This is a genomic window from Chromobacterium indicum (assembly GCF_039708975.1).
Taxonomy (GTDB): Bacteria; Pseudomonadota; Gammaproteobacteria; order Burkholderiales; family Chromobacteriaceae; genus Chromobacterium; species Chromobacterium piscinae.
In genome coordinates, this window is record NZ_JAYFSJ010000010.1 from 111,589 (window position 1) to 168,427 (window position 56,839).

The following is a 56,839-nucleotide window of genomic DNA, read 5'->3' on the forward strand; positions in this document are numbered from 1 at the left end:
ACGAGCTGGGCGCCAAGCGCGGCCAGTATTGGCAGCAATACCTGGACAAGCTCGCCGCCGCCGGCGCGAGCAGGGAGTGAACATGGATAAGACCACGCATTTCGGTTACAAGACCGTGGCGGAGAGCGACAAGGCCGGCAAGGTGGCTGAAGTCTTCCACTCGGTGGCCGGCAAATACGATGTGATGAACGACCTGATGTCCGGCGGCCTGCACCGGGTGTGGAAGCATTTCACGCTGACCACCTCTGGCGTGCGCGCCGGCGACAAGGTGCTGGACATCGCCGGCGGCACCGGCGACCTGTCGCGCGGCTGGGCCAAGCGCGTGGGCAAGACCGGCGAAGTGTGGCTGACCGACATCAACAGCTCGATGCTGACCGTGGGCCGCGACCGCCTGCTGGACGAGGGCGTGATCCTGCCGGTGTCGCTGGCCGACGCCGAGAAGCTGCCGTTCCCGGACAATTATTTCGACGCGGTGTCGGTGGCCTTCGGCCTGCGCAACATGACCCACAAGGACGGGGCGCTGAAGGAGATGTGCCGGGTGCTGAAGCCGGGTGGCAAGTTGTTCGTGCTGGAGTTCTCCAAGGTGTGGAAGCCGCTGTCGCCGTTCTACGATTTCTACTCGTTCAAGGCGCTGCCGGTGATGGGCAAGCTGGTGGCGGGCGATGCCGACAGCTACCAGTACCTGGCGGAGTCCATCCGCATGCACCCGGATCAGGAAACGCTGAAGCAGATGATGCTGGACGCGGGTTTTGGCAAGGTGGACTACCATAATTTGACCGGCGGCGTTGTTGCGCTGCACAAGGGCGTCAAGTTCTGATCTCGCGGGAGAGCGCTTCATGGCCATCCAGATCGCAGCCTTCAACCATCTGCTGAACCAGCACCCGGCTCGGCGCGCCGAGCTGGCGGCCCATGCCGGCCGCCGGGTGGCGATCGCGCTGCCGCCGCTGCACGTGGCCGGCGTGATCACCGAAGAAGGCTGGCTGGCTGCCTGCGACGGCGAGCCCGAGGCCAGGCTGAAGCTGCGCCACGGCGCGGTGCTGTCGCATCTGACCGGCCAGGCGCCGCAACTGGCGGATATCGCGCTGGAAGGCGATGCCGAGCTGGCGTCTGCGGTGGGGCGCATCGTCGGCCAGCTGCACTGGCACGCCAGCGAGGATTTGTCGCGGGTGTTCGGCGACGTGGCCGCACAGCGGATGGAAAACCTGGCGCGCGGCTTGTTCGGCTTCAAGGGCCAACTGGCCTTCCGCCTGGCCGATGGCTGGATCGAGCATCTGCGCGAAGAGGCGCCGCTGTTGGCCAGCCGCCATCTGGTGCAGCGCTTCGTCGCCGAAGTGGACCATCTGCGCGACGACGCCGGCCGCTTGGACAAGCGGCTGGAACGCCTGGAAACCGCGCTCAACAATAAACAGAATTCCCAGACCTGACGGATCTATGTCGATATCGCGTTCGCTGAAGATTGTTGCCACCCTGTACCGTTACGGCCTGGACGATTTCCTCGAGGGCCACTCCAGGCTCGCCTTCCTGCACAAGCTGTTCGGCCTGTGTCCTGTTCGCCGGGACACCTCGGCGCCGCTGCCGCAGCGGGTGAGGCTGGCGCTGGAGAGCCTGGGGCCGATCTTCGTCAAGTTCGGCCAGGTGCTGTCCACCCGCCGCGACCTGCTGCCGCCGGAATACGCCGACGAGCTGGCGCGGCTGCAGGACCGGGTGCCGCCGTTTGACGGCGAGATCGCCCGCCAAGTGGTGGAACGCAGCCTCGGGCGCAAGGTGGAGGAGCTGTTCGTCGATTTCGACCTGAAGCCGGTGGCCAGCGCCTCGGTCGCCCAGGTGCACAAGGCCTGGCTGCGCCAGCCTGACGGCGGCCGCGGCCGCGAGGTGGCGGTCAAGGTGCTGCGGCCGGGCATCCTGCCGGTGATCGAGCAGGACCTGTCGCTGATGCGGACGCTGGCGGGCTGGGTGGAGAAACTGTTCTCCGACGGCAAGCGGCTGAAGCCGCGCGAGGTGGTGGCCGAGTTCGACAAATACCTGCACGATGAGCTGGACATGATGCACGAGGCGGCCAACGCCTCGCAGCTGCGGCGCAATTTCAAGGGCTCGGACATGCTGATCGTGCCCGAGGTGTTTTACGACTACTCCAGCCGCGAGGTGCTGACGCTGGAGTGGATGCACGGCATCCCGGTGGGGCAGATCGACAGGCTGCGCGAGGCCGGCGTCGACCTGAAGAAGCTCAGCCGCTTCGGCGTGGAGATCTTCTTCACCCAGGTGTTCCGCCATGGCTTCTTCCATGCCGACATGCATCCGGGCAATATCTTCGTCGCGCCGGACGGCCGCTACATCGCGCTGGATTTCGGCATCGTCGGCAGCCTGACCGATTCCGACAAGCATTACCTGGCGGTCAACTTCCTGGCCTTCTTCAACCGCGACTACCACCGCGTGGCCACCGCCCACATCGAATCCGGCTGGGTGCCCAAGGATACCCGCGCCGAGGAGCTGGAAGCCGCGGTGCGCACCGTGTGCGAGCCGATCTTCGAGAAGCCGCTGAGCCAGATCTCGTTCGGCATGGTGCTGCTGCGCCTGTTCGAGACCAGCCGCCGCTTCAACGTCGAGATCCAGCCGCAGCTGGTGTTGCTGCAGAAGACCCTGCTCAATATCGAGGGCCTGGGCCGGCAACTGGATCCGGAGCTGGACCTGTGGGACACCGCCAAGCCGTTCCTGACCAAGTGGATGAACGAGCAGATCGGCTGGCGCGGCCTGCTGCGCACGCTGAAGCACGAGGCGCCGCAGTGGGCGACCACGCTGCCGACCCTGCCGCGCAAGCTGAACGAGGCGCTGGGCTCGGCCAGCAGCGATCTGTTGGTAGAGGGCTATATGCACCTGATGCGCGAGCAGAAGCGGCAGAATTTCCTGCTGATGCTGATCGCCATCCTGCTGGCAGGACTGCTGGCGAAGATGCTTTGGTAGGGAAGCGTCTTCAGATGGAAGCATGCCGCCTTGCGGGACGATGGCGGCGCAAACGGGCAACGGCCATCGGCCGCGGCCCGTTTTTCATGTCAGGCGCGTTTATGCTGTGGACAAGTGGCGGTTCGGAGATCGGCTGTGGATAAGAGGCGCGAGCCCAGGCCCTGATCTTGTGTTGCGCCTTCGCGCCGCGCTTGTTGTGTTGCGAGTGTCGTCGGATGCGAGCCAAAGACATATTTTCTGGCGGCGGCCTGGCGTCGGCCGCCGCCAAATGACCGCGGGGACAGGCTGTCGGCATGAAGTTTCCATGGCATGGTGCTAATTTTCTCCGGACGCCGCTGGCGGGACGAAAAATGCGGTAATCTTGGCAAAAAATACCACTCATCAGGAGCTGCTTATGTTAAGCCGCAACGCGGCCGTGCCGCGCATCGTCATCGTCGGGGGCGGAGCCGGAGGGCTGGAGCTGGCCACCAGGCTGGGACGCACGCTGGGCGCGCGGCACCGCGCGCAGGTCGTGCTGGTGGACGGCTCGCCCACCCATATCTGGAAACCGCTGCTGCATGAAGTGGCCACCGGCGCGCTGAACACCGGCGAGGACGAGGTCAACTACTTCGCCCATGGCTACCGCAACGGCTACGATTTCGAGTTCGGCTTCATGCAGGGCCTGGACCAGAAGCGCCGCACCATCCGCCTGTCGGCGATACCCGGCAGCGACGGCCAGTTGCTGAGCCCCGAGCGCGAGATCGGCTACGACTGGCTGGTGATCGCCGTCGGCGCCGAAGCCAACGATTTCGGCACGCCCGGCGTAGCCGAGCACGCGATGTTCCTGAACACCCCCAACGACGCCGAGAAGCTGCGCCACCGCGTGCTGGAGCAGGCCTTCCGCGCCAGCAGCGGCGAAGCGCCCGCGCGCGCGCTGTCCATCGCCATCGTCGGCGGCGGCGCCACCGGCGTGGAGCTGGCGGCCGAGCTGAACCACACCATGTGCGAGCTGCACCACTACGGCGCGCGTTTGCAGCCGGAGCGGGTGAAGATCAGCGTGATCGAAGGCGCGGACCGCATTCTTGCCGCCGCGCCGCCGTCCTTGTCCGCCTATGCCGAGGAGCAGCTGGCCGGCAAGCACATCCAGGTGCTGACCGGTAGCCGGGTGGCGGCGGTGGAGGCGGACGGCGTGGCCTTGTCCGATGGCCGCAAGGTGGAGGCCGACATCACGGTGTGGGCGGCCGGCGTCAAGGCGCCGGGCTGGCTGGCCGGCCTGGATGGGCTGGAAACCAACCGCATCAACCAGCTGGTGGTGGATACCCGGCTGCATTGCGCCGGCGGCGACTGCGTCTACGCAATGGGCGACTGCGCGGCCGCGCCGGACGGCGATAGCGGCCGCATGCTGGCCGCCACCGCCCAGGTGGCTCACCAGCAGGCGCGCTATCTGGCCGACGAATTGGCGCGGCGGCTGGACGACAAGCCGGCGCGGCCGTTCGCGTTCAAGCCGCAGGGCATGATGGTGTCGCTGGGCAAGCACACCGCGGTGGGCAGCCTGGCGGCGGTGGTGGGGCCGAAGCGCGACTACCATGTGGAAGGCCGCGGCGCGAAACTGATCTACGCCTCGCTGTACCGGATGCACCAGGCGGCCGTGCACGGCTGGGCGCTGGCGATTTTGCTGTTCATCGGCGACAAGCTGCGCCGGGCGGCGCGGCCGGCGTTGAAGCTGCACTGAGGCTGGTCCGGCGGGTCCGAGGCCCGTCTGCATCGATGCCGTTCGCCTGCTTGGCGAGCGGCATTTTTGTATCTTGAGATGGGATGGATTTTGGTGGAATCCGCATGCGCGGATGATGTTTGGGATGGCGGGGCTGCCCGCCGGGCAGGCCAGGGGGCTGCGCGGCCAGCCCCCCTGCACCCCCAGACCGACCCTCAGGCCGACCCTCAGGCCGACCCTCAGGCCGCGAGTTCCCGCCCTGAATTCCGAGGGCAAGGCGCTGGCGAACTCGGCGCGCGCTAACGTCGCGCGCCTCAAGCATGCGCCAGCTTAAGACCTTGCCCTCAGCTTTCAGGACGGCGCGTCCAGAAGGGGAAGTCGGGCGCTTCATGATTATCCAGGCTTCGAGTGCCCATCTAACCGCAATCGGCATCATCCTGGTCCGAGGCTGTTTTGCCAGTACCGGCCCAAAGAGGATTTAGATGGCTGCCGACAGCAGTGATTCATTGACACCGCTTGTATCTGGCTGGCCGGTATTTGGTGCTGCGCCGCAGCTTGACCCATTCCCGCCTTTCTTCGATTCTGTTTTGACATTCGCATATCGAAGGAGCGGGCATGGAGTTGGGCAAGTGGTTGGATGAGCGCCCGCTGGGCGGGTTTCAGTACCGGCTGTTGGCGTTGTGCGGGCTGTGCATGATTCTGGACGGCTTCGACGTGCAGGCGATGGGCTATGTCGCGCCGGCCTTGCTGGAGGATTGGGGCATCGCCAAATCGGCGCTGGGGCCGGTGTTCGCCGCCGGACTGTTCGGTCTGCTGCTGGGCGCTTTGTTGTTCGGCGTCTTGTCCGACCGCATTGGCCGTCGGCCGGTCTTGCTGACCTGCACCTTGATGTTCGCCTCGGGGATGTTGGCGACGGCGGCGGTTCAGACGCTGCCGCAGTTGATCGCGCTGCGCTTCCTCACCGGCCTGGGCCTGGGCGGCATCATGCCCAACGCGATGGCGCTGGCTGGCGAGTACAGCCCGGCGCGGCGGCGGGCCAGCCTGATGATGGTGATTTCCTGCGGTTTCACCGCCGGCGCGCTGCTGGGCGGCCTGCTGGCGGCGTGGTTGATTCCGGCGCACGGCTGGCGCTCGGTGTTCATCGTCGGCGGCGTCGCGCCCTTGCTGCTGTGGCTGCCGATGCTGCGCGGCTTGCCGGAGTCGGCGCGCTTTCTGCTGCTGCGCGGCCGCGCGGAGCAGGCGTCGTTCTGGCTGAGGCTGATGGAGCCGGGCTTGCCGGCCGATTGCCGGCCGTGGCTGGCGGAGACGCCGACGGCCGGAAACTCCGTGGCCGCGCTGTTCGGCGACGGGCTGGCTCGGCGCACGTCCTTGCTGTGGCTGCTGAGCTTCCTGAACCTGATCGTGCTGTATTTTCTGTCCAACTGGATGCCATCGCTGCTGCGCGCGCAGGGCCTGCAGATGCGCGACGCGCTGCTGGCGGGCAGCATGCTGCAGCTGGGCGGCGTGGTCGGCACCTTGCTGCTGGGATGGTGGATAGACCGCGGCGGGTTCCGCAGGATATTGCCGCTCTGTTTCCTGTTCGCCGCGCTTGGCTTGTGGCTGCTGGGGCAGGTGGAGGGACAAGCCTTGTGGCTGTACGCGTTGTTGTTCTGCGTCGGTTTCTTCATCATCGGCGGCCAGCCGGCGGTCAACGCGCTGGCGGCCAGCGCTTATCCCACCAGCCTCAGGGCCACCGGCGTCGGCTGGAGCCTGGGCGTCGGCCGCGTCGGCTCGGTGCTGGGGCCGTGGCTGGGCGGCGTGCTGATCGGCCTAGCCTGGAGCCAGGCGGCGCTGTTCGCGCTGCTGGCGCTGGTGTCGTTGGCTTCGGCCGCCGTGGTGTGGGTGTACCACCGCGACAGCGGCCGGCCGCGCAGGCGCGAGGCGCTTTAAATCGCCAGCAGCGCGGCGACCACGCGGCGGTCTTCGGCCAGCAGGATGTTGAAGGTGCGGCAGGCGGCCTGGGTGTCCATGCATTCGACGCCGATGCGGGCCTGGGTCAGCGCCGCGTACAGCCGGGGATGGACGAAGCGCTGGGCGGCACCGGAACCGAACAGCACCACTTCGGGCCGGTAGGCCAGCAGCGCCTCGAAGTGTTCGGCGGCGAGGCTGGAGAAGTCTGGCGCGGCCCAGGCGGTCACCGCGTCGGCGCTGACGATCAGGTTGCCGTCGTGGCGCTGGGCGTTAATCAGCACGTGGCCTTTGCCGTAGCCGGTGAACAGGTTCTGGCCGGGTCCCAGCGACTGATGCATTTTCATCGGATTGGCTCCATTGGCGTGTGTGTGGGGCGCGGCGGGCTGGCCGCGCGGCGGCGCTGTGCAGCGCACCAAAGATTGGGATAGGATTATACCCAGACCCGAGGCCGGCGCGACCACGCGCAAAGCGTGGTTTCCATCCGGCCGGACAATGACAAGAGATCCCATGAAACAACCACACCGCCAGCGCAAGACCGTTCCGTCCGGCGGGCGGCCTGAAACGGAAGTCGCCGCCGCCATGCAGCCAGTGCACAAATCGCAGAAACTCTCCAACGTCTGTTACGACATCCGCGGCCCGGTGCTCGAGCACGCGAAGAAGATGGAGGACGAGGGCCATCGCATCATCAAGCTGAACATCGGCAACCCGGCGCCGTTCGGCTTCTTCGCGCCGGACGAGTTGATCGAGGATGTGATCGCCAATCTGCCGGCGGCGTCCGGCTATTCCGACTCCAAGGGATTGTTCGCCGCGCGCAAGGCCATCATGCACTACGCGCAGCAGAAGCATCTGCCGAATGTGGCGATGGACGACATCATCGTCGGCAACGGCGTGTCCGAGCTGATCGTGATGGCGATGCAGGCGCTGCTGGACAACGGCGACGAAGTGCTGGTGCCGGCGCCGGACTATCCGCTGTGGACTGCCGCGGTGAGCCTGGCAGGCGGCCGCGCGGTGCACTATGTCTGCGACGAGGAGCAGGGCTGGTTCCCCAGCATTGACGACATCCGCGCCAAGATCACGCCGTCCACCCGCGCCATCGTCATCATCAACCCCAACAACCCGACCGGCGCGGTGTATCCGCCCGAGCTGCTGCAGCAGATCGTCGAAGTGGCGCGCCAGCATCAGCTGATCATCTACGCCGACGAGATCTACGACAAGGTGCTGTACGACGAGGTGAAGCACACTTCGATCGCGTCCCTGGCGCCGGATCTGTTCGTGGTGACCTTCAACGGCCTGTCGAAGAATTACCGCGCCTGCGGCTACCGCGCCGGCTGGATGATTCTGTCCGGCGAGAAGAAGCACGCCAAGGATTACATCGAGGGCCTGAACATGCTGGCCTCGATGCGCCTGTGCGCCAACGTGCCGTCGCAGCACGCGATCCAGACCGCGCTGGGCGGCTATCAGAGCATCGACGATCTGGTGGCGCCTGGCGGACGCCTGGCGCGCCAGCGCGATCTGGCGCACAAGCTGTTGACCGATATCCCGGGCGTGTCCTGCACCAAGCCGCAGGGCGCGCTGTATCTGTTCCCGAAGCTCGATCCCAAGGTGTACCCGATCGCCGACGACCAGCAGTTCATCCTGGAGCTGCTGCAGCAGGAGAAGGTATTGCTGGTGCAGGGCACCGGCTTCAACTGGATTGCGCCGGATCACTTCCGCGTGGTATTCCTTCCCAACTCGGACGATCTGATCGAAGCCATCGGCCGCATCGCGCGCTTCCTGGAAAGCTACCGCAAGCGTCACGGCGCCGCCGAGTAAGCGTTTGACCTGGGGCGGCGGACGGTCCTCCGCCGCCTGAGGACTGTCTGGACAGGCTCGGCCTGTCCAGACGGCCTTCGGCCGGAATAAAACCAGGGACTGAATGGAGATGTGCATGAAACCGATCAATATCGGCCTGCTGGGCGTGGGCACCGTAGGCGGCGGCACCGCCACCGTGCTGAAACGGAACGCCGGCGAGATCACCCGCCGCGCCGGCCGCGAGATCCGCCTGCTGGTGGCCGCCAGCCGCGACGCGGCCAAGGCGCGCGCCGCGCTGGGGCCGGAGGTGTCTGTGGTGGACGACGTGCACCAGGTCGTCGACAACCCCGAAGTCGACATCGTGGTCGAACTGATCGGCGGCGACGCCATCGCCAAGGAACTGGTGCTCAAGGCCATCGCAAACGGCAAGCACGTGGTCACCGCCAACAAGAAGCTGCTGGCGCTGCACGGCACTGAGATCTTCGCCCGCGCGCAGGAAAAAGGCGTGATGGTGGCGTTCGAAGCGGCGGTGGCCGGCGGCATCCCCATCATCAAGACCCTGCGCGAAGGCCTGGCGGCCAACCGCATCGAATGGATTGCCGGCATCATCAACGGCACCTCCAACTTCATCCTGACCGAGATGCGCGATAAGGGCGCGAGCTTCGCCGACGTGTTGGCCGAGGCGCAGAAGCTGGGCTACGCCGAGGCCGACCCGACCTTCGACATCGAAGGCCACGATGCCGGCCACAAACTGACCATCATGGCGGCGCTTGCCTTCGGCATCCCGATGCAGTTCGACCAGTGCTATCTGGAAGGCATCAGCAAGCTGGACGGCCGCGACATCCGCTACGCCGAGGAGCTGGGCTACCGCGTCAAGCTGCTGGGCCTGACCCGCCGCACCGACCAGGGCGTGGAGCTGCGCGTGCATCCGACGCTGATTCCGGAAGGCCGGCTGATCGCCAACGTCAACGGCGTGATGAACGCGGTGCTGGTCAAGGGCGACGCGCTGGGCCCGACGCTGTACTACGGCGCCGGCGCCGGCGCGCTGCCGACCGCGTCCGCGGTGGTGGCCGACATCGTCGACGTCACCCGCTTGCTGACCTCGGACCCGGAGCACCGCGTGCCGCATTTGGCCTTCCAACCGGACCAGCTGCAGGATCTGCCGATTCTGCCGATCGCCGAGGTGACCAGTTCCTATTATTTGCGGATAGGGGCGATAGACCGCGCCGGCGTGCTGGCCAACATCACCCGCCTGCTGGCCGAGAACGGCATTTCGATCGAGGCGCTGATCCAGAAGGGCTCGGTGTCCGACGGCACCGCCGAAGTGGTGATCCTGACCCATCGGGTGCAGGAGAAGGCGATCGACCGCGCCATCGCCGATATCGAGGCGCTGGACAGCGTCGCCGGCCAGGTGGTGCGTTTGCGAATGGAAGAGTTGAATGACTAAGTTCTTGCAAGCCGGCCTGTGCGCGGCGTTGTTTTCCGGCATCGCCGCGGCCACGCCGCTCAGCTCTGGCCAGCACCAGTTGCTGCAGGGTTTTTTGATGCGAAGCTGCGTCAAGCGCACGCCGGCGTCCGACGGCGTTGGCCAGCCCGGCAACGAGCAGGTGCAGCGCTACTGCCAGTGCGCGAGCGAGAAGCTGGCCGGCACCTTCTCCGAGGAAGAAGTGATGGGAGTGGTCACCGGCCAGATCAAGAAGGACGATCCGCGCGGCAAGCAGAGGCTGAAGGAAGCCTCCGCCGCCTGCGGCCAATACCTGGAACAACGTTGATGCGATATATCAGTACCCGCGGCGGCATGGCGCCGCTGCCGTTCTGCGAAACCGTGCTGATGGGCCTGGCGCCGGACGGCGGCCTGCTGCTGCCGGAGCGCTATCCGCAAATCGACCGCGCCACGCTGGATGCCTGGCGCGGCCTGGGCTACGCCGAACTGGCGTTCGAGATCATCCGCCTGTTCGCCGACGACATCCCGCCGGACGACCTGAAAGGCATCGTCTCGCGCGCCTATCGCGCGGAAACGTTCGGCAGCGAGGCCATCACGCCGATCAAGCGCCTGCATGACGGCCTGGCGATCCTGGAGCTGTCCAATGGCCCGACGCTGGCGTTCAAGGACATGGCGATGCAGTTCCTCGGCCAGCTGTTCGAGTATGTGCTGGACCAGCGCGGCGAGACGCTGAACATCCTGGGCGCCACCTCCGGCGACACGGGCTCCGCCGCCGAATACGCGATGCGCGGCAAGCGCGGCATCCAGGTGTTCATGCTGAGTCCGGACGGCAAGATGAGCGCCTTCCAGCGCGCGCAGATGTACAGCCTGCAGGACCAGAACATCCACAACATCGCCATCCAGGGCATGTTCGACGACTGCCAGGACATCGTGAAGGCGGTGCAGAACGACCACGCCTTCAAGGCGAAGCACAAGATCGGCACCGTCAACTCGATCAACTGGGCCCGGGTCGTCGCCCAGGTGGTGTATTACTTCAACGGCTATTTCCGCGCGACCGCCAGCAACGACGAGAAAGTCAGCTTCTGCGTGCCGTCCGGCAACTTCGGCAACGTTTGCGCCGGCCACGTGGCGCGCAGCATGGGCTTGCCGGTGGAGCGCCTGATCGTCGGCACCAACGAGAACGACGTGCTGGACGAGTTCTTCAAGAGCGGCCGCTACGCGCCGCGCGGCAGCGAGCGCACCTATGTCACCTCCAGCCCGTCGATGGATATTTCCAAGGCGTCCAACTTCGAGCGCTTCGTGTTCGACCTGGTCGGCCGCGACGGGGCGAAAGTGAAGCAATTGTGGGCCGAGGTGGACGCCGGCGGCGGCTTCCAGCTGGATGCGGAAACCATGGGGCGCGTGCGCGGCGCGTTCGGCTTCGTCTCCAGCAAGAGCGCGCACGCCGACCGCATCGCCACCATCCGCCAGGTGGACGCCGAGGACGGCGTGGTGGTGGACACCCACACCGCCGACGGCATCAAGGTGGCGCGCGAGCTGCGCCGCGGCGGCGAGAACGTGGTCTGCCTGGAAACCGCGTTGCCGGCCAAGTTCGCCGAGACCATACGCGAGGCGCTGGACCGTGATCCGCCGCGCCCTGCCGGTTTCGAGGCGCTGGAGTCGCTGCCGCAACGGGTGGTGACGCTGCCGGCGGACGCTAGCCAGGTGAAGGCACTGATCGAGAAGACGTTGGGCTGATCCAAGCCCGGCGCTCAGGCAAAAAAACAGGCTCCCTCGGGAGCCTGTTTCGTTTTGGAGGAAATGATCAGAACGACATGGCGACGCCGATGTTGCCGCCGGTTTGGTTGCTGCCATTCTTGCCGCTGGTGGCGGTCAGCTGGCCGAAGGCAGTGACGGTCTTGTTGAAGTTGGCGCTGACGCCGGCGGTCCATTCCACCCAGTTGGCGTCCGGCTTGCCCAGATTGGTGGTCCAGTCTCCGACGGTAGTGGCGAGGCCGGCGGTCACGTTGCGGTCGCCCTGCTTGAACTCGTGGGCGAGGCTGACCTTGGCGTAGGGGCTGAACCTGCCGATGTCTGCGTCCAGCTGCCAGCCGACGCGGCCCACCAGCGAGCTGACGTTCTGGCTGGAGAAGTTCATGCTGCTGCTGTTGCCGCCCTGCTCGGCGAAGCCGGCGATCTTGGCGTAGGCGTAATCCAGGCCGACCACCGGCCCGGTGGTGACGCCGCGGTACTGCATCCGGTAGCCGCCGGCGGCGCGCAGGCCGAACTGGGTGGCGCGGGTCTTGCCGTCGATGCCCACCGTTGTCGGCCCCAGAGTCACGTTGCGGTAGGTGTCGAGATCGCCGGAGCCGAGGTGCAGGTCGCCGTCCACCCAGAACTTGTTCTGGTTGTAGCTGGCGAAGCCGCTCATCAGCGTGGTGCGGTCGTTGATGCTGCCCGGCGTGCCGACGCTGTCGACATCGGTCTTGCCCTGCTGGCGGGACATCGCCAGGCCGACGCTCAGCGCCGGGGTGGCCTGGAAGTCCAGACCCACCGTGTAAAGCTGGCCCTTGGGCTTGGCCGACAGGCCGCCGTAGCTGGCCTTGTCGGCGCTGAAGGCGCCGTCCGCGAAGGCGCTGACCGTGCCGACCGCGCGCTTCTGCGATCGGATGGCCTGGTAGCGGGCATCCAGCGCGCCGCCCAGCTGGCGGGCGTTGTTCAGCGATGATTCCGGGATGGCGGCGGCGAAGTAGGGGGCCTGCAGCAGGCCGTAGACGTAGTCGCCGATGATCTTGTTGGCGGCAGGAGTCGGGTGCAGCTGGTCGCTGAATACATTGTTTTGGCTAGATAGTGAGCTAGTGCATTGGATGGCGCTAGTGTAGCAATCAGATCCAATGACGCTTGTGAAGCCGTATCGAGTCGGATTGGCAAGAATTTCTTGGAATAGAGTCGCGATGTTTGGACGAACAATATTGTGTTGCAGTCCAGAGCTTTGCAGGCTCATATCCAGCAGCTGATTGTAGCCAGCTGATAGTTGTTGCAGGCTAGGGGAAATTCCGGGGTTTGTTGCTGTTCCATCGCCATTGTATGCAGTGACGACGCTTCCAGAGGGGACCGCGGCGTTCTGCGCAGTCAGTGAGGTGTTTGCCGCAGTTAGCGCGGCTTGGACCAGCGCGGCAGACGTGGCCGAAGAGGAGCCTTGGCTGCCAAGAACGCTCCATGCTACTCCCCAAGCCGTATTAACTTGGGTGTCTGTGACGACTGTTACACCTGCCAGCTTGTTTATCTGTTGTTGCACTGCGACCAAAGACATATAAACGGCGAGTGGGGCCGCGGCCATATTGGGCAGATTCGGTACTATGATGGTCTTGGCACCCGCTTGCTGTAATGCTTGGACCTGTGCTGCCGCGTATTGCGCGGATGTCCCGATCAGCTGCGTGCCGGATGTGCCTGATGCGGTTCCGACTGCTGCGATGACATCGTTCCCTCCGATCCATACAGAGTAAACAGCATTCGGATCTGCTTTTCCTCCGGTTTGACTTAAATAGTATTGCACTTGTTGTGGCAGCTCTTGGATGGCCAGCGAGCCGCCTGGTCCATATTGTTCGACTGAGCCACTGCTACCGGAAGTGCCGGGAAATTGGGTGATCGATTGGTAGGTTTGTGCAACTGCGCCACCTTGGGCGTAGTTGTTGCCGCTGCGGCTGGTGCTGCTATTGAGAGGATTGTTGGCGACAGAGCTCAGGCCATAATGACCAGTCAATATATTGGTCCAATTCGGACCATAACCAGTAGTCCAGCGTGCGCCGGCCGGCAGACCGGATTGTCCGCCAAAAGCGCCGACGTCGGACAGGCTGTCGCCGAAGAAGTAAATATTGCTGTAAGCATGGGCGGCTGCGGGCAGAGCCATCGCGGTAGCTAGGGCGAGTGTGGTCAAGCGGTTGCGCATCATGTTCCTCTTTTCGTTCGGGGTGTTGTCTGCTGTTATTAGTGTCAAGAGTCTAAGCTCTAATCAAACGATTATTCGAATATGACGACCGTTTGTCAATCGCCGTCGCGCCAGGAGGGAGCATCGGTTAAAATGCAGGCATGCGAAGACTAATCATCGGCCTGTGCTGGCTGCTTGCCGCTGGCCTCGCCTGGGGTGGCGGAACGCAGGATTTGGCGCAGCTGGAGCGTCTGGCGAATCTGTTTCTGAAGCGCGAGCTGGAAATGCGGGCCGCCACATGGACGCTGGGGCAACTGGACCGACGGTTGGCGGTGCCGGCTTGCAAGGCGCCGAAAGCGGATTGGGCGACGCCGGGCGTGACCACCGGATCCACTTTCGTGGCGGTGTCCTGCCAGGAGCTGGGCTGGTCCTTCCGCATTCCGGTGAGGATCAATGAGAAGCGGCTGGGCGTGGTGCTGAACCGCGCGATGACGGCTGGCGAGACCATCAGCGGCGACGATGTGCGGGTGGTGGACATCAGCAATCCCGCCTTGGCCAGCAATGTGCTGACCGACGCCAGCCAGGCGGTGGGGCAGGTGCTGCGGACCGGCGCGCCAGCCGGCGTTTGGCTGCGCAACTTCATGGTGCGCGCGCCGTATCTGGTGCGCAGCAACCAAAGGGTGAAGGTCCTGGCGCAGGGCGATGGCTTCAGCGCCGAAGCCGAAGGCACGGCGCTGGCCAACGCGGCCCAGGGCGAGCAGATCAGCGTGCGGCTGAGCACCGGACGGGTGGTTCGGGGCGCGGTCCAGGCGGACGGCAGCGTGGCCGTGGTTTTCTAGACTGGGAAATCTCGCAGAAAATAGTTCAAGAGATTGTTTTTTCGGTCGATAATAGGATCAGTTGAGTTTAGCTACGGGAAGGTCAGGCCATGAAGATCGACAATTCGGGCAAGCTGTCGGGCACTTACAGCACCCAGAGCAAGCCGTCGCCCCGTGCTTCCTCCAGTTCCAGCAGCAGCGCGAGCGCTGGCGACGACAGCGTGAAGATCGATTCGCTGGCGAGCAAGCTGAGCGCCATCGGCAACGATCCCAGCACCCAGCAGCCGTCGTTTGACGCGGCCAAGGTGGATCAGATCAAGTCTGCGATCGCCAACGGCAGTTTCAACATCAATGCCGACAAGATCGCGGATGGCTTGATTTCCTCTGCCCGCGAGCTGTTGAATGGTTGAGGCCTAGGCCGGGACGGATAACGGAAGAAGCGATATGTCAGCCGTCGAGCAGTTCGTCAATTATTGCCGGGACGAGACCGAAATCGTCGACCGGCTGGTCGACTTGCTGGAGCAGGAGCAAGCGCTGCTGATCCAGGGCGAGAGCCTGCCGTTGGAAGGGTTGGCGGACCGCAAGAGCGAGGTGCTCGATCTGCTTGCCGTGCAGTCGTCGCAACGAGGGCGGCTGATGGAGTCGCTGGGCGTGCAGGACAAGGATACGCTGTACATCTGGCTGGCGGACAAGCCTGAGGCGTGCGTCGAGTGGACCCGGCTGGAGGATGCGGTGAACCGCGCGCAGAGCATCAACCAGCTGAATGCCGTTTTCGTCAGCGAGCGCCTGGCGCTGGTGGAGGGATCGCTGGATGTGCTGCGCAGCGCCGCCGCCGCGACGCTGGGCTATGGCCGAGACGGCCAGACGCCGGAACTGGTGACCGGACGCCGTTTGCTGGGGTCCGCCTGAGCCGTTTTTGCCGGAATGATTTGCACGGGGCGCGCGAAGCGCCCCTTGTTGTTTCTGGCGCGGCCGCGATATCTCGGGTGGGCGCGCCCCTGCCTTTATGGTATCTTCCCCAGCGGTCCCGTGAAAACCGCTAACCAGAATCCATGACCCTGATTTCACTGATTCTTGCCCTGGCTTTGGAGCAATTGCGTCCGCTAGGCAATCGCAACCGAGTGTGGCTGCTGTTCACCCGCTACGCCAACCATCTCGAGCGCAACCTGAATGCCGGCGCCGAGCGCCATGGCGTGCTGGCGTGGCTTGCCGCCATCGTGCCGGCGCTGCTGTTGAGCCTGTTGCTGTTCTATTCGCTGAAGGCGATGAGCCCCGTTCTGGCACTGGCCTTCAATGTGCTGGTGTTGTACCTGACTATGGGCTTTCGCCATTTCTCCAGCGCCTTTTCCGAGATTTCCCAAGCGTTGGCCGAAGGGCGCGAATACGACGCCCGGGTGGCGCTGGCCAATTGGACCGGACTGCCGACCGCTGAGTTGTCGGTGGAGGAGATTTCCCGTCTGGCGATAGAGCAGGGGGTAGTCGACAGCTATCGCCACGTGTTCGGCACGATGTTCTGGTTCGTGGTGCTGCCGGGACCGTCCGGCGCCTTGTTGTACCGCTTGTGTTCTATGCTGAATCAGAAGTGGGGCAGCCGGAATGCCGACGAAGATCCGTTCGGCCTGTTCGCCGCCCGCTTCGCGGCCTGGCTGGATTGGATTCCGGTGCGCCTGACCGCGGTTTCGTTCGCTATCATGGGCGATTTCGAGGATGCGATTTATTGCTGGCGTTCTCAGGCGCGGACGTGGGGCAACTACGCCAACGGCATTCTGCTGGCGTCCGCCGCCGGCGCGCTGGGCGTCAAGCTGGGGGACCCGCTGCGCCAGGATTATTCGGTGAAATACCGGCCGGAACTCGGTTTGGGCGATGAAGCCGATCCCAGCTTCTTGAAAAGCGCGGTTGGCTTGGTGTGGCGTTCCGCCTTGCTGTGGCTGGCCGTGACGCTACTGATCAGCGTGGTCAGCCATATGGGTTGATCTGGAGTCGCCGCCTGCGGGCGGCGTGTTTCTGTCTGCCGCCGGTTTAGAGCGGCCAGCATGGCAAGCGCCCGAAACCGAGCGATGTCTGATGAGTCTGGCAGCTGTTATTGATGAACATCGGGGCGCGTTGGCGCGAAAGGCGCAACGTGCCCTTACGTATTGCAGGAGTGTGTTGAATGTTGTTTTCCGAACTCGGCTTGTCGCCGGAAATCCTGCGTGCCATTGACGAGCAGGGCTATAGCCAGCCGACGCCGATCCAGGAGAAGGCGATTCCCCTGGTGCTGTCTGGCCGCGATCTGCTGGCCGCTGCCCAGACCGGCACCGGCAAGACCGCAGCCTTCATGTTGCCGATCCTGGAGAGGCTGAAGAAGTTCGCCAATACCAGCGTGTCGCCGGCGATGCATCCAATCCGCGCGCTGGTGCTGTCGCCGACCCGCGAGTTGGCCGATCAGATCGGCGTCAATGTGCAGAGCTACACCAAATATCTGCCGTTGCGCGCCACCACCGTTTACGGCGGCGTCAATATGGACCCGCAGACCCAGGAACTGCGCCGCGGCGTGGAAGTCCTGATCGCGACGCCGGGCCGCCTGCTGGACCACATCCAGCAGAAGACCGTGCAGCTGAACAAGGTGGAAGTGCTGGTGCTGGACGAAGCCGACCGCATGCTGGACATGGGCTTCATCCAGGATATCCGCAAGATCATGGGCATGTTGCCGAAGGAGCGCCAGACGCTGCTGTTCTCCGCGACCTTCGCGCCGGAAATCAAGCGCCTGGCCGCCGATTTCATGCATACGCCGCAGACTGTGGAAGTCGCGCGCCAGAACGCCACCAACGAGCAGGTCGAGCAATTGGTGTTCAAGGTGGACAACTTCAAGAAGCGCCAGGTGCTGGCCCACTTGATCCGCTCGCGCGAGATGAGCCAGGTGATCGTGTTCTGCAAGACCAAGATCAGCGCGGACCAGCTGGCGCGCGATCTGAAGCGCGATGGTCTGGATGCTGAAGCCATCCATGGCGACAAGACCCAAGGCACGCGCCTGGAGACGCTGGCCGCCTTCAAGGAAGGCAAGCTGCGCGTGCTGGTAGCCACCGACGTCGCCGCGCGCGGCCTGGACATTTCCGAGCTGCCTTATGTGGTTAACTTCGAGATGCCCAATTCGCCGGAGGACTACGTGCACCGTATCGGCCGCACCGGCCGCGCCGGCGCCAAGGGCGTGGCGATTTCGCTGATGGGGCCGGAGGAGACGCGCCAGCATGAGGCGATCGAGAAACTGACCAAGCAGACCTTGACGCCGCAGAGCGTGGATGGTCTCGGATTGTCCGGTCAGCAGCGGTCGAAGCCGATGCTGACGCCGATGCGCGAACCGATGCGTGAATCGTCGCGCGATCTGTCGCCGGCGCCGGTGTTGTCGGCAGGCAAGGGCGAAGGACTGAAGCAAGCCCGCCCGGGGCGCCGCAACCGCAAGGAAAAGCGCGAGGTGCCGGCCTTGCTGCTGCCGCCGCGCTACAAAGTCGAAATCATCCGTTAATGGCTGTTGATAAAACCCCGCTTCGGCGGGGTTTTGTTTTGACGGCGATTTCGCGGAAACGACGGCACGCTGGAGAACGGATGCTGAATCCGGCGGCAAGGGAGTCGATGACGATGAGCGGAGGGTGGGTTACGCCTGCCGCGCAGCCGGGATGCTGCTGGCCGCGGCTGTGCCGGCTGCGGGCGCTGGTGCATGAGGCCGCCATCCATTGCAACGATCCCAATTGCCCCATCTGCAATCCATGGCGCCGCCAATCGGCGCCGCTTTGACATGAGGCGCGAAAAACGCCGGCTGCGGAAGCGCTGCCGGCGTTTTGATTTTCAGGCTTGCGGCTCAGGCGTTGTCGCCGGGGCGCAAGGGCAGCGTGGCGATGTCGCGCACCGGCGTGCCGGCGTCGCGTTTGGCATCGGCGTGGCGGAATTGATCGCGCACTTCCTGCACCAGCAGGAAGGGCGTGTCAGCCGGCCAGGATTCGCTCCAGGTGGTGGCAATCATCGGCTCTGCCGACTGGGTTGGCGCGTGGTTGACGGCGTAGGTCTCGAATTGCCAGAGCAGGCTCAGCATCAGCAGCGTGGGCACGCCGCGGCGCCAGGCATGGAAAACAGGTGTGGTCATGGTGGGGATAGACCGTCCATCCAGGGTAAAGTTGCCTGACAGATTATATGGATGGAAATGAAAATGGAATAGTTTGCGGCCTGGGCGTCGCCTGAGGCCGTGGATCAGGCCATGCGGCCCAAGCCGCGAGGTTCTTCCAGCCCGGCCGGATCGATGTGGGTCATCACATCCAGAACCGGCAGCTCATTCAGCACACGGCCGCGGGCGCGCTCGGTGATTTCATGGGCCTGGTAGACATTGATGCGGCCATCCACCTCCAGGTGCACGTCCACCAGGATCAGGTCGCCCATCTTGCGGGTGCGCAGGTCGTGGATGCCGACAATGCCGGGCGTGTCCAGCAAGGTGTCGCGTATGGCTGCTATGTCTTCCTCGCTGGCGGCGCGGTCCATCAGATCGTGCAGCGCGTCCCAGGCGAAGTTCCAACCCATTTTGCCCACCAGCAGGCCGACCACCAGGGCCGCCACCGGGTCCAGTATCGGGTAGCCCATCAGATTGCCGGCCACGCCGGCGGCGACCACCAGCGAAGAGGCCGCGTCGGAGCGCGCGTGCCAGGCGTTGGCCACCAGCATGCTGGAGCGCACGCGCTGCGCCACCGCCAGCATGTAGCGGAACAGCGTCTCCTTGGCCAGCAGCGCCAGCGCGGCGATCCACAATGCCAGCGAGTGCACCGAAGGAATGTCTTCAGGATGCAGGAACTTGGCTGCCGCCGAGTACAGCATGCCGCCGCCGACCGCCAGCAGCAGCAGCCCGAGAACCAGCGATGCGGCGTTTTCGTAGCGCTGATGGCCGTAATGGTGATCGTCGTCCGGCTCCTTGCCGCTGTGCCGGCCGGCCAGCAGGACCACGAAGTCGGCGAACAGGTCGGACAAGGAGTGCACGCCGTCGGCGATCAGCGCCGAGGAATGCGACCACGCGCCGGCCACGATCTGCAGCGTGGACAGCACGATGTTGACGGCGACGCTGACCAGCGTGCTGCGGCGAGCGGCTTGTCGGCGTTCGGCGTTGTCGGCTTCGTCGCGGGCAAAAGTGTGGGTTTGGCTCATGGTGATTCGCATCGGCTGATCATCTTGGTATTTTATAATTATTTCCTCTATCGGTCATTAAATTTTGATTTATAAAGTAAATGATAATGAAAACGATAATGAGCCGCAGAGACCATTAAATAAATATGGTCAAACCTCATGAGGCCGGCTGATGAGCGGGGAATGGCCGGGGGCGGCGTTGATTACGTTTCTAAAAACGCCGCGAAGCCAGGTAGAGCAGATAGGCCAGCGACAGCAGCACCAGCGTGCCGCTGAGCCAGCAGGCCAGCCATTCGAGCAGCTGCCACGGGGCGTGGCGGCGGGCGAGCGGCCATGCCCGCCGCCTGGCGGCGCGGTCGAACAACAATAGCCAGCCCTGAAGGGTGATGTCGGCCCAGCGTTCGAGGCCATGCCGCAGCATGGCGCTGTCCGGATGGAAACCGCGGGAAGGAAAAAACAATTTCATGGCGTGGAACCGGGCCTGGAGCTCTCTCTTTGAAATTAGCAGATCCGGACCCGGCGCGCCGTTGAAACCCCGTGTCGCGGGGGCGACTGCCGCTATAATCCGCGGATGGACAACGCACACACTCCCCCATTCGCCGGCCTGGCGCCGGATGCCATTCTCGACGCCGTGGAAAGCTTGGGCCTGCGCGCCAGCGGCAGCCTGCTGGCGCTCAACAGCTATGAAAACCGCGTCTACCAAGTGGGCCTGGACGACGAAGCGCCGCTGGTGGCCAAGTTTTATCGTCCGGAGCGCTGGAGCGACGAGGCCATTCTGGAAGAGCATGCGTTTTCCCTGCAGTTGGCCGAACGCGAGATTCCGGCGGTGCCGCCGCTGGTGTTCGACGGCCGCACCTTGCATAGCCATGGCGGCTTCCGTTTCGCCCTGTTCGCCCGGCGCGGCGGCCGGGTGCCGGAGCTGGACCGGGACGAGACGCTGCAATGGGTCGGGCGTTTTCTGGGCCGCATCCACGCGGTGGGCCGGACCGAGGCCTATCGCCACCGTCCGACGCTGGATATCCAGAGCTTCGGCCGCGAGCCGGTGGATTTCCTGCTGAACGGCCGCTTGTTGCCGCCGGAGCTGGAGGAGGTTTACCGCGGCGTGGCGGAGCAGGCGCTGCAGGGCGTGGCGCGCTGCTTCGAGCGGGCCGGCGCGGTGGCGCAGCTCAGGCTGCATGGCGATTGCCATGTCGGCAATCTGCTGTGGACCGACGCGGGGCCGCATTTCGTCGACTTCGACGACAGCCGCACCGGCCCGGCGGTGCAGGACCTGTGGATGCTGCTGTCCGGAGACCGGGCCGAACAGTCGCGCCAGCTGGGCGAGGTGCTGGCCGGCTACGAGGACTTCTGCGAGTTCGACCTGCGCGAGCTCAATCTGCTGGAGGGGCTGCGCACCTTGCGGCTGATGCATTACAGCGCCTGGCTGGCGCGGCGCTGGCATGATCCGGCCTTTCCCGCGGCCTTCCCCTGGTTTGGCGCGCAGCGTTACTGGGAGGAGCAGATCTTGTCCTTGCGCGAGCAGATCGCGCTGATGGACGAGCCGCCGCTGTGGTCGTGCTGAGCGGCGCTCAGCTCGCGGCGCCGGCGGTGGGCAGCACCGGCGGCTGCCGGGTCCATTCCAGGAAGGCGGCGGCGGGCAGCGGCCGGGCGAAGTAATAACCCTGGCCCAGCTGGCAGCCGCGTTCCGACATCAGCCGGTAGTCTTCCGCGGTTTCTATGCCTTCGGCGACCGTGGACAGCTGCAGCCGGCGGGCCATTTCGATGATGCTGTTGAACACGGCTTGAAGATGAGGCTTGTCTGAGATGCCGGTGACCAGAGACTGGTCGATTTTCAGCTCGGTGAAGGGGAAGCGGGTCAGCTGCTGCAGGGTGGCGAAACCGGTGCCGAAATCGTCGATCGACAGGCCCAGTCCCGCCAGGCGCAATCGGACCGCGCAGCCTATCGCCTGTGCCAGATTGTCGACGATGGCGGTTTCCGTCACCTCGAATATGATGAAGCGCGGCGGCACGTGGCTTCCGCGCACGTAGCACTCGATCTCGTCCACCAGATCGTCGCCGCGCAGCGACAGCGCGGACAGGTTGACCGACAGCGGCAGGCGCAGGCCATGGCGCGCCCATTCCTGCCACTGCGTCAGGCCCTGGCGCAGCATCAGCATGGTCAGCTCGGTGGCCCAGCCGCTTTCCTCTATCACCGGGATGAAGCGGCTGGGCGGGATCAGGCCCAGGTCGGGATGCTGCCAGCGCGCCAGCATCTCGGCGCCCTTGACCCTGCCGTCGGCCAGATTCACCTTGGGTTGGTAGTAGGGAATGATCTGGCCTTGCTCCAGCGCGACGCGGACCTCGTCCGCGGCTAGCTGCGAATCGTCGGCCCGCTCTGCCTTGGGCGTCCAGACGCGGTGCATCAGGTCGAGCAGTGCGGGCAGCTGCAGCGGCTTTTGCAGGCAGCCCAGCACCGGCAGGCCCAGCTCGCGGCCCATCAGCTCCACGGTGGAGATCAGCAGGTAATCCTTGCCCGAGGTGATGATGACGGGCGCGCTCAAGCCGGAGCGCGCCATCTCCTGCATCACTTGCACGCCGTCCTGCTTGGGCATTTCCAGGTCCAGCAGCAGCAGGTCGGGCATCTGCACCCGCATCAGGGTCAAGCCGCGCTCGCCGTCCGGAGCCTCCCGCACGCTGGCGATGCCGAGTTGGCGGCAGAGGTCCGTCGCGTGCTGGCGTTGCACCCGGCTGTCGTCGATGATCAGGATGTCGTGGATGTCCATGCGTCGGGATTCGTCCTGTTCAGCGGCAGATGGCCTTGGCGATCAGTTCCAGCGACATCACCTCGTCGGCGGCCCCCAGCTTGATCGCTTCCTTGGGCATGCCGAACACCACGCAGCTTTCTTCGTCCTGGGCGATGGTCTTGGCGCCGCAATCGTGCATTTCCTTCAGCCCCTTGGCGCCGTCGTCCCCCATGCCGGTCATGATGATGCCCAGCGCGTTCTTGCCGGCGAACTTGGCGGCGGAGCGGAACAGCACGTCGACCGACGGCTTGTGGCGGCTCACCAGCGGGCCGTCCACCACTTCCACCTGGTAATAGGCACCGCTGCGCTTGACCATCATGTGCTTGCCGCCGGGGGCGATCAGCGCGCGGCCGGGCAGGATGCGGTCGCCGTTGTCGGCTTCCTTCACCTCGATCTGCGACAGGCTGTTCAGCCGGTCGGCGAAGGAGCGGGTGAATTTTTCCGGCATGTGCTGGACGATGGCCAGGCCGGGGCAGGTCCGCGGCAACTGGGTCAGCACCGCCTCCAGCGCCTGGGTGCCGCCGGTGGAGGTGCCGATGGCGATGATGCGCTCGGTGGTGGCGAACACATTGCTGCCGGTGGGGGCGGACAGGATGGCGTCGGCCGACAACTTGGGACGGGTTTCCAGCGGATTGCCGCTGCTGGCCGACGGCATCACCCGCACCCGGTTCATCCGCGCGGCGGCGGCGCAGCGCACCGCCATCACCAGCTCGTGCGAGCTCTCCTCGAGGAAGCCCTTGACGCCGGAGACCGGCTTGGCGATGACCTCCACCGCGCCGGCGGCCATCGCCTGCATGCTGATGTCTGTGCCTTTCTGCGTCAGCGACGAACAGATCACTACCGGCGTCGGCCGGCTGGCCATCAGCTGCTTCAAAAAGGTGATGCCGTCCATTCGCGGCATCTCCACGTCCAGCACGATCACGTCCGGCCAGTGCGCCTTCATCTTGTCCATCGCCATATAGGGGTCGTTGGCGACGTCCATCACCTCGATGCCGCTGGCCGCGGTGAATACCTGGCTCAACACCTGGCGGACCACGGCGGAGTCGTCGACGATCAAAACCTTGATGCTCATTTGCGCGTCCTCGTGTTGGGAGCCTGCTCCAGCTCGGCTTCTTGCGATTGCTTGATCCAGACGTTGCCGCTGGAGACGTCGAACAGCACCAGACGCGGACAGTTGCCCCCCAGGTCCTCGGCCAGCAGCTTCAGACCGAGCTGCTTCACCATCGAACGCGCCTGCTGAATATTGCGGGAGGGGACATCGTGGCTGAGCTTGCGTTCCCGGCTCAGCAGCATCGAAGCGCCGCCTATCAGCCTGGCCTGGAATTCCAGCAGCGGCAGGCCGGTGGCCAGGATCTCGCGCAGCAGCAGCAGCATCGCTTCGTCGCCGTAGCGGCCGGACAGCGATTCGCCGCGGTGGGGCGTGCGCTGGGCGAGCAGGTAATGGCACATGCCGCCGACCCTGGCTTGCGGGTGCCACAGCGTGATCGACACGCAGGAGCCCAGCAGGGTGCGGATGCGGGTCTGGCTGTCGCCGAAATGCCAGTCGCCCGGATGCAGGAATACCGCCTCGCCCGCCGGCTCTGCGGTAGGAGAGGGGGGCGAGCGAGGATCGGCGGGAGCCGCCGGACGCGCCGGCGGAGTGTGCGGCATGGTGCTGGCCTTCCAGGTGCGCGGCTTTGCAGCCGTTGGTGTCGTCATGGTTTCAATCTAGTACAGCGCGTTGTCAGAAGCGGAACATGTCTTCCAGTTCGTTGTCCTCTCCGGCGGGCGGCGGCGCCCCCGTCATCGGCGCCGCGGCCGGGAGCGCGCGGCGCGGCAGGTCTCGCGCCGCCGCGGGGCCCAGCTTGAAGAAGGCCATCGCCTGCTGCAGCCGCTCGGCCTGGTGGCTCATTTCCTCCGCGGTGGAGGCCAGTTGTTCGCTGGCGGCCGCGTTTTGTTGGGTCGCGTGGTTCAGATGCTGGACCGCGTGGCTGATCTGGCCGATGCCGCCGGCCTGTTCCCGGGTGGCGGCGGCGATCTCCTGCACCAAGTCCGCGGTGCGGCCGCTGGAGCGCACGATCTCCTTCAGCAGCTTGCCGGCTTGTTCGGAAACGGTGACGCTGCGCTCGGCCAGCTCGCCGATTTCCTGGGCCGCCACCTGGCTGCGCTCGGCCAGCTTGCGCACTTCGGCGGCCACCACGGCGAAGCCCGCGCCGTGCTTGCCGGCGCGCGCGGCTTCGATGGCGGCGTTCAGCGCCAAGAGATTGGTCTGGTAGGCGATGTCGTCGATGATGCCGATCTTTTCGGCGATCTGCCGCATCGCCGCCACAGTCTGCAGCACCGCCTCGCCGCCTTCGGTAGCCTCGGCGGAGGCTTTTTCCGCGATGGCTTCAGTGGTGCGGGAGTTGTCGCTGGTCTGGTTGATCGACGCCGACACCTGCTCGATCGAGGCCGAGCTCTGCTGCAGGCCGGCGGCCGAGGTGCTGGCGCCCTGGGACAGCGCCATCGCCGTCGAGCTGACTTGCTGCGCGGCGCAGGCGATGCCGTCCGAGCTGTTCTTGACTTCGGCGATGATGGCGAGCAGCTGCCGGCACATCTGCTGCACCGAGTCGGACAGGCTGCCCGCCGGCGCGGGCGGCATCTCGACGTCCAGCCTGCCGGTCGCCACTTCGCCGGCGATCCGCGCCACTTCGTGCGGTTCGCCGCCCAGGCCGCGGATCAGCTGTCGATAGATCATGACCAGCGATCCGACCAGCAGCACCAGCACCAGCACGCTGACCACGGCCACGGCGGAGAAGGTTTGCGCGGTGATGCGCTGCGCCTCGCCCTCCATCCGCGCCTGCCGGTCCATGGTCTTGGCGATCAGCGGCTGCATCGCCTGGTCGTTGCGGTCGTATTGCGCCGACAGGCGGTCGAACGATTGGTTGATCGCCAGCTGGTCATGGGATTCCAGCGCCGGCAGGTAGCGGCTGTCGACTTCCTGGAAGAAGGCGTCGGCCGATTGCCGCACCTGCTGCGTCAGCAGGTCGCGCAGTTCTGGCGGCAGTTCGCTGTTGCCCCATTTTTTCTGGCCATCGTAAAAGATGGCGCGCTGTTTCTGCAGCTGGTTGGTCAATTGCTGGCGTATCGAGGGATCGTTGGTGTTACGCAACTGGTTGGCCAGCAGAAAACTGGAGATCAGCTGCTGGGTGGGAGGATCCAGATCGTTGATGAAGTCCTTGCCTATCACCACCTGGTGGTACATGGCGCCGTTGATCATCACGGTGCGCAGGCCCTGCCAGGCGGTGAGGGTCAGCCCTCCCAGGCCCAGCAGCACGCAGGCGGCCAGCAGGATGAATTGCCGGCGGACGGTGAATGTTTTCATCTTGGTTCCAGGCAATCTGGTTTCGGGCTGAGGTGAGGGGTCATTCTTCCTGCGCCTCTTCCTGCCGGCTCAGTTCGGACAGCAGCGACATCTCGCCCACCGACAGCACCTTGTCCACGTCCAGCATCACCACGAAGCGGTTGTCTATCCTGGCCATGCCGGAGATGAAGTCGACGCGTATCTTGCTGCCGAACTGCGGCGGCGGCTCGATCTCGCTGTCGGGAATGGCCAGCACTTCGTGCACGGTGTCCACCAGCACGCCGATCAGCTGCCACTGTTCGTCGTATTCCATTTCGATGATGACGATGCAGGTGCGGCGGTTGATCGCGGTTTCGTCGCGGCCGAAGCGCAGCGACAGGTCGATCACCGGCACCACGGCGCCGCGCAGGTTCATCACGCCGCGGATGAAGGGCGGCATCAACGGCACCGAAGTGGGTTTGATGTATTCCAGAATTTCCCGTATCCGCAGAATGCCGATGGCGAAGGTTTCGCCGGCGAGCTGGAAGGTCAGGAATTGCCGCACCTCGGCCTGGGCGCCAGGCTCCGGGGCGGTTTCGCTGCGGCGGAGAATATTGAGTGCGGCCATGTCTGTGTCTCTCCTGCCGGTTCAGAACTGGATGAAGCCGTGAAGGTCCGGCGCCGGCGGCTGCGGCCTGCGGGCGGCGTCGGACGGGGGGGCGGCATGCAGCGATCCCAGGTGGAAAAAGCCTATCAGGTCGTGCAGGTTTTCCGCCTGGCGGTTCATTTCCTCCGCCGTGGCGGCCAGCTCTTCGCTGGCGCTGGCGTTCTGCTGGGTGGTCTGGTTCAGCTGCTGCACCGCCAGGCTAATCTGGCCGACGCCGCCGGACTGTTCCTTGGAGGCGGCGGCGATCTCCTGCACCAGGTCCGAGGTGCGGCGGCTGGAGCGGACGATTTCCTCCAGCAGGCTGCCGGCGCCGTCCACCAGGTCGACGCTGCTGCGGGCGAGGCCGCTGATTTCCTGAGCGGCCACCTGGCTGCGCTCGGCCAGCTTGCGCACTTCGGCGGCCACCACGGCGAAGCCCTTGCCGTGCTCGCCGGCGCGCGCGGCTTCGATGGCGGCGTTCAGCGCCAGCAGGTTGGTTTGGTAGGCGATGTCGTCGATGATGCCGATCTTGTCGGCGATCTCGCGCATCGCCCGTATCGTCTGCTGCACCGCCTGGCCACCCTCGGCGGCTTCGCCGGACGCCTTTTCGGCCATGCTCTCGGTCAGACGCGCGTTGTCGTTGGTCTGGTTGATCGAATTGGACATCTGCTGCACCGAGGCCGACGTCTCTTCCAGTCCGGATGCCTGCTGGCTGGCCGACTGCGCGATCATCTGCGAGGTGGAGTGGATGTGCTGCGCGGCGACGGAAAGGCTTTCCGAGCCGTTTCTCACCTCGCCCAGAATGGCGCCCAGCGTTTGTATCGTTTGCATGATGGAGGCGGCCAGGCTGCTCTGGTCGCCGGCGCGCAGCGGAATCTGGCCGTTGAGATCGCCGCCGGCGACCTGGCGCATCAGCTCCGCCACCTGCCGCGGCTCGCCTCCCAGCGTGCGCAGCAGGTCGCGGCGGATCAGCAGGCTGATCGCCAGGCTGGCGAGCAGTGCGATTCCCGCCAGCAGCAGCAGGCGGTTGCGGCTGTCGGCGTAGGTTTCCTCCCCTTGGCGGGTCAGGTCGTCGTTCAGCTTGTCCTCATAGGCGGCGAGCGCAGTGATGGTTTCGTTCAGCTGTCCGCCCTTTCCGGTGAGCAGCTGGGCGGCTTCTTTGCCCTGCTGCCTGGCCATCAGCGCCAGCGCCTGAAGGTAGTCTTGATGGACGACGCGGCTGCCGTTCTGGATGGCGTTTATCAATTCCCGCTCGCGGGGCTGGGTGCCGGATTCGCGCTGGAACATCTGCGCCAGCTGCTGCTCGGTGTCCTGGTAGCGGCGCAGCGAGTCCTGCAGGGCCTGGGCCGTGCGCGCGGCCTCTTCGGGGCTGGCGGCCAGCAGGCCGTTGCGGATGTCGATGCGGATCTGCTGGTTCTGTTCCAGCAACTGGTGGGCCAGCCGCCCCTCGACATTGTTGACCTGGGTGATGTCGTGGATGATGCCGCTGGTGCTGGAGAAGCCATGGAGGGCGGCCGCCACGCACAGCAGCAGCAGGGCGATGATGGCGCCGTAGCCCAGCGCCTGCTTGGTTTGAATGCGCATGCCTGATAGGGCTGTCATGGCGTGTTTCCTTGCAAGGGCGCGCCGGGGCGGGGAGCGGTGTCGGCGCGCGGCGGCAGCGCGAAGCGCTCGGACTCCCGTTGGCAGGCGCGCTGTATCAGCGACGGAACATCCAGGATCAACGCGACTTCGCCGGTGCCGAGTATGGTGGAGCCGCTGATCGCCTTCAGGGTGTTGAACAGCGCGCCCAGCGGCTTGATCACGGTTTGGAACTCTCCCTGCAGCGCGTCCACCACCAGGCCGGCCTTGCGCTCTCCGTATTGCACCACCACCACATTGCGGCGGAGGGCCGAGGCGGGCGGCAGCTCGAAGAAGCTGTCGAGGTGCAGCAGGGGCAGCAGCTCGCCGCGCAGGTTGATGCAGTCGTGCACGCCGTTTCCGGGCAGGCCGGCCGGCAGTTCTATGCACTCGATCACGGCTTCCAGCGGCAGCACGAAGGTGGATGCGGCCACCTCCACCAGAAAACCGTCGATGATGGCCAGCGTCAGCGGCAGCCGGATGCGGAAGGTGGTGCCCTGGCCGGCTTCGCTGTCGATCTCGATATTGCCGTGCAACTGCTCGATGCCGCGCCGGACCACGTCCATGCCGACGCCGCGCCCGGACAGATTGGTCACCTGGTCGGCGGTGGAGAAGCCGGCCTCGAATATCTGCTGGAACACCACGTTGTCCGGCGGCTCCTCGTCCATGGCGAGCAGGCCGCGTTCGCGCGCCTTGGCCAGGATGCGTCCGCGGTCGAGGCCTCCGCCGTCGTCTGCCACCTCGATCACCACGCTGCCGGATTCGTGGTAGGCGTTGAGCCAGAGATTGCCCTGGGCGGGTTTGCCGTGGGCCTGGCGGACTTCGGTGGGCTCGATGCCGTGGTCGATGGCGTTGCGCACGATGTGTAGCAGCGGATCGCCCAGTTTTTCCACCATCGACTTGTCCAGCTCGGTTTCCGCGCCGACGATACGCAGCTGGATGTCCTTGCCCAGTTCGCGCGAGACGTCGCGGACCACTCGCGGGAAGCGGTGGAAGATTTCTCCTATCTGCACCATGCGCATCGACAGCGTGCCGGTGCGGATCTGTTCGATCAGATTGGCGATGCCCAGCGTGGCCTCCACCAGCTGCGGCTGCTGCGAGCGGCGCGCGATCAGGTTAGCCGCCGAACCGGCGATCACCAGTTCGCCTATCAGATTGATCAGGCTGTCCAGCTTGCCGGCCTCCACCTTGATGAAGCGGCTCTCTCCGCCGCGTCCGGCGCGGGCTTCGCCGTGGGCGGGCGCGGTTTCCGGAGGGGGAGGCGCATGCGGCTCGGCCTGGGCGGCGGGCTGAGCCGGCTCGGCGGGAGCGGGCTCGGCCGTCTCGGCCAGCGGGTGCTCCAGCAAGGGATCGACGCCGGCGGGGACCTCCTCCTCAAGCGGCTGCGCCTGGCCAAGCGCGCCGAACCGCCGCCAGGCCTCCTCCACTTCCCGCGCCTCGTCCGGCGCCGCGCTGGCGCAGGATTCATGCAAATGGGCGGCGGCGATCTTCAGCGGCCAGATGAATAGCTCGCTGTCCTCGCGGACGAATTCGAAGACTTCATGCAGCGATTTCTCGTCGATGTCCGAGTAGTACAGCAGCTCGAAGCGCAGGTAATTGCTTTCCGCGTCGAAATCGGCGCCGGCGGGCAGCCGGCAGGCGATCGCGCGGATGCCCTCCACGGTGCCCAGCGTCGCCAGATAGCGGATGAAGGATGAAGGGTCGAGCCCATTGCGCAGCACGTCTGGGCCGAAGCGCAGCGACAGCACCCAGCGTTCCGGCCGGGATGCCGCGGGAGGAGGCGCTTCCCGGGCGGGCGGCTGCATCGCCTGCGGCACGGTCAGATAGCCGAGCAGCGCGGCTTCCAGCGCCTCGTCGCTCAGCGCCTCCAGCGAGTCGCCGGCCGCCAGCGCCTGGATCAGCAGCTTGACGTGATCGTGGCAGCGCAGCAGCAGGCCGACCAGTTCGTCATCCAGCTTCAGTTTGCCGTCGCGCAACTGGTCCAGCAGATTCTCGGCCTGATGGCTGAAGCGGATGATGGGGTCCAGGCCGAACAGCCCGGCCGAGCCCTTGATGGTGTGCATGGCGCGGAACAGCGCGTTCAGCTGCTCCGAGCTGGTCTGCTCGGCCTCGACGTCCAGCAGGATGCTTTCCATCTCGTCCAGCAGCTCGCGGGACTCTTCCAGGAAAGTCTGCATCGCCTGTTCAAGATCCATCGCCGGCTCCGCTGCGCCTGAATGCCAGTTCGCCCTCCATGCCCATCTGGCGGAGGAATTCGTCCAGCGGACGGCTGGGGTCGAGCAAGCCCACTCGCCTGTCCAGCCTGGCGGCCTCGCGCTGCAGCCACAGCAGCACTTGGGCGCCGGCGCAGTCGATCTCCTCTATCGATGAGAGGTCGAGCAGGATGTCCTCGCCGCTTCGCAGGGCGGCCTCCAGCTCCGTCCGCCATTGCGCGGCCTGGTAGATGGTCTGTTCGTGTCCGGCGACGATCGAAAGCGCCATGTCCGCTCCAGGGTTCGTTGGCCGGTTCAGGGCAGGATCAGCTTGGACACCGCGGTCAGCAGCACCGGGGGCTGGAACGGCTTGACCACCCAGGCCTTGGCGCCGGCCTCCTTGCCCTCGCGTTTTTTCTCTTCCGCCGACTCCGTCGTCAGCATGATCACCGGCGTGAACTTGTAGTGGGGCAGCTGCTTGATGTTTTTCAGCAGGCTGATGCCGTCCATCTGCGGCATATTGACGTCCGAGATGATCAGATGGATCTTGCGGCCGTCCAGAATGTCCAGCGCTTCCTTGCCATTGCCGGCCTCCAGCACTTCGTAGCCGGCGCCGGCCAGCGTCATGCGCACCACCTGCCGCAAGGTGGTGGAGTCGTCGACGATCAATATGGTTTTGCCCATCTGCGACTACCCCGTCATTCAGAAAAAAGTGATATCGCTGGGCCCCGGCGCCTTGTCATTGCCTTCCCGGCCGTGAAGCGCGCGTTGCTCGTGGGTGGTGTAGCTGTTCTTCAGCGCGGACAGCCAGGCTTCGGTGTCCGGCGGAGTCGGCAATTCGCCTTCGCAGTTCAAGGCTTCATGCAGCGAGGCCTCCAGTTGCCAGATGTCGTTTTGCACGTGGGACAGAATCTGGCTGACCCGGTCCTGGAATTGGAGATGGGTCAGGATGTCTTCCACGGTGGCGGGCAGGTCGAAGCCGTCGGCCTGGAAGCCGGCGGCGATCTGCTGGTCCAGCGCGTGCAGCCGCTGAGCCAGCGTGCGGGCCTCTCCGGCGATTGTCGTCGCGTGGGCCGCGTCGCCTCCGGACTGGGCCAGCTCGTCCAGCTTCAAGCTGGACTGGCGCAGCTGCCGCAGTTCGGTCGAGAGCCTGCGCTGCAGCTCGGCGGGCGGCCACTGCGCGTCGAGGGCATCGGCGGCGGGGATTTCGGCCACGTCTGTCGAATCCAGACCGTCATGCTCTGCCGGCTGGTGGCCGAGCAGGCGCAGCATGCTGTCGAAACGGTCGGTCAGGTTGCCGGCCGCTTCGTCTATTTGTTCGCGGCTGAGCGCGATATGTCCGGCCCACAGCGGCAGCAGCGCATAGACGTGGCTGGCGTAGTCTCGCCAGTAGCTCTCGTTGCCGCCGCCGGAGGCTGGCCGGTGGGCAGAGGAGGCGATCGGGATCGGCCACAGCAGCAAAAGCGCGATCAACAACGAAGTCAGGCCCAGCGCGGGCCAGAACAAGGGGTGATTGATCAGCAGCGTATACTGGATTCCCCCGTTGACGGCCAGGCCGATTTGCAGCCGGATCCAGCGCCAGGGTTGAACAGGGGCGATCATGCAAGGGTCCTGTCGATCGGATGCGTATTCTTCCTACTGATTTGTAGCCGCTGCGATGTGGGGATGCAAACAGGCAGTCAATTGTCGTAAACCGCCGGCGCCGGGTGCGGACGGCCAATTCCGCCTTGCATTTATCGACATTCTGTGGTCAGAATCGAAGTTCGACATTTCAACCATTTTGAAACAAGAAGCACGTATGGCACTCATCGTACAGAAGTACGGCGGCACCTCGGTCGGGACAACCGAGCGCATCAAGAATGTGGCCCGTCGCGTCGCCAAGTGGAAGGCTCAGGGGCATGATGTGGTGGTGGTGGTTTCCGCGATGAGCGGCGAAACCAATCGCCTGATCGCCCTGGCCAAGGACATTCAGGACTATCCGGACCCGCGCGAGCTGGACGTGATCGTCTCCACCGGCGAGCAGGTCACCATCGGCCTGCTGGCGATGGCGCTGAAGGAAATCGGCGTGCCGGCCAAGAGCTATTGCGGCTGGCAGGTGAAGGTGGTGACCGACCAGGCCCACACCAAGGCCCGCATCCAGTCGATAGACGAGGGCGTGATGCGCGCCGACCTGAAGGAAGGCCGCGTGGTCATCGTCGCCGGCTTCCAGGGCGTGGACGAGGAAGGCAACATCACCACGCTGGGCCGCGGCGGCTCGGATACCTCGGCGGTGGCGCTGGCCGCCGCGCTGAAGGCCGACGAGTGCCAGATCTACACCGACGTCGACGGCGTCTACACCACCGATCCGCGCGTGGTGCCGGAGGCGCGCCGCCTGAAGACGGTCACTTTCGAAGAAATGATCGAAATGGCGTCGCTGGGCTCCAAGGTATTGCAGATCCGCTCGGTGGAATTCGCCGGCAAGTACAAGGTGCGCTTGCGCGTGCTCTCCAGCTTCGAGGACGAAGGCGAGGGCACCCTGATTACGTTTGAGGAAGATGAGAGCATGGAAAAGGCGGTAGTGGCAGGCATCGCGTTCGATCGCAACGAAGCCCGCATCAATGTAAAGGGCGTGCCGGACAAGCCGGGCATTGCCTACCAGATCCTGGGTCCGATCGCGGATGCCAACATCGAAGTGGACATGATCATCCAGAATGTCGGCGAGAATGGCACCACCGATTTCTCCTTCACCGTGCCGCGCGGCGAATTCAACCGCGCGCTGGCCATCCTGCGCGAAGTGCAGACCCATATCGGCGCCGCCAAGATCGACGCCGACGACAAAGTGGCCAAGATTTCCATCGTGGGCGTTGGAATGCGTTCGCACTGCGGCATCGCGTCCACCATGTTCCGCACGCTGGCGGAAGAGGGCATCAATATCCAGATGATTTCGACCTCGGAAATCAAGGTGTCGGTGCTGGTGGATGAGAAGTATCTGGAACTGGCGGTTCGCGTTTTGCATAAAGTTTTCGGTCTGGATCAGGCGGTGTAAATATTTTTGCGCAGGTTGCTTGACAGGGGGAGCGCCGCTATTTAATATGGCGCTCTCTGAACGGAGAAATGGCCGAGTGGTCGAAGGCACTTCCCTGCTAAGGAAGCATACGGGCTTAAACCTGTATCGAGGGTTCGAATCCCTCTTTCTCCGCCAGAAACTGCACCCGTAGCTCAGTTGGATAGAGTATCTGGCTACGAACCAGAGGGTCGGGCGTTCGAATCGCTCCGGGTGCACCAAGACGTCCCTATAGTTTAGCGGTTAGAACACCGCCCTTTCACGGCGGTAGCCGGGGTTCGATTCCCCGTGGGGACGCCAGGATTCAGAAAAAAGCCTCGCATGAAAATGCGGGGCTTTTTTCATTGTTTTATTCATTTTCGTGCCGGATCGCGTAAAAAAAGGGATGCCTTGCGGCATCCCTTTCTCGTTTTCGCCTTAGAACTTGTGGTTCAGCTCCAGCCAGGCCTGGCGGCCGTATGGCGCGTAACTGCCTACCGGGTAGTAGGGCCAGCCGCCGGTGTAGTCCTTCTTCAGAAAATCCTGGACGTTGTTGACGATCAAGCCAACCGAGGTTTTCTTGTTCAGTTGCCGGGTGATGCTCAGATTGGCGAGCACGGTCGGCGTCAGATAGCCGTTGCCGGCGCCGTTGGGGATCTTGCCGTAGCGGGTCAGCAGCAGCGTGGACGACCAGTCGCCGATATTCCAGGTGGTGGTGAAGTCCAGCTTGTCCGGCCAGTCGGTGTTGCTCATGTCGGTCAGCTCGTTCTGGGACGGGTCGCCGGCGAATTGCTGGTAGGTGTGGGTCAGGACCTTGGTGTAGGTGGCTTTGAACAGAAAGTCGCCCAGCTTGGCTGTGCGCAGCCGGTACTTGCCGCTGAGGTCGATGCCGCTGGTGCGTTCGCTGGCGGCGTTGATCGGATTGACGACGATGGTGTTGATCGCGCCGGGGTCCACTACCGCGTTGCTCGGATTGCGTATCACGCGGCGGAGCGCGTCCTGGCACTGGGTGGAGTTGGCGTTCAACTGGCCGCCGCGGCACAGCGCCTCGTCGCGCAGCAGCTTGTCGGCGCTGAGGGTGGTGACCAGATCGTCGATGGTGATGTTCCAGTAGTCCAGCGAGATGTCTGCGTCGCGGCTGGGCGACCAGACGAAGCCCAGCCCGTACGATTTTCCGCTTTCCGGTTTCAGGCTGGAGTTGCCGTTGCTGATGTAGTTGGAGCCGGGCGAGACGCCGGCGTATTGGCAGTTGGCCAGCTGCTGGCCGGCTTGCGCGCAGCGCCAGTAGTCGGTGGTGGACGAGTAGTAGCCTCGGGTCTGGGTCTGGAACAGATAGCTCATGTCCGGCGCGCGAAAGCTGGTGGCGTAGTTGCTGCGCAGCAGCAGGCTGCCGGTGGGGCGGTATTCCAAGCCGGCGCCGTAGGTGAGCTTGCCTTCGCTGCTGTCGGAGGTCTGGTAGCGGTCGTAGCGGCCGGACAGGGTCAGGTTGACCGGTTTGGCCAGCGGCAGCAGCAGCTCCGCGCCGGCGGCTTCGCGGGAGCGGGAGCCGCTGGCTCGGATCGCGGGGCTGGCGTTGTAGTACACGCCCTGGTTCAGGCTTTGGTCGGGGTCGTTGCTGAAGCCCTGGCTGCCCCACTCCAGCAGGCCCGCCAGCTTGGCGGGGCCGGCGGGCAATTGGAAGGCTTCGCCGCTGGCGCTCAGGCTGAGCACCTGCAGCCAGGATTTGTTGTTGCCGGTGCTGTTGCCGATCAGGCTGGCGGACTGCGCCGGCGTCAGTGGCTGATAGAAGCGGCCGGTGCTGGGCGCGTAGATCGGAGCGCCCTTGCTATCGGTCCCGAGCTGCGGCCCGAGGAAGTAGGCGTTGACGCCGGAAAGCAGCATGGGAGTGGTGGTGCGGCTGGTGTAGATCGAGGCGTTGTACGCCGCCTCGTAGTTCCAGCTGCCGGTCAGGTCGCCGCGCACGCCTAGCGTCAGGTTGGCCGCCAGATCATCCCATTTGCGGTTGTAGTTGCTGGCTCCGCCCAGTTCTTCGGGGGCGAAGCGCTTGTTCCAGGCTTCGTAATTGCCGGTGTTCTGGTTCAGGAAGTAGTTTCCTTGTCCGGCGGCGGCGGTCCAGTTGGGGCCGCGGGTGTTGTTTTCCGTGTGCGTGACGCCCAGCATCGCGTCGCTGAACAGCTCGGCGTGCGAATTGATCTGGTAGTTGAGGCTGAGGAAGCCGCTCTGGCTTTGGGTGGCCGTCTGTATCGTCCAGTACGATGGTTTCAGCAGGCCGCTGGCGCAATAGCCTTTTTGGCTGTTGCCCACGGTGGTGACGCTGTTGGCGAACATGCCGGCGAAATTGCCGCAGGCGCTGCCGGAATCGAGGTAAGCGCCGCCGGCGATGCGCCGCGACAGGATGGAGGAGGGGGTTTCTCCAAGGGCGGTGGAGTCGGACATGAAGCCACGCTGGCGGGACCAGATCGGATTGCGCTTGCTCACTTCCAGGCCGTAGACCGCGCTGAGCTGGTCCCAGCTTTTGCCGCCGGTCAGCTGCAGCCTGGCGTTCTCGCCGCCGTGGTGTTCGGTGGAGCCTACCTTGACGTTGATGGCGGCGCCGTCGGTTTTCTTTTTCAGAATGATGTTGACCACGCCGGCGATGGCGTCGGAGCCGTAGATGGCGGAGGCGCCGCCGTTCAGGATTTCGATGCGGTCTATCAGCGCGGCGGGGATGTTGGCCAGGTTGACGAAGTTGACCTGGCCCTCATAGGCGATCGGATAGTCGGCCATGCGGCGGCCGTTGATCAGCGTCAGCGTGTGATTGGGGCCGAGGCCGCGCAGGCTGATGGCGTTGGCGGCCGGCGTGAAGGTGTTGCCGAAGTCGGCGCCCTGAGTGAAGCCGGTGTTCTGCGTTAGGTTGTTCAGGGCGTCGTAGACATTGGTGTAACCCTGTTTTTCGATGTCGTCGCCGCTGATGACGGTGACGCTGGTCGGACCCTCTTTGGCTGAGCGGGCGATGCGCGAGCCGGTGATGGTCACGCGTTCCAGCGAGTCGGTTGGCGGCGTGTCGGCCAGGGCTGGCCAGGCGAAGAGAAGCAGCAGGGTGGATAGCAGCCTGGGGTAGGGCGGAGTTTTCGCGGTATGCACGGCGGGCCTGTTCTTGTATGGGTATCAGGAAGAACAGGATATCTCCATGTCATTTTTGTTGTGCGAAGAAAAACGGCAATACAAATGACGCAGCGGCATATTGGCAGATCGGGGCGGAGCCATCTGGCCGCTGAAATGAAAAAAGCCCCGCATTTTCATGCGAGGCTTTTCTCTGAATCCTGGCGTCCCCACGGGGAATCGAACCCCGGCTACCGCCGTGAAAGGGCGGTGTTCTAACCGCTAAACTATAGGGACGTTTTGGTGCACCCGGAGCGATTCGAACGCCCGACCCTCTGGTTCGTAGCCAGATACTCTATCCAACTGAGCTACGGGTGCAGCTTTGGCGTCCCCACGGGGAATCGAACCCCGGCTACCGCCGTGAAAGGGCGGTGTTCTAACCGCTAAACTATAGGGACGCTGATTTTTGGTGCACCCGGAGCGATTCGAACGCCCGACCCTCTGGTTCGTAGCCAGATACTCTATCCAACTGAGCTACGGGTGCACTGTTTCGCGAGACGTTGTGTCTTGCGAGAGGTCGGATATTACAGAGAGGGGTTTTCTCTGTCAACACTTCGTAGGATTTTTTTTGCAAAGCCGGTAAACTCGGCAGCTGTCCCTGTCGCGGCGGGCCAACATTTTCAGCCATTTGACATGCTGGCGGCGTGGCCGCAAGACACGAAAGCGAAGCGAGATTGAATACCCTGTTTGCGCAGCCATGCGCCATCATCGACCTGGAAACCACCGGCGGCAACATCGCGCGCGACCGCATCACCGAAGTCGGCGTGGTGCTGATAGACGGCGAGCGCGTCGAGCGCCTTTCCTGGCTGGTCAATCCCGGCCAGCCCATCCCGCCCTTCATTGAAAACATGACGGGCATCAGTAACGAGATGGTGGCCGGCGCGCCGCCGTTCCCCGAACTGGCCGACGAGCTGCTGGCCACGCTGCAAGGCCGCCTGCTGCTGGCGCACAACGCCCGCTTCGACTATGGCTTCCTCAGAAATGAATTCCGCCGCCATGGCCTGCGCTTCCAGGCGCGCGCGCTGTGCACGGTCAAGCTGTCGCGCCGGCTGTATCCGCAGCATTTCAAGCATAGCCTGGACAGCCTGATCGCCCGCCATGGCATAGAAATGCCGGAGCGCCACCGCGCGCTGGCCGACGCCGAGGCGGTCTACCGCTTCCTCCAGATCGCCATCGCGGAGCTTGGCCGGGACAAGGTGGAACATGAAGCCGCTCAGCTGCTGTCGCAGCCGGCCGAACTGTCCAGCCTGCCGGCGGAGCTGCAGCAGCAGGTGGAGGACATGCCGGATTCGGCCGGCGTCTACGCGATGTTCGGCGAGGACGGGCGTGCCTTGTACATCGGCCGCGCGACCAATCTGTACCGCAAGGCGCTGGGCCACTTCGCCGAACGCAAGCCCGGGCACAAGAGCCACGAGGTGCGGATAGACGAGCCGGTGGCGAGGGTGGAGTGGCGCGAAAGCTTGAGCGAGTTCGGCGCCCGTTTGCTGGAATTGCAGTGGCTTGGCCGCTGGCAGCCGGTCCATAACCCGCGGGCCAGGATGATGGGCGAGGTGTGCACGCTGCAGCTGCAAGCCGGCGACGACGCTTTTTCGCGGCCGGTCCCGGTATCCGCCCGCGACATCGACTTCACCCGTACCGCCGATCTCTACGGCTTGTTCCGCCACGCGCGCGAGGCGCGCAAGGCGCTGGCGCAGATCGCGCTGGCTCAGGGGCTGTGCCAGTCGGTGCTGGGGGTGGAGCAGGTGACCAGCCGCAAGGGCGCGCCTTGCGCCGCCTACCGGATCCGCCGCTGCCGCGGCGCCTGCGTCGGCGACGAGGGCGCCGACAGCCACAACGCCAGGTTGCTGGCGGCGCTGCAGCGGCTCAAGGTCAAGCCGTGGCCGTTCGAGGGCGCGGTGGCGGTGGCGGAGCGCGACGAGGTGTGCGGAGATGTGGTGGAGCACCTGTTCGACCGCTGGTGCTATCTGGGCAGCCGACGCAATGGCGGCGCGCTGGAGGGCGAGCCGGCTTTCGACATCGATTACTACAAGCTGCTGGAGAGCGAGCTGCGCAAGCCGGATAGGGATCTGTCGCCGCAGTGAGGCGGCATGGCGGCGGACATGAAAAAAGGCAAGCAACGCTTGCCTTTTTTCATTTCGAGAGGCGTCAGAGCGGGGCGATCAGCGAGGATTCCTTCACGCCGTCCTGGCCGGTTTTTTCGTCGACTTCCTGCAACTGGTTGCGGGGAGCGAACAGGCCCATCTTCACTTCTTGCCAGACGTAGTAGATTTTGCCGGCCACGGTGTCCAGGGTGACGCTGGAATCGTTCTCGCCCTTGCCGGTGATCGTATGCTTGCCGGCCGGCAGGTCCTTCATGATGTAGCTGTGGGCCACGGTATCGCCGGCCATCGCGTTGTCGATGGCGACCGGCAGCTTCACCGCCGCGCCGAAATTCTCGTTGCGATAGATGTAGACGCGGGCGGCATCTGCGGCGGGGGTCTTGAATTCTTTGGCGGCGGCGTCCGCTTCCTTGGAGGCCATGGGGGTGCTGGCGCAGGCGCTCAGGCCTGCAACCAGCGCGGCAGCGATCAGAATGCGCATAGTCGTCATCAGTAGTTGCGATAAAGCGCGATATGATAACGGCAAGTTGTAAACAAGTGTGAGTTTTGTGCGTCTGGGCGGGGTCTTATTCGTGCATCGCCAGATAGCCGCGCAGCCGGCTTTCGATGATGCGGGGATTCTCGCCGTTGGCGATCGCCACCACGCCCTCGACCACCAGCTCCTTCATGGCCACCTCGGACGCCACCAGATGTTTGAGCTTGTTGGCCATGGGCAGGAAAAACAGGTTGGCCGAGCCGACGCCATACACGGTGGCGACGAAGGCCACCGCGATGCCGCCGCCCAGCTTGGCGGGGTCGGACAGGTTTTCCATCACGTGGATCAAGCCCAGCACCGCGCCCAGAATGCCCATGGTCGGCGCGTAGCCGCCAGCCGACTCCCAGATGCGGGCCGCCTGTTTGCGGGCGTGCTCGAACATGCTGATTTCCACTTCCATCACCGCGCGCAGCGTGTCCGGCTCGGTGCCGTCCACCAGCATCTGCATCGCTTTCTTGGTGAACGGATCGCGCTGGGTGGCGATCAGGCCCTCCAGCGCGAGCAGGCCGCCCTTGCGCGAGGTCTGGCTCCAGTTGATGACCTCGCGGATCATTTTTTCGTGGTCGAAGTTGGGCGGGCGGAATATCCAGCGCAGCATGCGCAGGCCGGCCATGAACTGTTTGGGCGTGCTTTGCAGCATCACCGCGCTGGTGGTGCCGCCGATGACGATCATGAAGGCGGTCAGCTGCATCAGCGAACCGATGCTGCCCCCTTCGATGGCCTGGCCGGCGATGATGGCGGTCAGGCCCATTACAATGGCGATAAGACTGATCTTGTCCACAAAAAGGTTCCGTTATCGATCTGGTCTGAGACCCGGCGTGGGGTCTTCCCTTACAGCCAGTCTTTCAGTTTTGCGCGCAGACGGGCGATGGCCTGGCTGTGCAATTGGCAGACGCGGGATTCGGTGACGCCGAGCACCGCGCCGATTTCCTTCAGGTTCAGCTCTTGTTCGTAGTACAGCGCCATCACCAGTTGGTCGCGCTCGGGCAGGAATTTGATCGCGCTGATCAGTTGTTGGCGGAAGCTGTCGTCGGAGAAGGCGGCCAGCGGGTCGGGCGAGTCGTCATCGGCGACATTGGTCACCGGATTGTGGCTGCTTTCGTCGTCGCCGCCGCCGAAGTCCTCGAAATGCAGCAGGGTGGTGCCTTTGCAATCGCCGAGCATGTCCTGGTATTGCTCCAGTTCCAGGCCCATTTCAACGGCGATTTCCGATTCCAGCGGCGTGCGGCCCAGCCGCTGCTCTAGCTTGGAGATCGCCTCCTCTATCTGGCGGGAGTTGCGGCGGGCCTGGCGCGGCAGCCAGTCCTCGCGCCGGAGTTCGTCCAGCATCGAGCCGCGGATGCGCTGGCTGGCGAAGGTTTCGAATTGCACGCCCTGGGCGGGATCGAACTGGCGGGCGGCCTCGATCAGGCCGATCATGCCGACCTGAATCAGATCGCCCAGCTCCACCGACGCCGGCAGCCGGGCGATCATGATGCTGGCCAGCTTGCGTACCAGCGGGGTATAGGCCTCCACGTCGATCTCGACGCTGGGGGCTGCTGCGGCATAGCCCGATCGGCGGAAGGACGGAAAGGTCATAAGGGTTTGGCTCCATCTGCCTCGGCCCAATCGCGCGAGGCGGCAATCAGCAAGTCCATGTATCCGGTACTGTCGCGGCTGGTTTCCGGCGCGTCCCACTGCGGCAGCACCGCCGACAGCTGCGAGAAGGCCATCGCCGCCTCGCTGTCCGGGAACGCCTCCATCAGCGGCCGGCGCAGCGTTTGGCTGCGGCGCACCGCGTTGTCCTGCGGCACGAAGCCCACCCAGCGCAGCGAAACGGTCAGGAATTCGCTGGTGACCGCCGACAGCCGGGTGAACAGCTCGTGCGCCTCTTCCAGATGCCGCGCGCGGTTGACTAGCACGTTGAAGCGCTGGCGGCCGTAACGGCTGGCCAGGCGCTTGATATTAGCGTAGGCGGCGGTCAGCGAATCGGCTGCCGGCGTCAGCACCAAGACCAGATTGTCGGCCACGCAGGCCGGGATCGGGTCGCGAACCGGGTCGGGCGCGTCGATCAGCAGCGCCGACGCGTCGCGCTCCTGCGCGCCGAATTCGCTGCCCAGCCGCAGCCACAGCTGGGTGGAGAATAACGCGCGTTGCTCGGGCTGCGCATAGAGATTGATCAACTGAACGCCTTGCCGCGACACCACCATCATTTCGTCCAGACCGCCCACGCTGACCACCTGGCTCTCCAGCGTGGCGGTGGAGGGCACGCCCAGGCGGCGGGTCTGCACCTGGCCCAGGCAGCAGTCCACCATGATGGGGCGCAGGCCGGCGTAGGCGAGGCCCAGCGCGAGCTCGGTCACCACAGTGCTGGTGCCGGAGTGTTCGGAGCCGATGAAGGCGAAGCTGGGCGCGCGCTGCCGCTGGGCGGCGAGCAGGCGGAGGCTGGCGGCCTGGTCCTGCATGGCGTTCATAGCCATCCGGCCTGAGCCGCCTGCATGATGGACATTTCATCGGCTTGCAGCGCGAATGGGGAGGCGATCTGCTGCGCGCGCATCGCGCGGTCGACCAGAAAGGCGGCGTTGGCCGAGTGCAGGTCTTCCGGCACCCGCTGGCCGTTGGTGACGTAGTAAAGCTTGAGCCGGTTGCGGATGATCACGTCCAGGCTGGGGCCCTGGGCCACCGCCTCATCTATCTTGGACAGGATGCAGCCGGACAGGCCGTCGCCGCGGTAGCGTTTCACCACATCCTCCAGCGTGTGGCCGTCGGTGTTGGCGGCCAGCAGCAGCAGCCGCTCGATCGGCCGGCCGGCGGTGCGCAGCATGTCGATCTGCGCCAGCACGCGCGCGTCGCGCTGGCCCATGCCCACGGTGTCGATGAACACGATGTGGCGGTTGGACAGGTCGGCCAGCGTCAGCTGCAGGTCGCCTTCGTTCTGGATGGAGAACACCGGCACGCCCAGGATCTTGCCGTAGATGCGCAATTGGTCTTGCGCGCCGATCCGGTAGCTGTCGGTGGTGATCAGCGCCACGTGCTGGGCGCCGAAGCGCATCGTCGCGCGGGCGGCCAGCTTGGCCACGGTGGTGGTCTTGCCGACGCCGGTGGGGCCGACCAGCGCGAAGATGCCGCCGCGGTCCATCACCTCGCGGTCGGCGTCCGCGCATTTCAGATTGTGCGCCAGCGCCGAGCGCGCCCATTTCACCGCGACCTCGGCCTGGTACTGAGCCGGCATCTTCTCGATCAACTGGCGGATCAGCTGGGCGGAAAAACCCATGGCCAGCAGGTGCTTGAACAGCTCCAGCCGGTTAGGCGCCTTGCCCTCCATGTCCGACCAGGCGAAGCTGGCCAGCTGGCTTTGCAGCAGGCTTCTGAGCAGTTTGATCTCGTCGCCGATCTGCCTGAGTTCCTGGGCCATTTGTTCCTGCTCCTCGCCATTGGCCGGCTGCGCGGCGGGCTCCGGCACGGCCGGCCGGGCCGCGGCGCGCGGGGGAGACTGCGGCGCCGGCTGAATGGCCGGCTGCGTCACGGGCTGCTGGACGATGGGCCGCGGCGGGGAGAAGGTCGGCTCCATCCGCGCCTGCGCGGCCTCCAGCCGCGGCGGGGCCGGGCTTTCCAGCGGCTCCACCGGCATCGCGTAGGTGCGGGCGATGGCGCGGTTCATCGCGCTGCCGTTGGCTTGGGGAATCGGCGCCGGTTGCTGCGGCCGGTTGACCGCGGGCGGCGCGTTGCGCGGCGGATGCTTGCTGCTGGAGGTGGACAGCGTGCTGGCCAGGTTGGCGACGTCCGCGTCGGCCACCGCCATGATCTCCACGCCGCCGCCCATTGTCGGGCGATTGGACAAAATCAGGGCGTCCGCCCCCAGTTCTTCGCGAACTTGCCTGAGTGCGTCTCGAGTGGTTTTCCCGAAGAACTTTTTCACCACCATTATTGATTAGCCCTTAGCCCTTGCTGCCGCCGATTACCGCAATTATACGAATGGATTTATTGTCCGGAATCTCATTATGCGAAATCACACGCAATTGCGGCAATGCCCGGCGCAGGAAACGCGCGAGCAGCGGCCGCAGACCCGGCGCCGTCAGCAGCACCGGATTGTATCCCTGAATCTCCACCTGCTCGGTCTGCTGGGCCGCGCTTGACAGCAGATTCTCCGCCAAACCCGGTTCCAGGCCGCCGCCGGCCTTGGATTGCACCGCCTGCATCAGCACGTTTTCCAGCTGCGGCTCCAGCGTCATCAGCGGCAGCTCGGCCTCGCCCGGGAACAGTTGCTGGACGATCACGCGAGACAGCGCGGTGCGCACGGCGCTGGTCAGCTCGTCGACGTCCTGGTTTTGAGGCACGTGGTCGGCCAGAGTTTCGACGATGGTGCGGAAATCGCGGATGTGTATGCCCTCCGACAGCAGTTGCTGCAGCACCTTCTGCAGTATGCTCACCGGCACCACCTTGGGCACCAGATCCTCGATCAGTTTCGGCGATTCCTTGGCCTGGTGGTCGATCAGCGCCTGGACCTCTTCGCGGCCCAGCAGCTCGGCGGAGTGGGTTTGCAGCAGATTGGAGATGTGGGTGGCCACCACGGTGCTGGCATCCACCACGGTATAGCCCAGACTCTGCGCCTCTTCGCGCTTGCCGGCGTCTATCCACACCGCCGGCAGGCCGAAGGCGGGGTCGGTGGTGGCCGCGCCGGCGATCTCCTTGCTGACCATGCCCGGATTGATGGCCAGGAACTGGCCGATGAAGGCCTCGCCCTTGCCCAGCTCCACGCCCTTGAGCAGGATGCGGTAGGCGTTGGGCTTGATTTCCAGGTTGTCGCGGATGTGGACCGGCGGCACCAGAAAGCCCAGGTCCTGGGCGATCTTTTTGCGGATGCCGCGGATGCGGCGCAGCAGCTCGCCGTCCTGGGTGCGGTCCACCAGCGGAATCAGCCGGTAGCCGACCTCCATGCCCAGCTGGTCGACATGCTGGACGTCGTGCCAGCCCACTTCGGCCGCCTGCTGTTCCGGCGCCGCCGCCGGCTGCGCGGCCGCCTGCAGCTCCCGGGCCAGCTTTTGCTTGCCGCGCTGCTCCATCGCCCTGGCCAGCGCGAGCAGGCCGCCGGCGATCAGCAGGAAGGAGAAGTGAGGCATGTTGGGGATCAGGCCTATCATGCCGATCACCGATGCGGTGATGTACAGCACCTGCGGCTTGGTGAACAGCTGGCCCAGGAACTGCTCCGACATGTCCTGGTCGGTGCCGACGCGGGTCACCACGATACCGGCCGCGGTGGAGATGATCAGCGCTGGAATCTGCGCCACCAGGCCATCGCCTATGCTCAGCAGGGTGTAGGTTTCCGCCGCCTGGCCCACCGGCAGGTCGTGCTGGACCACGCCGACGATCAGGCCGCCGATCACGTTGATCAGGATGATCATGATGCCGGCCATCGCGTCGCCGCGCACGTATTTGGAGGCACCGTCCATCGCGCCGAAGAAGTTGGCTTCCTCTGCGATGGTGGAGCGGCGCTTGCGGGCCTCGTCCTCGCCGATCAGGCCGGCGTTGAGGTCGGCGTCGATCGCCATCTGCTTGCCGGGCATCGCGTCCAGGGTGAAGCGGGCCGACACTTCGGCGATCCGGCCGGCGCCCTTGGTGATCACCACGAAGTTGATGATGGTGATGATGATGAACACCACGATGCCGATGGCGACGTTGCCGCCCACCAGGAAGTGGGAGAACGATTCGATCACCTTGCCGGCGGCGTCGGGGCCGGTATGGCCTTCCAGCAGCACCACCCGGCTGGAGGCGACGTTCAGCGACAGCCGCAGCATGGTGGTGATCAGCAGCACCGACGGAAACGACGAGAAATCCAGCGGCTTGCGCACATTGATGCCGACCAGCAGCACGATCACCGACACCGCGATGTTGAAGGTGAAGAAGATGTCCAGCAGCACCGGCGGCAGCGGCAGGATCATCATCGTCAGGATCAGGATGATGAGCAGCGGCCCCGCGAGCTGGGCAATCTTCATTTTGCGCAATATCTGGAGGATGGAGTCCATGCTGGCTTATCGGCTTTCTTCTGGCGCCGAATCTTGCGGACGTTTGCTGTATGGGTCAAGCTCGTCGGGCACGTCCAGCTGATCCGGAAAGGTCGGGGCCACGCCGCCGACCGACTGGTACTGCTGCAGCTGGAACACGTAGGCCAGCACCTGGGCCGCCGCCGCGTACAGCTGGGCCGGGATGTCCTGGCCCAGTTCTCCGTGGAAATACAGCGCCCGGGCGAAGGGGGGCGAGCGCATGATGGGCACGCGGCTGTCCTTGCCGGTGTCGATGATCTTTTCCGCCAGTTTCAGCGAACCCTTGGCCACCACCTGCGGCGCGCGCATGGTGTCGTCGTATTTCAGCGCCACCGCGAAGTGGGTCGGGTTGGTGACGATCACGTTGGCCTTGGGCACCTCTTGCATCATCCGCTTGCGAGCGGCTTCGCGCTGCATCTGGCGGATGCGGCCTTTCACTTCCGGCGAGCCTTCCGCTTCCTTGTATTCCTGCTTCACCTCTTCCTTGGTCATCCTGAGCTTCTTGTAGTAGCTCCACAGCTGGTAGGGCACGTCCAGCGCCACCAGCAGGATCAGCGCGGAGGTGACGATGAAGAAGGTGCGGATCATCAGATCGGTCATTTTCAGGATGCCGGCCTCCAGCGGCATCGACAGCAGGCCGATGATTTCGCCGCGCTCCTTCCAGATGTACCAGGTGGCGATGCCGCCGATCAGCAGGCTTTTCAGTATCGCCTTCACGCCTTCGGTGACCGCGTTCAGCGAGACGATGCGCTTCATGCCCGGCAAGGGGTTCAGTTTGCCGAAATTGGGCTCCAGCGCCTTGAAGGTCATGTTCCAGCCGCCGACCAGCAGCGGCGCGCACAGCGCCGCCAGCGCCAGTCCGACGAAGAACGGCGCCAGCGCGGTCAGCGCCTGGAACAGGCTTTCCTTGAACCGGATCAGCGCGGGCTCGGTGTGTTGCACCGAGGCCTGGTCGAAGGTGAGCAGGTGGCGCATGATTTCGCCGAGCGCATGGCCCAGCTGGCCGCCCATCGCCATCAGCAGCGCTACGCCGGTCATGGTGACGGCGAAGGTCGACAGCTCCCGCGACCGGGGGATGTTGCCATCTTCCCGGGCCATCGACAGCCGTTTGGCTGACGCGGGTTCGGTGCGTTCGAGGTCTGAGTCTTCTGCCATGGGCTCGCTTTAGATAAATGCTTTTGTCTTGATTTTAAACTGAATGGTAGCGTATGCCGGCCGGTCTCGGCCAGCCCCGCGCCTCGCGCGGCAGCGCCGCTAGCGGTACAATAATCTGATTATTGACGGAATCGCCCACATGCAACAGTACCTCGACCTGATGCGCCATGTGCTGGAACATGGACACGACAAGGCAGACCGCACCGGAACCGGCACCCGCTCGGTGTTCGGCTACCAGATGCGCTTCGATCTGGCGGATGGTTTTCCGCTGATCACCACCAAGAAATGCCATCTGCGCTCCATCATCCACGAACTGCTGTGGTTCCTGTCCGGCGATACCAATATCCGCTATCTGAAGGAAAACGGCGTGTCGATCTGGGACGATTGGGCCGACGAGAACGGCGATCTCGGCCCGGTCTACGGCTACCAGTGGCGCAGCTGGCCGGCGCCGGACGGCCGCCATATCGACCAGATCAGCCAACTGCTGGACATGATCAAAAAGAACCCCGATTCGCGCCGGCTGATCGTGTCGGCGTGGAACCCGGCGCTGGTGGACCAGATGGCGCTGCCGCCTTGCCACAGCCTGTTCCAGTTCTATGTCGCCGACGGCAAGCTGTCCTGCCAGCTGTACCAGCGCTCGGCCGACATCTTCCTCGGCGTGCCGTTCAACATCGCCAGCTACGCGCTGCTGACGATGATGGTGGCCCAGGTGTGCGGCCTGCAGCCCGGCGATTTCGTCCATACGCTGGGCGACGCGCACCTGTACAGCAATCATCTGGAGCAGGCCCAGTTGCAATTAACACGCGAACCGCGTCCGCTGCCGACGATGAAGCTGAATCCGGAAGTGAAAGACTTGTTCGCTTTCACGTTCGACGATTTCACGCTGGAAGGCTACGATCCGCATCCGCATATCAAGGCGCAGGTGGCGGTATGAGCCAGAAGCCGATGCTGACGCTGGTGGCGGCGATGGCCGCCAACCGCACCATAGGCGTGGACAACCAGCTGCCCTGGCGCCTGCCGGAAGATCTGAAGCATTTCAAGGCGACCACGCTGGGCAAGCCGGTGATCATGGGCCGCAAGACGTGGGATTCGATCGGCCGGCCGCTGCCGGGTCGCCGCAACATCGTGGTGACCCGCCAGGCGGACTGGAGGGCGGACGGCGCGGAAACCGCTCATTCTCTGGAGGAGGCGCTGGCGCTGGCCGGCGCGGTGGACGAGGCCTGCCTGATCGGCGGCGCCGACCTGTACCGCCAGGCGTTGGCACTGGCCGACCGGCTGTGCCTGACCGAAATCGCCCGCGACTACGACGGCGACGCCCACTTCCCGGTGTTCGACCCGGACGACTGGCGCGAGGCGTCGCGCGAGGCCGCGGTCAGCGCCGACGGGCTGCCTTACGCCTTTGTCGAATACCGCCGCCGCTGAGGCTGGGGCGCGCAAAGCAAAGGCTGCCGTCGGCAGCCTTTTTTCATTCGATCGGGCGGATGTCAGACGCCGCCTTCCAGCGCCTCCGCCGCGCTTTGCGCGAGCTGGCTATAGTCACGGCCGAATTCGATGATCATCTGCTTCAGGCGGCCGGTGTCGCGCGCGATCAGCGTTTTCAGCAGGCTTTCCAGGAATTGGTGAGTGCGGTCCATCTGGCTCTTGCCGGCGCGCAGGATGGCGTACAGGCAGCGCTGGGTCAGCGGCAGCATGTCGATCAGCGTGTCGGTCAGGTAGCGGTTGTCGGCGTGGCGGTAAAGCGCCGACAGGAATTCGATGCCGTGCTCGTAGAAGGCCTGCAGGTCGTCGCGGCGGTTGTCTTCCTCCAGCAGCGCCATCAGCTCGATGAAGCGCGCCAGGTCGTCGTTCTGCCAGCCGGCGGCCAGGTTCTGCACCACGCGGTCCAGCAGCAGGAACCACAAGTCGAAGAAGTCGCGCACGTCGCGCGCGCTGATGCTGGACACCATCGCGCCGCGGCGCGGGAAGATGTCCACCAGATGGCGGCGCTGCAAAATCAGCAAGGCCTCGCGCACCGAGCCGCGGCTCACTTCCAGCTCGGAAGCGATGCGCAACTCCTGGATCCGCTCGCCCGGCTTCATCTCGCCCTGGATTATCTGCTTGCCTAGGTATTGGGCGATCTGCTCGGTCAAGAGGTCATTGGCCTTGAATGTCATGAATCATCATCTCCGGAAATTGATTTTCTCGTTCTCTTGATATTGTACGGCATCCTGCCGGATTGTCCGGCAGTATCCTGTCTGTCTGCCTGTTTGTATCCAGCCCGGGCGCGCGTGGCGCGGCACTGCCATGCCGCGCCGGTTGCGCGCATTATGCGCGTCGGCGTTGAGGGCGGCTATGATATCAACCAGATGATTAAAACGCATGTTTTCTTGTTGTGTTGACTTGTGGCATGGGCGTTTTCTGCCATTTTTCACAAGTCGGCGGAAACAAGCGTGCGGGAAAAAGAAAAGCCCGGCTGGGCCGGGCCTTGTTGGATGCGCCGCGCTCAGGCGGAGCGGCGGGTCGCCATCAGGTAATTGACGTCGGTATCGTCGTTCAGCGAGTAAATGCGGGTGATGGGGTTGTAGCCCATGCCGCTCAGCGTCTGCAGGCCGAGGCCGGCGTGGCGGGCCATGCGGCTCAGCTCGGACGGCTTGAGGAAGCGCGCGTACTCGTGGGTGCCGCGCGGCAGCATGTTGAGCACGTATTCGGCGCCGACCACGGCCAGCAGATAGGCCTTGGCGTTGCGGTTCAGCGTGGAGAAGAACACCCAGCCGCCCGGCTTCACCAGCGTGGAACAGGCGCGGACCACGCTTTCCGGGTCCGGCACATGCTCCAGCATTTCCATGCAGGTGACCACGTCGAAGCTGGCCGGCATCTCGGCCGCCAACTCTTCCACAGGCACGCAGCGGTAGTCGATGGGCACGCCGGACTCCAGGCTATGCAGCTGCGCCACCTTCAGCGATTTTTTCGCCAAGTCGATGCCGGTCACCTGCGCGCCCCTCAGCGCCATGCTCTCGGCCAGGATGCCGCCGCCGCAGCCGACGTCCAGCACCTTTTTGCCGGCGATGGACGCGTGGCGGTCGATGAAGTCCAGGCGCAGCGGGTTGATCTCGTGCAGCGGCTTGAATTCGCTGTCCTTGTCCCACCACTTGTGCGCCAGCTGGCTGAATTTGTCGATTTCGTGTTCGTCTACGTTGCTCATGCTCTTACTTTGCCAGGATGCGGTTGCGCCAGTCGCCGGCGCGGGCCTTCAGATCGCTCTCGTCCAGGGTGGTCAGCTTGCGCTCGCGCATCAGCGCGCGGCCCTTGACCCAGACGTGGCTGACCTGCTCGCGACCGGCAGCGTACACCACATGCGAGATCGGGTCGAATGCCGGGGCGGTTTCCAGCTCGGCGAAATTGATGGCGATCAGGTCGGCCTGCTTGCCCACCTTGACCGAGCCTACCTTGTCGGCGATGCCCAGCGCGCGCGCGCCGTTCAGCGTGGCCATGCGGATGGCGGCGGCGGCCGGCACCGAGGTGGGGTCCAGCGTGCCCACCTTGGCCAGCAGCGCGGCCAGGCGGGTCTCGGCCAGCATGTCCAGCTTGTTGTTGGACGCGGCGCCGTCGGTGCCGATGCCCACCGATACGCCGGCGGCCAACAGCTTGCTCACCGGCGAGATGCCGGAGGCCAGCTTCATGTTGGAGGCCGGGTTGTGGGCGGTGGAGATGCCGTGCTTGGCTGCCAGCTCGATCTCGGCGTCGTTCAAGTGCACCATGTGCGCGGCGATCAGCCGCGGCGACAGCAGTCCCAGCTGCTGCAGGCGGGCCAGCGGGCGTTGGCCGTGCTCCTTGACGCTGTTGCTCACTTCCTCGGCGGTTTCGTGGATGTGGCAGTGGATCAGCATGTCCTCCTGCTCGGCCAGCGTCACGACCTTGCGGAAGGTGTCGTCCGATACGGTGTAGGGCGCGTGCGGCGCCAGCGTGAAGGTGAGCAGATCCTCGCCCAGGAACTGGCTGCGCTCGGCCATGCCCTTGGCGATGTAATCGTCGGCGTTGCTGGCGTAATTGGTCGGGAATTCCAGAATCGAACAGCCGACGAAGGTGCGCATGCCGGAAGCCAGGCCCGCGCGCGCGACGGCGGCGTTGTAGAAGTACATGTCGTTGATGGTGGTGGTGCCGCCGCGGATCATTTCGCCCATCGCCAGCAGCGAGCCGTCGAACACGAAATCGTCGTGGACGTGCTTGCCTTCGGTGGGCCAGATGTAATTGGTCAGCCAGTCCATCAGCACCTTGTCGTCGGCCAGGCCGCGCAGCAGCGACATCGCCGAATGGCCGTGCAGATTGATCAGACCCGGCATCAGCACGTGGTCGGGCAGCTCCAGCCTTTCGTCGGCCTCTAGCCCGGCGGCGTCGGCTGCTGGAATAATGGCGGCTATCTTGCCGTCCCGGATGGCGACGGCGTGGTTTTCCAGGACTTCGCCGTCAGTTTCCACGGTGATGATCCAGCGGGCGGAGATAATCTTTTCATAACGGGACTGCGGCATGGCTGATATCCTGATGATCCGTTGCAAAGTGTCGTGCGATTTTAGGCCCTGCGATTGCGACAAGGCAATGAGCTGCTGCGGCCTCTTTATATTTGGCCTATTTGTGCTGTAGATATGCTTGAAAATGATAAGGGCGGATGACTGGTGAATATTCCGGCGAAAAGCCGACGGCCTCCGGTGTATACTGCTGATTGCACTTGTGAATTATGGGACTCAGGCATTCGATCTTCCGCGACCCGCGGCGAACCAAAGACTAGCGCGACATGGCTCAACAAGCAGACGAAAAATCCACTGCCAGCACTGGCCTGAATCTGAGGGATGTGTTTCTCATCGCCGTAATACTCGGCTTGTTGATTCCCGCCTCCATCATCAGCTATCTCAGCTTCAATATTCAGAAGGATAACCTGACCACGCAGCTGGAAACCGACCAGCGGCGTCTATTGGATATCGTCGCGCTGGGCATGCAGGAGCCGTTGTGGAATCTCAGCCGGCAGGCCGGCAATCCCTTGATCGCATCGGTGATGGAAGATCCGCGCGTGATTTCCATCCGCGTCACCGACACCCAGTCCAATCAGGTATTCCTGTCAGCGGTGCGCAGCGAGCGCCGCATCGGCAGCGTGTCCTACGTCGAAAAGCCGGTGATTTACCGCGGCGAGGCCATCGGCCAGGTGACGATGGAGTTCGACAACGAAAACCTGGCTATCGCGCTCAGCAACCAGGTGAAGAACATCCTGATGATCCTGGCGGCGCAATTGGTGCTGTCCATCATGCTGATCATGAGCATCCTGCATTCGCGCTTCCTCAGCCCGATGCGGCTGCTGACCGAGCAGGCGCGGCTGCTGGCCGAGCTGAAGCTGGATTCGCCGTTCGAGTGGTCGCGCCGCGACGAGCTGGGCCGCCTCGGCACCCACCTGGAGTGGACCCGTTCCGAGCTGAAGCGCCTGGTGGACGAGCTCAGGGCCAAGACGCTGGCGCTTGAGGCCGACATCGCCCGCCGCCGCGAGGTGGAGGACGCGCTGCGCCGCTCGGAAAACAAGTACCGCGAGCTGTTCTGGTCCAATCTGGACGGCATCGTCATCAGCTCGCTGGACGGCCAGGTGATAGACGCCAACCCGGCCTTCCTCAACCTGATGTGCTACAGCCTGGACCAGTTGAAGCAACAGAATTTCTGGAGCCTGGTGGCCGAGGAGAGCGAGGCGCTGGAGCGTTTCAACCTCGACAACAAGGTGCTGCGATTCGGCTATTGCGACGAGTTCGAAGCCACGTATCTGAACCGCTTCGACAACCAGGTGCCGGTCAGCGTCAAGACGGTGGCGATGCGCGACGCCTTCGGCCGCATCAACGCGGTGTGGCGGATGGTGCGCGACATCTCCGAGAAGCGCGCGGCCGAAGAGCGGGTGCAACTGGCGGCCAAGGTGTTCGAGAACACCGTCGAGGGCATCATGATCACCGACGCCGACCGCCGCATCCGCAGCGTCAACCGCGCGTTCACCGAAATCACCGGCTACACCCAGCACGAGGTGCTGGGGCAGAAGACCAGCATCCTGTCGTCCGGCCGCCACGACGAGCCGTTCTACGAGCAGATGTGGCAGTCCATCTCCGAGCAGGGCTCCTGGCAGGGCGAACTGTGGAACCGCCGCAAGAACGGCGAGGTGTATCCGGAATGGCTGGCGATCAACGCCGTGCGCAACAGCCTGGGCGAGATCACCCATTATGTGGCGATCTTCAGCGACCTGACCGAGCGCAAGGCCGCCGACGAGCGCATCCAGTTCCTGGCCCATTTCGACGTGCTCACCAGCTTGCCCAACCGCATCCACATGCAGGATCGCGTCGAGCTGGCCATTCACAACGTCGTGCGCGACAACCAGCGGCTGGCGCTGCTGCTGCTGGACCTGGACCGCTTCAAGACCGTCAACGAGTCGCTGGGCCACTCCGCCGGCGACACCTTGCTGCAGGTGGCCGCCGACCGTATCCGCTCGGCGCTGGCGCCGGGCGAGATGCTGGCGCGCCAGGGCGGCGACGAGTTCATCATCCTGCTGCCGGTGATTTCCGACCCGGGCGAGGCCGCGCTGGCGGCGGAACGGGTGCGCGACGTGTTCGCCAACCCGATCGAGCTGCACAACCACGTGCTGACCATCACCCCGTCCATCGGCATCAGCGTCTACCCGGACGACGGCCGCGACTACGAGACCCTGGTCCGCAACGCCGACGCGGCGATGTACCACGCCAAATCGTCGGGCCGCAACAGCTACAAGTTCTACACCGCCGACCTCAACGCCCGCGCCCGCGAAATCCTGGCCATCGAGAGCCAGCTGCGCTTCGCGCTGGAGCGCGACGAGTTCGTGCTGCACTACCAGCCGCAGGTGGAGATGGAAAGCGGCCGCATCGTCGGCGCCGAGGCGCTGATACGCTGGAACCATCCGTCGCTGGGCCTGCTGGGGCCGGTGCGCTTCATCCAGGTGGCCGAGGAGCGCGGCTTCATCGTGCAGATCGGCAACTGGGTGATCAGCGAGGCGACGCGCCAGCTGGTGGCTTGGCGCCAGGAAGGCCTGCCGGAGCTGACGCTGGCGATCAACCTGTCGGCGCTGCAGTTCCGCCAGCCGGATCTCGCTTTGCAGGTGAAGCACGCGCTGGAGTCCAGCGGCCTGCCCGGCCACGCGCTGGACATCGAGGTGACCGAGAGCATCATCATGGAAGATGCCCAGGCCACGATCCAGACCATAGACAATATGAAGAACATGGGCCTCAGGCTGTCGATCGACGACTTCGGCACCGGCTATTCCAGCCTGTCCTATCTCAAGCGCTTCAAGGCCGACAAGCTGAAGATCGACCGCTCCTTCGTCCGCGACATCCCGCATGACGCCGACGACAGCGCCATCGCCCGCGCCATCATCAACATGGCCAAAAACCTCAATATGCAGGTGGTGGCCGAAGGCGTGGAGACGATGGAGCAATGGCAGTTCCTGGAGCAGGAGGGCTGCGACTTCGTCCAGGGCTATTTGATCGCCAAGCCGCTGCCGGCCGACGACTTCGCCAAGCTGCTGCACAAGGACAGCCTGCTGCCCCAGAGCTGAAGCCAAACGTGTCCGCTCCCGAAAGCCCGCCCGCAAGCGGGCTTTTTGCTTGGCGGCCGGCATGGCTGGCCAAGATCGGCTCGACATGCCGCGATCGCCGGCCATACTGAAGAAACATAGGGAAAGACAAAATCCGCATCGAGTTGTGGAGGAGTTCTCCGCGGGGGGCGCATGGAGGCAAATAGGCGGAATTTGCATTGGATCATCGTGACGGCGTACGCGTTGATCGCATCGGTGTGGATCATCGTGCCGGATTTGTTGATGGGGCAATGGGGCTCGTCGGGCAACCCCATCGGCGGCATGGGATGGGATGGTTTGTTTGCTTTCGTCTCTTCAGCTTTTTTATATCTGTTGCTGAGCGGGATGGGGGTGGAACGGCTGGCTGGCTTGCACAAATTCGGGCGTTTGGGGCGCGGCCTGCTGGCGCTGGCCCGACGGGATATGGGCTGGCTGGTGCTGCTGTATCTGTTGGCCGTGATGGCGGCGATGGCCGTGCCGGATGTGTCGTTGATACATCTGGCGAATCCGCGGACGTATGCCTGGCTGGTCGCCGGATGGGACGCGGCGTTCATTCTGGCTTGTGCTGTATTGTTGAAGTTGTGCCTGGATCAGCTGAACGACGACTGCGTGCTGCTGCAACCCAGGTATGGCCAGTTGCTGGCCTATCTTTTTGCGGCTTGCGGCTCTCTGTTGGTGTTGGATTTGCGGTTTCAATTGAAATCCCAGCATCACCTGATGTTGCTGTTTCTGATTCCGATCGGCTTGAGCGCCTTGCTTGGGGGGCTGGGGCCGGGACTGTTGTCCATCGTCTTGATTTCCTCCATTGTCGCGGCTTTGTCGCTTTCCTCTTTTTCCGGCGTGCCGGCCGACCCAGCTTCGCAATTGCTGTCGCTCAGCCTGCTGGTGCTGATCGGCGTGTTATTCAGCGTGATGAGCGAGGTGCAGTTGCGCGCCCGCGCCAGGCTGGCCATGGCATTGGAGCGGCGGCAAGCGGCGCTGGAGGCCTTGCGGCACAGCGACGAGCGTTTCCGCGCGCTGTTCGCCGACAGTCCGGTGGCGATGGCGATTTCGAGGATGGCGGACGGCGCGCTGGAGGAAGTGAATCAGGCCTTCCTGGATTTGCTGCAGCTTGAGCGGGAACAGGTATTGGGCCGCACGACGCTTGATCTGGGCATTTGGCAAGATGCCGGGAACCGGCGCGAGCTGATCGAGGCGCTGCGAAGCGAGGGCGAGGTGAGAGGCGCTCCGGTGGCCCTGCTGCGCGGCGATGGCACGGCTGCGCAGGTGCTGCTGTCGTTCCGCCTGATCCATTTCGGCGGCGAAGCCCACGTGCACGGCGTGGCGCTGGATGTGACGGAGCGGCACCGCGCCCAGACGGCGTTGAGGGAAAGCGAGGCGCGGCTGGCGGGCATGGTGCGGTCGGCGATGGATGGCATCGTGATGCTGGATAGCAGGCTGCGCATCGTGACGTTCAACGCGGCGGCGGAGCAGATGTTCGGCCAGCCAGAGCAGGCCATGCTGGGCCAGCCTCTGGACGCGCTGCTGCCAACCGCGATGCGCGCGGAGCATGGCCGGCTGATGCAGCGCTTCGGCGACGGCAGCGCCAGTCCCCGGCGCATGGGACAGCTCGGCAAAGTGCAGGGCGCGCGCGCGGATGGGACGCTGTTCGATCTGGAAGCGTCCATCTCTTCGCAGGACATCGATGGGCAGCGCGGTTATACGGCGATCCTGCGCGATATTTCCGAACGCGAGCGGGGCCAGGTTGAAATTTTGCGGCATATGCGGCAGTTGGAGGCGCTGAATGATTTGAGCCGCGCCATCCTGGAAGACGCCGGCGCCGAGCAGATTGCGCAGATAGGCTTGCGCAATCTGCGGCAACTGGTGCCGTTCTGGGGGGCGACGGCGATGCTGATCGACTGGGAGGCGGAATGCGCCAGGGTGCTGGCTGTGGAGCGCGCGGCAGGCTCACATTATGATCCCGGCCGGCAATTGACCCTGGCCAGCTACGGCATGAATGATCTGGTGTGCATGAAGAGGGGAGAGGTCTGCCTGGAGACGGATCTGGGCGCCCTGCCGTGGCGCTCGCCGACGCTGGAGCGTTTGTATCGGCAGGGCATGCGTTCCTATGTCCGCATCCCGCTGACAGCGGAGGGGCGATTGTTGGGCATGCTGAACCTGGGGTCCGACATGACAGGGGCTTTCGGCGACGTTCAGCGGGAAGTGGCGCAGGCATACGCCCGCCATTTGGCGGTTTGCCTGCAGCAGTCCCTGTTGCGGCAGCGGGTGGCGCGCCTGGCGCGGGTGCACGAGGTGCAGAGCCGTGTCAATGCGCTGGTTGTCCGCTGTCATAAGATGGAGGAATTGTTCGATGGCATCTGCCGGATCGCGATGGAGGTCGGAACTTACAAAATGGCCTGGGCGGGCGTGATCGATCCGGAAACGCAGAACGGCGCGGTGGTCGCCTTCCGCGGCGAGGACAGCAATTATCTTCGGCAAATCCGCCTGAGCGCGAAGGAGGACTCGCCGCATCGCGACCGCCCGGCCTGTCGGGCCGTGCGCATGAAGGAAATCGTGGTGTGCAACGATGTGCAGAACGATCCGTCGATGACGGAGCTGGCGCCGTCCTTGCTCGGCATTGGCGTGCGTTCCATCGCCAGCCTGCCCATCGTGGAGGAGGGGGGCGCGATTGCGGTGCTGGCCCTGTTCTCCTGCGAAGTCGGCGCTTTCGATCGTCAGGAGATGGCGCTGTTGCGCGAGCTCGCCAGCGATATCGGCTATGCGCTGGACCATATCCGGCAGGAACAGCGCCTCGATTACCTGGCTTATTACGACAGCCTGACCGGTTTGGCCAACCGCAGCCTGCTGGGCGAGCGTCTGGCTCAGCGGATGGCTGACGCCGCGCAGGAGGCGCGGCGGTTCGCGGTCGTGGTTTTCGACATTGAGAGCTTCAAATCCATCAACGATGTGTTCGGCCGGGACAAGGGGGACAAGGCGCTGAAGCTGCTGACGCAGCGATTGCTATCGCATACGGAAGATCCCTCGCTGCTGG

48 protein-coding genes and 7 tRNA genes (2 of these 55 running past the window's edge) are annotated in these 56,839 nt (G+C 64.5%); 25 read left to right on the top strand and 30 right to left on the bottom strand.

Annotated elements, in window-relative coordinates; genetic code table 11:
* The 6 genes from VA599_RS15035 to VA599_RS15060 all read left to right on the top strand — a co-directional run.
* On the top strand, positions 1–80 hold the end of the coding sequence (locus tag VA599_RS15035) for a gamma-butyrobetaine hydroxylase family protein (protein ID WP_104946213.1). It extends 292 nt beyond the left edge of the window; only the last 80 of its 372 coding nucleotides appear in the window; the start codon falls outside the window, past its left edge; its stop codon occupies positions 78–80.
* A 2-nt stretch (positions 81–82) separates the two neighbouring features.
* Complete coding sequence (gene ubiE, locus VA599_RS15040; RefSeq protein WP_021475505.1) at positions 83–817, top strand: bifunctional demethylmenaquinone methyltransferase/2-methoxy-6-polyprenyl-1,4-benzoquinol methylase UbiE; 735 nt, start codon at positions 83–85, stop codon at positions 815–817.
* 19 nt (positions 818–836) lie between these two features.
* On the top strand, positions 837–1,424 hold the full coding sequence (locus VA599_RS15045) for a ubiquinone biosynthesis accessory factor UbiJ (protein WP_104946214.1): 588 nt from the start codon (positions 837–839) through the stop codon (positions 1,422–1,424).
* Positions 1,425–1,431: 7 nt separating this feature from the next.
* Positions 1,432–2,958 (top strand): ubiquinone biosynthesis regulatory protein kinase UbiB, encoded by a 1,527-nt coding sequence (gene ubiB, locus VA599_RS15050; RefSeq protein ID WP_021475503.1) that lies wholly within the window; start codon positions 1,432–1,434, stop codon positions 2,956–2,958.
* A gap of 394 nt (positions 2,959–3,352) precedes the next feature.
* A complete protein-coding gene (locus VA599_RS15055; protein WP_021475502.1) occupies positions 3,353–4,669 on the top strand; it encodes an NAD(P)/FAD-dependent oxidoreductase in 1,317 nt (438 codons plus the stop codon).
* 594 nt (positions 4,670–5,263) lie between these two features.
* Positions 5,264–6,577: an MFS transporter gene (locus VA599_RS15060; RefSeq protein ID WP_346789314.1), complete on the top strand. Its 1,314-nt coding sequence runs from the start codon at positions 5,264–5,266 to the stop codon at positions 6,575–6,577.
* Here VA599_RS15060 and VA599_RS15065 read toward each other — a convergent pair.
* Positions 6,574–6,942 (bottom strand): Mth938-like domain-containing protein, encoded by a 369-nt coding sequence (locus tag VA599_RS15065; RefSeq protein ID WP_346789316.1) that lies wholly within the window; start codon positions 6,940–6,942, stop codon positions 6,574–6,576. The two genes, VA599_RS15060 and VA599_RS15065, sit on opposite strands and share 4 nt — an antisense overlap.
* 235 nt (positions 6,943–7,177) lie before the next feature.
* On the opposite strand from VA599_RS15065, the gene VA599_RS15070 reads away from it, so the two are divergent.
* The 4 genes from VA599_RS15070 (at position 7,178) to thrC (ending at position 11,570) form a co-directional block, all read left to right on the top strand.
* Positions 7,178–8,410 carry a pyridoxal phosphate-dependent aminotransferase gene (locus VA599_RS15070; protein WP_346789415.1) on the top strand — a complete coding sequence of 411 codons (1,233 nt, stop codon included), beginning with the start codon at positions 7,178–7,180 and terminating at the stop codon, positions 8,408–8,410.
* A 115-nt stretch (positions 8,411–8,525) separates the two neighbouring features.
* Positions 8,526–9,836, top strand: coding sequence for a homoserine dehydrogenase (locus VA599_RS15075; RefSeq protein WP_104946218.1), 1,311 nt, complete (start codon positions 8,526–8,528; stop codon positions 9,834–9,836).
* The gene (locus tag VA599_RS15080; RefSeq protein WP_346789318.1) at positions 9,829–10,161 is read left to right on the top strand and encodes a hypothetical protein; all 333 of its coding nucleotides are present in this window, start codon (positions 9,829–9,831) and stop codon (positions 10,159–10,161) included. The genes VA599_RS15075 and VA599_RS15080 overlap by 8 nt, the downstream gene beginning before the upstream one ends.
* On the top strand, positions 10,161–11,570 hold the full coding sequence (gene thrC / locus VA599_RS15085) for a threonine synthase (RefSeq protein ID WP_346789320.1): 1,410 nt from the start codon (positions 10,161–10,163) through the stop codon (positions 11,568–11,570). The genes VA599_RS15080 and thrC overlap by 1 nt, the downstream gene beginning before the upstream one ends.
* A 67-nt stretch (positions 11,571–11,637) precedes the next feature.
* Here the strand turns inward: thrC and VA599_RS15090 are convergent, their stop codons facing one another.
* Positions 11,638–13,764, bottom strand: coding sequence for an autotransporter outer membrane beta-barrel domain-containing protein (locus VA599_RS15090; RefSeq protein WP_346789322.1), 2,127 nt, complete (start codon positions 13,762–13,764; stop codon positions 11,638–11,640).
* Between the two features lie 137 nt (positions 13,765–13,901).
* On the opposite strand from VA599_RS15090, the gene flgA reads away from it, so the two are divergent.
* From flgA to VA599_RS15115, 5 genes are all read left to right on the top strand, one after another.
* Complete coding sequence (gene flgA, locus VA599_RS15095) at positions 13,902–14,579, top strand: flagellar basal body P-ring formation chaperone FlgA (RefSeq protein ID WP_021475493.1); 678 nt, start codon at positions 13,902–13,904, stop codon at positions 14,577–14,579.
* Positions 14,580–14,668: 89 nt separating this feature from the next.
* Complete coding sequence (gene flgM, locus VA599_RS15100) at positions 14,669–14,968, top strand: flagellar biosynthesis anti-sigma factor FlgM (RefSeq protein ID WP_021475492.1); 300 nt, start codon at positions 14,669–14,671, stop codon at positions 14,966–14,968.
* A gap of 34 nt (positions 14,969–15,002) precedes the next feature.
* Positions 15,003–15,467 (top strand): flagella synthesis protein FlgN, encoded by a 465-nt coding sequence (locus tag VA599_RS15105; protein ID WP_021475491.1) that lies wholly within the window; start codon positions 15,003–15,005, stop codon positions 15,465–15,467.
* Positions 15,468–15,610: 143 nt separating this feature from the next.
* Positions 15,611–16,531, top strand: coding sequence for a CobD/CbiB family protein (locus tag VA599_RS15110; protein WP_021475490.1), 921 nt, complete (start codon positions 15,611–15,613; stop codon positions 16,529–16,531).
* A 179-nt stretch (positions 16,532–16,710) separates the two neighbouring features.
* A complete protein-coding gene (locus tag VA599_RS15115) occupies positions 16,711–18,060 on the top strand; it encodes a DEAD/DEAH box helicase (RefSeq protein ID WP_021475489.1) in 1,350 nt (449 codons plus the stop codon).
* 333 nt (positions 18,061–18,393) lie between these two features.
* On the opposite strand, the gene VA599_RS15120 is transcribed toward VA599_RS15115, so the two are convergent.
* The 3 genes from VA599_RS15120 to VA599_RS15130 form a co-directional block, all read right to left on the bottom strand.
* The gene (locus VA599_RS15120) at positions 18,394–18,675 is read right to left on the bottom strand and encodes a hypothetical protein (protein WP_021475488.1); all 282 of its coding nucleotides are present in this window, start codon (positions 18,673–18,675) and stop codon (positions 18,394–18,396) included.
* A 104-nt stretch (positions 18,676–18,779) separates the two neighbouring features.
* Positions 18,780–19,718, bottom strand: a complete 939-nt coding sequence (locus VA599_RS15125; protein ID WP_104946222.1) for a cation diffusion facilitator family transporter — start codon at positions 19,716–19,718, stop codon at positions 18,780–18,782.
* Positions 19,719–19,908: 190 nt separating this feature from the next.
* On the bottom strand, positions 19,909–20,163 hold the full coding sequence (locus VA599_RS15130; RefSeq protein WP_166441003.1) for a hypothetical protein: 255 nt from the start codon (positions 20,161–20,163) through the stop codon (positions 19,909–19,911).
* A gap of 105 nt (positions 20,164–20,268) precedes the next feature.
* Between VA599_RS15130 and VA599_RS15135 the strand changes: the two genes are divergently transcribed.
* Positions 20,269–21,258, top strand: coding sequence for a serine/threonine protein kinase (locus VA599_RS15135; protein ID WP_346789327.1), 990 nt, complete (start codon positions 20,269–20,271; stop codon positions 21,256–21,258).
* 7 nt (positions 21,259–21,265) lie between these two features.
* Here VA599_RS15135 and VA599_RS15140 read toward each other — a convergent pair whose 3' ends face one another.
* From VA599_RS15140 to VA599_RS15185, 10 genes are read right to left on the bottom strand one after another with little or no spacing between them, the layout of a single operon-like run.
* Positions 21,266–22,459 (bottom strand): EAL domain-containing response regulator, encoded by a 1,194-nt coding sequence (locus VA599_RS15140; protein WP_346789329.1) that lies wholly within the window; start codon positions 22,457–22,459, stop codon positions 21,266–21,268.
* Between the two features lie 19 nt (positions 22,460–22,478).
* Entirely contained in the window at positions 22,479–23,552 is a 1,074-nt protein-coding gene (locus VA599_RS15145; protein WP_104946226.1) for a protein-glutamate methylesterase/protein-glutamine glutaminase, read from the bottom strand.
* Positions 23,549–24,178, bottom strand: a complete 630-nt coding sequence (locus tag VA599_RS15150) for a chemotaxis protein CheD (protein ID WP_231153066.1) — start codon at positions 24,176–24,178, stop codon at positions 23,549–23,551. Before VA599_RS15150 ends, VA599_RS15145 begins: the two co-directional genes overlap by 4 nt.
* A gap of 25 nt (positions 24,179–24,203) precedes the next feature.
* Positions 24,204–25,823 (bottom strand): methyl-accepting chemotaxis protein, encoded by a 1,620-nt coding sequence (locus VA599_RS15155; protein ID WP_199776243.1) that lies wholly within the window; start codon positions 25,821–25,823, stop codon positions 24,204–24,206.
* A 40-nt stretch (positions 25,824–25,863) separates the two neighbouring features.
* Positions 25,864–26,409, bottom strand: coding sequence for a chemotaxis protein CheW (locus tag VA599_RS15160; RefSeq protein ID WP_021475896.1), 546 nt, complete (start codon positions 26,407–26,409; stop codon positions 25,864–25,866).
* Positions 26,410–26,430: 21 nt separating this feature from the next.
* The gene (locus VA599_RS15165; RefSeq protein WP_346789332.1) at positions 26,431–28,029 is read right to left on the bottom strand and encodes a methyl-accepting chemotaxis protein; all 1,599 of its coding nucleotides are present in this window, start codon (positions 28,027–28,029) and stop codon (positions 26,431–26,433) included.
* Positions 28,026–30,242 (bottom strand): chemotaxis protein CheA, encoded by a 2,217-nt coding sequence (locus tag VA599_RS15170; protein ID WP_346789334.1) that lies wholly within the window; start codon positions 30,240–30,242, stop codon positions 28,026–28,028. Before VA599_RS15170 ends, VA599_RS15165 begins: the two co-directional genes overlap by 4 nt.
* Positions 30,232–30,528 carry an STAS domain-containing protein gene (locus VA599_RS15175; protein ID WP_104946229.1) on the bottom strand — a complete coding sequence of 99 codons (297 nt, stop codon included), beginning with the start codon at positions 30,526–30,528 and terminating at the stop codon, positions 30,232–30,234. Before VA599_RS15175 ends, VA599_RS15170 begins: the two co-directional genes overlap by 11 nt.
* 26 nt (positions 30,529–30,554) lie before the next feature.
* A complete protein-coding gene (locus tag VA599_RS15180; protein WP_021475892.1) occupies positions 30,555–30,923 on the bottom strand; it encodes a response regulator in 369 nt (122 codons plus the stop codon).
* A gap of 18 nt (positions 30,924–30,941) precedes the next feature.
* Positions 30,942–31,841, bottom strand: coding sequence for a hypothetical protein (locus tag VA599_RS15185; protein WP_346789337.1), 900 nt, complete (start codon positions 31,839–31,841; stop codon positions 30,942–30,944).
* A gap of 196 nt (positions 31,842–32,037) precedes the next feature.
* Between VA599_RS15185 and VA599_RS15190 the strand changes: the two genes are divergently transcribed.
* The 4 genes from VA599_RS15190 to VA599_RS15205 all read left to right on the top strand — a co-directional run bounded on the left by VA599_RS15190 (position 32,038) and on the right by VA599_RS15205 (position 33,582).
* Positions 32,038–33,264 (top strand): aspartate kinase, encoded by a 1,227-nt coding sequence (locus VA599_RS15190; RefSeq protein ID WP_346789339.1) that lies wholly within the window; start codon positions 32,038–32,040, stop codon positions 33,262–33,264.
* A 62-nt stretch (positions 33,265–33,326) separates the two neighbouring features.
* Positions 33,327–33,420: transfer RNA gene (locus tag VA599_RS15195), tRNA-Ser, on the top strand.
* Positions 33,421–33,426: 6 nt separating this feature from the next.
* Positions 33,427–33,503: transfer RNA gene (locus VA599_RS15200), tRNA-Arg, on the top strand.
* 4 nt (positions 33,504–33,507) lie between these two features.
* A tRNA-Glu gene (locus tag VA599_RS15205) sits at positions 33,508–33,582 on the top strand.
* A 117-nt stretch (positions 33,583–33,699) separates the two neighbouring features.
* Here the strand turns inward: VA599_RS15205 and VA599_RS15210 are convergent.
* From VA599_RS15210 to VA599_RS15230, 5 genes are all read right to left on the bottom strand, one after another.
* Positions 33,700–36,384, bottom strand: a complete 2,685-nt coding sequence (locus tag VA599_RS15210; RefSeq protein ID WP_346789341.1) for a TonB-dependent receptor plug domain-containing protein — start codon at positions 36,382–36,384, stop codon at positions 33,700–33,702.
* 180 nt (positions 36,385–36,564) lie between these two features.
* Positions 36,565–36,639, bottom strand: a tRNA-Glu gene (locus VA599_RS15215).
* Between the two features lie 4 nt (positions 36,640–36,643).
* Positions 36,644–36,720, bottom strand: a tRNA-Arg gene (locus tag VA599_RS15220).
* Between the two features lie 5 nt (positions 36,721–36,725).
* Positions 36,726–36,800: transfer RNA gene (locus tag VA599_RS15225), tRNA-Glu, on the bottom strand.
* 9 nt (positions 36,801–36,809) lie between these two features.
* Positions 36,810–36,886, bottom strand: a tRNA-Arg gene (locus VA599_RS15230).
* 190 nt (positions 36,887–37,076) lie between these two features.
* On the opposite strand from VA599_RS15230, the gene VA599_RS15235 reads away from it, so the two are divergent.
* Entirely contained in the window at positions 37,077–38,483 is a 1,407-nt protein-coding gene (locus VA599_RS15235) for an exonuclease domain-containing protein (protein ID WP_346789343.1), read from the top strand.
* Between the two features lie 64 nt (positions 38,484–38,547).
* Here VA599_RS15235 and VA599_RS15240 read toward each other — a convergent pair whose 3' ends face one another.
* The 7 genes from VA599_RS15240 to flhB all read right to left on the bottom strand — a co-directional run bounded on the left by VA599_RS15240 (position 38,548) and on the right by flhB (position 46,211).
* Positions 38,548–38,991 (bottom strand): DUF2846 domain-containing protein, encoded by a 444-nt coding sequence (locus VA599_RS15240; RefSeq protein ID WP_346789345.1) that lies wholly within the window; start codon positions 38,989–38,991, stop codon positions 38,548–38,550.
* Between the two features lie 76 nt (positions 38,992–39,067).
* Positions 39,068–39,817 (bottom strand): flagellar motor protein, encoded by a 750-nt coding sequence (locus VA599_RS15245; RefSeq protein WP_021475887.1) that lies wholly within the window; start codon positions 39,815–39,817, stop codon positions 39,068–39,070.
* Between the two features lie 50 nt (positions 39,818–39,867).
* Complete coding sequence (locus tag VA599_RS15250; protein ID WP_346789347.1) at positions 39,868–40,614, bottom strand: RNA polymerase sigma factor FliA; 747 nt, start codon at positions 40,612–40,614, stop codon at positions 39,868–39,870.
* Entirely contained in the window at positions 40,611–41,495 is an 885-nt protein-coding gene (locus VA599_RS15255; RefSeq protein WP_186009441.1) for a MinD/ParA family ATP-binding protein, read from the bottom strand. The genes VA599_RS15250 and VA599_RS15255 overlap by 4 nt, the downstream gene beginning before the upstream one ends.
* The gene (gene flhF, locus VA599_RS15260) at positions 41,486–42,940 is read right to left on the bottom strand and encodes a flagellar biosynthesis GTPase FlhF (protein ID WP_346789349.1); all 1,455 of its coding nucleotides are present in this window, start codon (positions 42,938–42,940) and stop codon (positions 41,486–41,488) included. The genes VA599_RS15255 and flhF overlap by 10 nt, the downstream gene beginning before the upstream one ends.
* A 13-nt stretch (positions 42,941–42,953) precedes the next feature.
* A complete protein-coding gene (gene flhA, locus VA599_RS15265; protein ID WP_231161056.1) occupies positions 42,954–45,038 on the bottom strand; it encodes a flagellar biosynthesis protein FlhA in 2,085 nt (694 codons plus the stop codon).
* 6 nt (positions 45,039–45,044) lie between these two features.
* A complete protein-coding gene (gene flhB, locus VA599_RS15270; protein WP_346789351.1) occupies positions 45,045–46,211 on the bottom strand; it encodes a flagellar biosynthesis protein FlhB in 1,167 nt (388 codons plus the stop codon).
* A gap of 139 nt (positions 46,212–46,350) precedes the next feature.
* Here flhB and VA599_RS15275 point away from each other — a divergent pair, with 139 nt between their 5' ends.
* Both VA599_RS15275 and VA599_RS15280 read left to right on the top strand, forming a co-directional pair.
* A complete protein-coding gene (locus VA599_RS15275) occupies positions 46,351–47,145 on the top strand; it encodes a thymidylate synthase (protein ID WP_346789353.1) in 795 nt (264 codons plus the stop codon).
* Positions 47,142–47,633 (top strand): dihydrofolate reductase, encoded by a 492-nt coding sequence (locus VA599_RS15280; RefSeq protein WP_021477709.1) that lies wholly within the window; start codon positions 47,142–47,144, stop codon positions 47,631–47,633. Before VA599_RS15275 ends, VA599_RS15280 begins: the two co-directional genes overlap by 4 nt.
* A 62-nt stretch (positions 47,634–47,695) precedes the next feature.
* Here the strand turns inward: VA599_RS15280 and VA599_RS15285 are convergent, their stop codons facing one another.
* From VA599_RS15285 to VA599_RS15295, 3 genes are all read right to left on the bottom strand, one after another.
* The gene (locus VA599_RS15285) at positions 47,696–48,364 is read right to left on the bottom strand and encodes a GntR family transcriptional regulator (protein WP_346789355.1); all 669 of its coding nucleotides are present in this window, start codon (positions 48,362–48,364) and stop codon (positions 47,696–47,698) included.
* A 329-nt stretch (positions 48,365–48,693) separates the two neighbouring features.
* Positions 48,694–49,392, bottom strand: coding sequence for a bifunctional 2-polyprenyl-6-hydroxyphenol methylase/3-demethylubiquinol 3-O-methyltransferase UbiG (gene ubiG, locus VA599_RS15290; protein WP_021477707.1), 699 nt, complete (start codon positions 49,390–49,392; stop codon positions 48,694–48,696).
* Positions 49,393–49,396: 4 nt separating this feature from the next.
* Complete coding sequence (locus VA599_RS15295) at positions 49,397–50,716, bottom strand: TRZ/ATZ family hydrolase (protein ID WP_231153096.1); 1,320 nt, start codon at positions 50,714–50,716, stop codon at positions 49,397–49,399.
* Between the two features lie 263 nt (positions 50,717–50,979).
* Between VA599_RS15295 and VA599_RS15300 the strand changes: the two genes are divergently transcribed.
* Both VA599_RS15300 and VA599_RS15305 read left to right on the top strand, forming a co-directional pair.
* Positions 50,980–53,790 carry an EAL domain-containing protein gene (locus tag VA599_RS15300; RefSeq protein ID WP_021477705.1) on the top strand — a complete coding sequence of 937 codons (2,811 nt, stop codon included), beginning with the start codon at positions 50,980–50,982 and terminating at the stop codon, positions 53,788–53,790.
* Between the two features lie 192 nt (positions 53,791–53,982).
* Positions 53,983–56,839, top strand: partial view of a bifunctional diguanylate cyclase/phosphodiesterase gene (locus VA599_RS15305; RefSeq protein ID WP_346789359.1) — the 5' portion only. The gene runs 1,079 nt beyond the window's last position; 2,857 of the gene's 3,936 nt are visible here — the first part of the coding sequence; the start codon lies at positions 53,983–53,985; its stop codon lies beyond the right edge, outside the window.

Coding starts and splice junctions, on each gene's coding strand:
- ubiE (WP_021475505.1), top strand. CDS start 83: ATGGATAAGACCACGCATTTCGGTTACAAGACCGTGGCGGAGAGCGAC.
- VA599_RS15045 (WP_104946214.1), top strand. CDS start 837: ATGGCCATCCAGATCGCAGCCTTCAACCATCTGCTGAACCAGCACCCG.
- ubiB (WP_021475503.1), top strand. CDS start 1,432: ATGTCGATATCGCGTTCGCTGAAGATTGTTGCCACCCTGTACCGTTAC.
- VA599_RS15055 (WP_021475502.1), top strand. CDS start 3,353: ATGTTAAGCCGCAACGCGGCCGTGCCGCGCATCGTCATCGTCGGGGGC.
- VA599_RS15060 (WP_346789314.1), top strand. CDS start 5,264: ATGGAGTTGGGCAAGTGGTTGGATGAGCGCCCGCTGGGCGGGTTTCAG.
- VA599_RS15065 (WP_346789316.1), bottom strand. CDS start 6,942: ATGAAAATGCATCAGTCGCTGGGACCCGGCCAGAACCTGTTCACCGGC.
- VA599_RS15070 (WP_346789415.1), top strand. CDS start 7,178: ATGCAGCCAGTGCACAAATCGCAGAAACTCTCCAACGTCTGTTACGAC.
- VA599_RS15075 (WP_104946218.1), top strand. CDS start 8,526: ATGAAACCGATCAATATCGGCCTGCTGGGCGTGGGCACCGTAGGCGGC.
- VA599_RS15080 (WP_346789318.1), top strand. CDS start 9,829: ATGACTAAGTTCTTGCAAGCCGGCCTGTGCGCGGCGTTGTTTTCCGGC.
- thrC (WP_346789320.1), top strand. CDS start 10,161: ATGCGATATATCAGTACCCGCGGCGGCATGGCGCCGCTGCCGTTCTGC.
- VA599_RS15090 (WP_346789322.1), bottom strand. CDS start 13,764: ATGATGCGCAACCGCTTGACCACACTCGCCCTAGCTACCGCGATGGCT.
- flgA (WP_021475493.1), top strand. CDS start 13,902: ATGCGAAGACTAATCATCGGCCTGTGCTGGCTGCTTGCCGCTGGCCTC.
- flgM (WP_021475492.1), top strand. CDS start 14,669: ATGAAGATCGACAATTCGGGCAAGCTGTCGGGCACTTACAGCACCCAG.
- VA599_RS15105 (WP_021475491.1), top strand. CDS start 15,003: ATGTCAGCCGTCGAGCAGTTCGTCAATTATTGCCGGGACGAGACCGAA.
- VA599_RS15110 (WP_021475490.1), top strand. CDS start 15,611: ATGACCCTGATTTCACTGATTCTTGCCCTGGCTTTGGAGCAATTGCGT.
- VA599_RS15115 (WP_021475489.1), top strand. CDS start 16,711: ATGTTGTTTTCCGAACTCGGCTTGTCGCCGGAAATCCTGCGTGCCATT.
- VA599_RS15120 (WP_021475488.1), bottom strand. CDS start 18,675: ATGACCACACCTGTTTTCCATGCCTGGCGCCGCGGCGTGCCCACGCTG.
- VA599_RS15125 (WP_104946222.1), bottom strand. CDS start 19,718: ATGAGCCAAACCCACACTTTTGCCCGCGACGAAGCCGACAACGCCGAA.
- VA599_RS15130 (WP_166441003.1), bottom strand. CDS start 20,163: ATGAAATTGTTTTTTCCTTCCCGCGGTTTCCATCCGGACAGCGCCATG.
- VA599_RS15135 (WP_346789327.1), top strand. CDS start 20,269: ATGGACAACGCACACACTCCCCCATTCGCCGGCCTGGCGCCGGATGCC.
- VA599_RS15140 (WP_346789329.1), bottom strand. CDS start 22,459: ATGGACATCCACGACATCCTGATCATCGACGACAGCCGGGTGCAACGC.
- VA599_RS15145 (WP_104946226.1), bottom strand. CDS start 23,552: ATGAGCATCAAGGTTTTGATCGTCGACGACTCCGCCGTGGTCCGCCAG.
- VA599_RS15150 (WP_231153066.1), bottom strand. CDS start 24,178: ATGACGACACCAACGGCTGCAAAGCCGCGCACCTGGAAGGCCAGCACC.
- VA599_RS15155 (WP_199776243.1), bottom strand. CDS start 25,823: ATGAAAACATTCACCGTCCGCCGGCAATTCATCCTGCTGGCCGCCTGC.
- VA599_RS15160 (WP_021475896.1), bottom strand. CDS start 26,409: ATGGCCGCACTCAATATTCTCCGCCGCAGCGAAACCGCCCCGGAGCCT.
- VA599_RS15165 (WP_346789332.1), bottom strand. CDS start 28,029: ATGACAGCCCTATCAGGCATGCGCATTCAAACCAAGCAGGCGCTGGGC.
- VA599_RS15170 (WP_346789334.1), bottom strand. CDS start 30,242: ATGGATCTTGAACAGGCGATGCAGACTTTCCTGGAAGAGTCCCGCGAG.
- VA599_RS15175 (WP_104946229.1), bottom strand. CDS start 30,528: ATGGCGCTTTCGATCGTCGCCGGACACGAACAGACCATCTACCAGGCC.
- VA599_RS15180 (WP_021475892.1), bottom strand. CDS start 30,923: ATGGGCAAAACCATATTGATCGTCGACGACTCCACCACCTTGCGGCAG.
- VA599_RS15185 (WP_346789337.1), bottom strand. CDS start 31,841: ATGATCGCCCCTGTTCAACCCTGGCGCTGGATCCGGCTGCAAATCGGC.
- VA599_RS15190 (WP_346789339.1), top strand. CDS start 32,038: ATGGCACTCATCGTACAGAAGTACGGCGGCACCTCGGTCGGGACAACC.
- VA599_RS15240 (WP_346789345.1), bottom strand. CDS start 38,991: ATGACGACTATGCGCATTCTGATCGCTGCCGCGCTGGTTGCAGGCCTG.
- VA599_RS15250 (WP_346789347.1), bottom strand. CDS start 40,614: ATGACCTTTCCGTCCTTCCGCCGATCGGGCTATGCCGCAGCAGCCCCC.
- VA599_RS15255 (WP_186009441.1), bottom strand. CDS start 41,495: ATGGCTATGAACGCCATGCAGGACCAGGCCGCCAGCCTCCGCCTGCTC.
- flhF (WP_346789349.1), bottom strand. CDS start 42,940: ATGGTGGTGAAAAAGTTCTTCGGGAAAACCACTCGAGACGCACTCAGG.
- flhA (WP_231161056.1), bottom strand. CDS start 45,038: ATGGACTCCATCCTCCAGATATTGCGCAAAATGAAGATTGCCCAGCTC.
- flhB (WP_346789351.1), bottom strand. CDS start 46,211: ATGGCAGAAGACTCAGACCTCGAACGCACCGAACCCGCGTCAGCCAAA.
- VA599_RS15275 (WP_346789353.1), top strand. CDS start 46,351: ATGCAACAGTACCTCGACCTGATGCGCCATGTGCTGGAACATGGACAC.
- VA599_RS15280 (WP_021477709.1), top strand. CDS start 47,142: ATGAGCCAGAAGCCGATGCTGACGCTGGTGGCGGCGATGGCCGCCAAC.
- VA599_RS15285 (WP_346789355.1), bottom strand. CDS start 48,364: ATGACATTCAAGGCCAATGACCTCTTGACCGAGCAGATCGCCCAATAC.
- ubiG (WP_021477707.1), bottom strand. CDS start 49,392: ATGAGCAACGTAGACGAACACGAAATCGACAAATTCAGCCAGCTGGCG.
- VA599_RS15295 (WP_231153096.1), bottom strand. CDS start 50,716: ATGCCGCAGTCCCGTTATGAAAAGATTATCTCCGCCCGCTGGATCATC.
- VA599_RS15300 (WP_021477705.1), top strand. CDS start 50,980: ATGGCTCAACAAGCAGACGAAAAATCCACTGCCAGCACTGGCCTGAAT.